The organism is Streptomyces sp. JLBT605, assembly GCF_058215555.1.
In genome coordinates, this window is the sequence record NZ_CM177087.1 from 2,206,733 (window position 1) to 2,261,500 (window position 54,768).

Below are 54,768 nucleotides of genomic sequence, written 5' to 3' on the forward strand. Positions count from 1 at the left end.
GACGACGGCCTGGACCGGCTGGTCTCGGTGGTGGACATCGGCGCGCTGTCCGCGTTCACGCTGCTGCACGCGTCGGTGATCGGCTGGTTCTGGATGCGCGGGCGGTCGGAGTCGCCGCGCGTCGTGCGGCACGTCGTCATCCCGCTGCTGGGCATGGGGATCACCGTGGCGGTCATCGTCAAGGCATCGGGCACGGCCCAGCTGATCGGTGCGATCTGGTGCGCGGTGGGCCTGGCCGTGCTCGGCCTGGAGCGCCGGCGCCCCCGCCGGGCCGCCACGGCGGGCCGCTCGCGCTGAGCCGGGGCCACGGGTACGGGCCGGGCCGCTCGCGGTGAGCCGGGGCACGGGCCGGGCCGCTCGCGCTGAGCCGGGGCACGGATACGGGCCGGGCCGCCGCCCGGGGCGGCTTCCGTACGGGCCAGGGCCGCCAGGGAGCGCGTCCGCGCGAGCCGGGTCGCCCGGGGGCGGCGCCCGACCTGCGAGTCCCATGGCCGCGCCCGTACGGACCACCTGCCCCACCGGGCTCGCGTGCGGCAGGGAAGCGGCGCCTCCTACCGGCAGCAAGAGGCGGCAGGCGCAAGAGCCCGGGCTGTCGGAGGCAGCCGCTAGTCTCGCGGCATGGCTCTCCACACCTCGGCGGACACCCCGATCCCGGTCGGTGAGGTGTCCCGGCTGATCGGCGGCTGGATCGACCGGCTCGGGGCGGTCTGGGTCGAGGGGCAGATCACCCAGCTGTCCCGGCGGCCCGGCGCGGGCGTGGTCTTCCTGACGCTCCGCGACCCCAGCTACGACATCTCGCTCTCGGTGACCTGCTTCCGGTCGGTCTACGACCGGGTGGCGGACGTCGTCTCCGAGGGCGCCCGGGTCGTGGTGCAGGCGAAGCCCGAGTGGTACGCGCCGCGCGGCCAGCTGTCGCTGCGGGCCGCCGAGATCCGCCCGGTCGGGGTCGGCGAGCTGCTGGCCCGGCTGGAGCAGCTGAAGCGGACGCTGGCCGGCGAGGGGCTGTTCGCCGCGGACCGCAAGAAGCCGCTGCCGTTCCTGCCGCAACTGATCGGGCTGGTCTGCGGGCGCGCCTCGGCCGCCGAGCGGGACGTCCTGGAGAACGCGCGGCTGCGCTGGCCGGCCGTCCGCTTCGAGGTGCGCAACGTCCCGGTGCAGGGCGTGCACGCGGTGCCGCAGGTGGTGGCGGCCGTGCGGGAGCTGGACGCGCGGCCGGACGTGGACGTGATCGTGGTGGCGCGCGGCGGCGGCAGCGTCGAGGACCTGCTGCCGTTCTCCGACGAGCAGCTGGTCCGCACCGTGGCCGCGTGCCGCACCCCGGTGGTCTCCGCGATCGGCCACGAGCCGGACTCCCCGCTGCTCGACCTGGTCGCGGACCTGCGCGCCTCCACCCCGACGGACGCGGCCAAGAAGATCGTGCCGGACGTCGGCGAGGAGCTGTCGCGGATCCAGCAGCTGCGGGAGCGGGCGCTGCGGGCGGTCACCGGCTTCCTGGACCGCGAGGAGCACGGGCTGTCGGCGGCGCTCGCCCGGCCGTGCATACAGCGCCCGCACCGCATGGTGGACGAGCGCGAGGAGCAGGTCGACGCGCTGCTGGAGCGCGGCCGCCGCACCCTGGGGCATCTGCTGGACCGGGCGGACTCGGAGCTGACGCACACCCTGGCCCGGGTGGTGGCGCTGTCGCCGGCCGCGACACTGCGCCGCGGGTATGCCGTCCTCCAGCATCCGGACGGCTCGGTCGTCCGCTCGCCCGGCGAGGTGGCGGCCGAGGAGGAGCTGCGGGCCCGGGTCGCGGAGGGCGAGTTCAGGGTCCGGGTCGCTGTCAGCGACCCCGCATAAGGTGTGGCACATGGCGACTACGGACAGGACGGACCGGGACGGAATGACCGCGGAGTCCATGACCAGGGAATCCGTGACCACGGAGTCCACGCTCGGCTACGAGCAGGCGCGGGACGAGCTGGTCGAGGTGGTCCGCCGGCTGGAGGCGGGCGGCACCACGCTGGAGGAGTCGCTGGCGCTGTGGGAGCGCGGCGAGGAGCTGGCCCGGGTGTGCCGCCGCTGGCTGGACGGTGCGCGGGCGCGGCTGGACGCTGCGCTGGCCGGGCAGCATCCCGATGCGGGCGGCACGGAGGGCGAGGGCGCCGGGGGCGAGGGCACCGGGCAGCCCGGCGGGCCGGACGAGGGCTGATCGGCTGAGGCGGCGCCCGAGCCGAGCGCCCGGGCGGGGCCTGCTCTTCCCCTGGGCCGCGGCCCAGGGCTGAGCGGGCGGTCGAAAACACGCGCTGGGTGTGATTCGGAGCACCACGCTCCGTTTTTAGTTGAAAGTTAATACATGGGCCGTACAGTGGATTCTGCCAGCGCACAGCAAGCAGAAGGTTCCCCATGACTCTCGCCCCCGACACCGCGACGACGACCCTCGCCCTCGACCCGGCCGCGCAGGACCTGCTCTTCCGCGAGGCGCACACCGCCAACGCGTTCACCGACGAGCCGGTGAGCGACGAGCAGGTGCAGGCCATCTACGACCTGGTGAAGTACGCCCCGACCGCGTTCAACCAGTCCCCGCTGCGCATCGTCCTGGTCCGCTCCGCCGAGGCGCGTGAGCGCCTGCTGCCGCACATGGCCGAGGGCAACCGCGCCAAGACCGGCACCGCCCCGCTGGTCGCGATCCTCGCCGCGGACAACGAGTTCCACCACGAGCTGCCGACGCTCTTCCCGCACTTCCCGCAGGCCAAGGACGTCTTCTTCGCCGAGCGCGGCGCCCGCGAGCAGGCCGCCGGTCTCAACGCCGCGCTGCAGGCCGCGTACTTCATCGTCGGCATCCGCGCCGCCGGACTGGCCGCGGGCCCGATGACCGGCTTCGACGCCGCGGGCGTGCAGCGGGAGTTCCTGGACGCCGACCACGCCCCGCTGATGATCGTCAACATCGGCAAGCCGGGCGAGGACGCCTCGCGCCCGCGCTCCCCGCGCCTGGCCTACGACCAGGTCGTCACCACCGTCTGATTCCCCCGAGGGTCATTCCCTTCGGCTTCCCCCGAAGGTCATCCCTTCGGCCGCCGCGCCGGCGGCCACCCCCTGATCGGTCCCGTCCCCCGCGGGACCACACCGGCCCCGTCCCCCGCGGGGCCACCGGTCCCGCCCCGCGGGACCGGACCATCGGTCCCGCCCTCCCCCGGCGGGACCGTCCGGGTCCCCACCCCCGGGGGACCCATGGCCGTCGCGCTCAGCCCTTCCGGGTCTGCAGCGCGGCGGCCATCTTCGTGAGGTGGTCGAACGAGGCGGTGCCGGTGACCACCGTGGTCACGCCGTCCTCCTTGAGTACCAGCGCGTCGTACTGCCGGCCGGTGTACCGGGTCCAGGTGCGGCCCGCGATCTCCTGGGTGCGCTTGGTCTCGCGCGCCCGCTGCGTCACCCGTTCGATGTACGGCACCGGGCGGGCGTCGCTCTGCTCGACCGCGACGTACTCCCGGTCGTCGTCGTGGAAGCCCAGGTGCCAGGCCGCGCCGTCCTTGCCCATCGGCTCGTACGAGACCGAGGTCGCCCGCCAGCCCTTGGGCAGCTCGGCCGCCACCGGGGCCGCCACCGGGTACGGCGCGGCACGGCGAGCCGTGTTCAGCTCGACGCTGTAGTCGACCGTCCTGATCGGGTCGTGGTCCTCGTTGTGCGGAACGAAGATGTAGATGACGCCGGCGACCAAAGTGATCACCGCCATCGACTGCAGCATGTTCCGTACCGTCTGCTTGCCTCGCGATCCTGCCACCCGTCCATGGTCCCCCATGGCCCCGGCGATCTCGACGAGGGTCCCTCTCCCCGCCTCCGGCCGGGGACTCCCGGCCCGGCCACCGGGCGGGGACGTCAGGATTCCGCTGGGAATCGACCATCCGGGCCGCTCATGCGTAGGGCCCTCTGCTCACATTCACAATCAGCAGATACTGTGCTTATCCCGGGGCCAGCTCCGTCGGCCCCCGCTTCACCACCCTCACTTCCGGCCGTCGCCGTACAGAAAGGTGCGCTCCGATGACCGAGCATCATCTGCCCGCCCCGCTCGAAGTCAGCCCCGAGGCTCCCGACCGCAACCTGGCCCTGGAGCTCGTCCGCGTCACCGAGGCGGGTGCCATGGCCTCCGGGCGCTGGGTCGGCCGCGGGGACAAGAACGGCGCCGACGGTGCCGCCGTCAAGGCCATGCGCGCCCTGATCCACACCGTCTCGATGAACGGTGTCGTGGTGATCGGCGAGGGCGAGAAGGACAACGCCCCGATGCTCTACAACGGCGAGCGCGTCGGTGACGGCACCGGCCCGGAGTGCGACGTCGCGGTGGACCCGGTGGACGGCACCACGCTCACCGCCAAGGGCATGGCCAACGCGGTCTCCGTGATGGCCGTCGCCGAGCGCGGCTCGATGTTCGACCCGTCCGCGGTCTTCTACATGGACAAGCTCGTCACCGGCCCCGAGGCCGCGGAGTTCGTCGACATCACCGCCCCGGTCGACGTCAACATCCGCCGGGTCGCCAAGGCGAAGGGCGCCCAGCCCGAGGACGTCACCGTGGTCATCCTCGACCGGCCCCGCCACGAGGGCATCGTCAAGGAGATCCGGGAGACCGGCGCCCGGATCAAGTTCATCTCCGACGGCGACGTGGCCGGCGCGATCATGGCCGCCCGCGAGGGCACCGGCGTGGACCTGCTGATGGGCATCGGCGGCACGCCGGAGGGCATCATCGCGGCCTGCGCCATAAAGTGCCTCGGCGGCACCATCCAGGCGAAGCTGTGGCCCAAGGACGACGAGGAGCGGCAGCGCGCCATCGACGCCGGCCACGACATGGACCGGGTGCTGCAGACCGACGACCTGGTCCGCGGCGACAACGTCTTCTTCGTCGCCACCGGCATCACCGACGGCGACCTGCTGCGCGGCGTGCGCTACCGGGCGGAGACCGCCACCACCCAGTCGCTGGTCATGCGGTCGAAGTCGGGCACCATCCGGCAGATCGACTCCACCCACCGGCTGTCCAAGCTGCGCGCGTACGCCTCGGTGGACTTCGACCGCGCCCGCTAGCGGACACCACCCCCGGCCAGGCCACCAGCCGGAGCCTGCCGCGTCCGTGGCAGCGGGCCGGGCCCCACACTCGTGGGGCCCGGCCCGCTCCGCTGTTTGATCAGGGCGCGCGGCGGCGACTCACCCGGGGCTCCACCGCGAGGGCTCCCCCGCGGCGGCCTCCGCGAGGGCTCAGCCCGCGGCGGCGACCCGCACCGCACGCTGCAATTCCGCGTCCCGGCGCCGGCGGCGGGCCAGGACGACGCGGCGCTCGGCCGCGGTCAGCCCGCCCCACACTCCGTACGGCTCGGGCTGCAGCAGAGCGTGCTCCCGGCATTCGACCATCACCGGGCAGCGGGCACACACCCGCTTCGCGGCCTCTTCCCGCGACAGCCGGGCGGCCGTGGGCTCCTTGGACGGCGCGAAGAACAGCCCAGCCTCGTCCCGACGGCACACCGCCTCCGAATGCCAGGGGCCGGCCTGGTCCCGAGCGGGGATGCGCTGCGGGGGCAATGCGGCGTCCTGCAGGGGCTGATGCGGTTGCAGCACGGTCTACTCCTGACGACGGCTCCGGTGGTCACCCTTGCCCGCCTCCCGGCCCTACGGCCGCAGTGCACCCCCATCAAGCCGTACGAGAGACGATGCACCAAGCCTTACCCGCTGTGCGCGCTCTTATGCACACCGTGCGCTCTCGCGCCACCGCACACCACCGGCGGTCAAGGGTGGGTCAGCCCGCGCGCAGGTTCCGAAGCCGCTTCCCGCGCACCGGCTTGGCCTCCACCCCGCCGAAGATCGCGAACCCGCTGACCACGATCACCGGCGCCTGCGGGTCGGGGGCGTCATAGGCCGCCACGTCGAAACCGCCGAAGACCCCGGTGCCCGAGCCGCGCAGCGAGACGTTCTCCGGGACCTTGATCTCCACGCCGCCGAAGATCGCCGAGGCGTTGACGACGATCTCCTGCCGCTCGAAGATCGCCTCGGTCAGGTCGATCTCGACGCCGCCGAACACCGCGAAGGCGTTGGTCCGGCGCCCGACCCGCCAGCGGCCCTTGCGCACCGCGCCGCCGAAGACCGCGACGAGGTTCTCCGAGGCGGGCGCGGCACCGGTGCGCGTCGGCCCCGGGCCGTCGTATCCGGTGGCGGGCTGGCCGCCGCCGTGGCCGTACGCGGGGACCTCGCGCCCGAAGACGGCGCCGCGGCCGGCCGTGGGCAGATCCCGGACGAGGTGTTCCAGTTCGCCCCGGGTGCGAGCACGGGAGGACGCGTCGAGCCGCTCGGCGTGCTCATCGGCGTCGAGACGCCCCTCGGTGAGCGCTTTACGCAGAATGTCCGCAATGCGGCCTCGATCCGCGTCCGAGGCACGGATGGGGTCACGGTCGGATTCACGGCTGGAGTCACGGTCGGATTCACGGATGTCCGTCTCCGAAGCGCGGATCCCCGCCCCCGCCGAAGCCCCCGTCGAAGCCCCCGGCGTGGGCTCGCTCTTGGGTCCGGGCACCGCCCGCTGCTCGTCCACGTGATCAGCGTAGCGAAACGCGCCAGAGGCGGGAGAGGACCAAACTGAGTCTTACCTCACCCACGCGCCGCCCGACCCAGGTTCTACGCTGGTGGGCGCTGCCGATGTCGCCAGCCACAGTCGTCTGCCGAGTGAGGAACACCGCTCATGTCTGCCGCCTCCCGCCCTGCCCAGCCCGGGTTCGCCTACACGGATCTGCTGCCCCTGGGTGAGGACACCACCCCGTACCGTCTGGTGACCGCCGAGGGCGTGAGCACCTTCGAGGCGGACGGCCGCACCTTCCTCAAGGTCGAGCCGGAGGCGCTGCGGAAGCTGGCGGCCGAGGCGATCCACGACATCCAGCACTACCTGCGGCCCGCGCACCTCGCCCAGCTGCGCAAGATCATCGACGACCCCGAGGCATCCGCCAACGACAAGTTCGTCGCCCTGGATCTGCTGAAGAACGCGAACATCGCGGCCGCCGGCGTGCTGCCGATGTGCCAGGACACCGGCACCGCGATCGTCATGGGCAAGCGCGGGCAGAACGTGCTCACTTCGGGCGGCGACGAGGAAGCCCTCTCCCGCGGCATCTTCGACGCGTACACCGAGCTCAATCTGCGCTACTCGCAGATGGCCCCGCTGACCATGTGGGACGAGAAGAACACCGGCTCGAACCTGCCCGCGCAGATCGAGCTGTACGCGACCGACGGCGGCGCCTACAAGTTCCTCTTCATGGCCAAGGGCGGCGGCTCGGCCAACAAGTCCTTCCTCTACCAGGAGACCAAGGCCGTCCTCAACGAGGCGTCCATGATGAAGTTCCTGGAGGAGAAGATCCGCTCGCTGGGCACCGCGGCCTGCCCGCCGTACCACCTGGCGATCGTGGTCGGCGGCACCTCGGCGGAGTACGCGCTGAAGACCGCCAAGTACGCCTCCGCGCACTACCTGGACGAGCTGCCGGAGGAGGGTTCCCCGCTCGGCCACGGCTTCCGCGACCGTGAGCTGGAGGAGAAGGTCTTCGAGCTGACCCAGAAGATCGGCATCGGCGCGCAGTTCGGCGGCAAGTACTTCTGCCACGACGTGCGCGTGGTCCGCCTGCCCCGCCACGGCGCGTCCTGCCCGGTCGCGATCGCCGTCTCCTGCTCGGCCGACCGCCAGGCCGTCGCGAAGATCACCGCCGAGGGCGTCTTCCTGGAGCAGCTGGAGACCGACCCGGCGCGCTTCCTCCCCGACACCACCGACGAGGAGCTGACCAAGGGCGCGGGCCCGGACCTGGACGCGATCTCCATCGACCTCAACCAGCCGATGGACGACATCCTGGCCGAGCTGACCAAGCACCCGGTCAAGACCCGCCTCTCCCTCACCGGCACCCTGGTCGTGGCCCGCGACATCGCGCACGCCAAGATCAAGGAGCGGCTGGACGCGGGCGAGGGCATGCCGCAGTACCTCAAGGACCACCCGGTCTACTACGCGGGCCCGGCGAAGACCCCAGAGGGCTACGCCTCCGGCTCCTTCGGCCCGACCACCGCCGGCCGGATGGACTCCTACGTCGAGCAGTTCCAGGCCGCCGGCGGCTCCAAGATCATGCTGGCCAAGGGCAACCGCTCCAAGCAGGTCACGGACGCCTGCGCCACGCACGGCGGCTTCTACCTCGGCTCCATCGGCGGCCCCGCCGCCCGCCTCGCCCAGGACTGCATCAAGAAGGTCGAGGTCCTGGAGTACGAGGAGCTGGGCATGGAGGCGGTCTGGAAGATCGAGGTGGAGGACTTCCCGGCGTTCATCGTCGTCGACGACAAGGGCAACGACTTCTTCACCGACCCGGGCCCGTCCCAGCCCTTCGTCACCAGCATCCCGGTCCGCCAGGGCTGACCGCGGAGCGGCCCCGCCACCGGGCGGGGCCCCGCTCCCGGTGGGACCGCTCCAGGGCCGTTCCCGGTGGGGCCGCTCCCGGTGGGGCCACCGCCTCGAACCGGCGCGTCAGGGGATGCCGTCGGTCGGCGTGCGCGGACGTGCGTCAGGGCATGCGCGGGGGAGGCATGAGCACCCAGTTCCGCGGCTTCCGGTTCTTCCAGCGGGCGTGGAATGTCATGGCTGACGCCATCTCGCTGTCCATGGCTTTCCCGTCCATGGCACCCCATGCGGCGATCATCCGCTGTGCGAGGGCGACGTCCACCTTTCCCCGGTGCTCCGCGAAGAGCCGATCCCAGCGCGGGCGGCGCGTGCCGTTTTCGTCGAAGCCGGTGAAACAGCCGCTTTCCTTCTCCTCGTATTCGTGATTCCCGAGCCCGAGAGCGAAGCGGGCTATCTTCCTGGTTCCGGCCTCACCGAGCAGCCAGGTTCTGGCATATCCGCCACTGTTGTCCTTGACCATCGCCTGGTGCCAGTCCCGCATGGTGGAGCCGTACTGCGCGGCCCGCCGGGAGCGCTGGAACTCCGGGTCCCTTGCCGGCTCGTGGCCGGGGAACTCGCCGATCGTCGTCTCGGTGATCATGAGGCCCGCGTCCGTGAGGACCCAGTCCATGGTGCCGATGAGGCAGCCGGGCGCGCCCTGCGTCAGCATGCGGTGCCCGGTGGTGGGCCGGATGTCGAGGATGACGTTGCGGGCGTCGCCCATGGGGTGACGGTCCCAGGAGCCGTGCGCCATGACGACGCTGCCGTCGGCGCTGACGTCTCCGGTGCAGACGAAGGCGGAGCGGCGGTGCGGTCGGCCCTTCGGCGGGGCGGGGCTGTCGGGGTGGCGGGGCGTCCACTGGTTTCCCAGGAGTTCGACGTAGCCGTTCCAGGCTATGAGCAGATCCCGGGTCACCTCTATACCGCGCTCCGCGGCGCCCGCCAAGATGCCCCGGATTTCCTCCTCGTACTCCTCGTCGAGTCGCCCGAAGGTATGTGATGCCTGCCCGGCGAAAGGGGCGAGGCTTTCACCGGTGTGCGGGCGGGAGGTGAAGTCGCCCGCGTCCAGTGCGTACTTCAGCTCCGGGGCCAGCAGAAAACCATGCTGCCGGCCCCTTTCGAACGGCTCGCCGGTCAGCGTGACGTATATCCACCCGGCGTGGTCCACTCGGCGTCCGGCGCCGCTCTCGATGTATGTATGCATGCCCCTCCCGGATTCTTTCGGAATCCTGATCGCCCCAGCATGGCGGCCGGGGAGAGTACGTCACCAGGTCGCCAATCGGCCAAGCGGTACGCGTGCGGGAAAACGTCCGGGCAGAGGGCATTCACTCACGCTCTCGCATCACACCCCGTCACGCCCATCACGTCCGTCACGCAGGTCCCGCTCGTCACGCCCGGTCGTATATTCGGTGGCCGACCGGAACGCCAGGCGGCACGATCGCGCCATGCCGGACTTCCTCACCACCGCCCGCCTGCGGCTGCGCGCCTTCACCGACACCGAGGCGGATCTGGACCACCTCGTCGACCTCGACAACGACCCGGAGGTCATGCGGTACATCAACGGCGGCAAGCCGGTCTCCCGCGAGTCTCTCCGCACCCGCTCGCTGCCGCGCCTGCTGCACGTCCACCCGTGCATCGGCACCCACGGCTTCTGGGCCGCCGAGGATCGGGCGACCGGAGCGTTCCTCGGCTGGTTCGAGCTGCGCCCGCTGGACGACCACAGCGCCGAGGTGGTCGAACTCGGCTACCGGCTGCGCAGGGCCGCCTGGGGCCAGGGCTACGCCACCGAGGGCTCCCGGGCACTCATCGGCAAAGCCTTCGCCGAGCTCGGCGTCGAGCGGATCACCGCCAACACGATGACGGTGAACGCCGGCTCCCGGCGCGTGATGGAGAAGTCGGGCCTCACCTTCCTGCGGACGTACTTCGGTGACTGGCCGGAGACGATCGACGGCTCGGCCCACGGCGAGGTGGAGTACGTCCTGGACCGGGACGACTGGCCGGTCGGCGCGGGGAGTTGAACGGACCCCCGCCGAGGCCGTCCAGCACACCGGCGCCCTTGGAAAGGAGGGTCTAACCGCCCACTCCCAGGAAGCGCAGCACCGCCAGCACCCGGCGGTGGTCGGCGTCCGCCTTGGGCAGGTCGAGTTTGGCGAGGATGCTGTTGATGTGCTTGGCGACCGCGCTCTCGCTGAACACGAGCTGGGCGGCGATGCCCGCGTTGGAGCGGCCCTCGGCCATCAGGGCCAGCACCTCCCGCTCACGGGCCGTCAGCCGCTCCAGCGGATCACTCGCCCGCCGCACCAGCAGCTGGGCGACGACCTGCGGGTCCAGCGCGGTGCCGCCGTCCGCCACCCGTCGCAGGGCCTCGATGAACTCCTCGACGTCGGCGACCCGTTGCTTGAGCAGGTAGCCCACCCCGCTGGTGTTGGTGGCGAGCAGCTCGGCCGCGTAGCGCTCCTCGACGTACTGGGAGAGCATCAGCACGGCGGTGGCCGGGCGGGACTCGCGGATCGACAGCGCGGCGCGCACCCCCTCGTCCGTGAAGCCGGGCGGCATCCGGACATCCACCAACGCCAGGTCGGGGCGGTGCTCCTCGACCGCGGCCAGCAGCCCTCGCGCGTCCCCCACCTCGGCCGCCACGTCGAAGCCGGCCATCTCCACCACCTTGACCAGCCCGATCCGCAGCAGCACGGAATCCTCGGCGATCACCGCGCGCTTCCTGTCCGGCACGGCGCGACGCGCGTCGGGGACGACAGGGGTCATGTCGGGCACGGCAGCTCCACGCTCATCATGGTCGGGCCCCCCACGGGGCTGCTCATCCGGAAGGTTCCGTCCACGGACCGCACCCGCTGGGCGAGTCCCTTCAGACCGCTGCCCTTGGACGGATCGGCCCCGCCCACACCGTCGTCGGCGATCACCACCCGCAGTATCCCGCCCAGCCGGGTGACCGTCACATCCGCCCGGCTCGCCTCGCGCGCGTGCTTGGCGATGTTCGTCAGCGCCTCGGAGACCACGAAGTACGCGACCGCCTCCACGGCCGGCGCCAACCGCTGCGGCAGCTCCACCCGCAGGCGGACCGGGAGCGGCGCCCGGGCCGCGAGTCCGGACAGCGCCGCGTCCAGCCCCAGTTCGTCCAGGACCGCCGGATGCAGCCCGCGCACGAGGTTGCTGAGTTCCTCGATCGCGTCCTTCGCCTCCCGGTGCGCGGTGTCGATCACCTCCCGCGCCTCCGGCGGCAGATCCGTCAGCGTGGCCTTGGCCAGCCCCAGGTTGAGCGCCAGCGACACCAGCCGCTGCTGGGCGCCGTCGTGCAGATCCCGCTCGATGCGGCGGCGCTCGGCGTCAGCGGCGTCCACGGCTCCGGCCCGGCTCTCGGTGAGGTCGGCCACCCGCCGCACCAGGTCCTCGCTCGGGTCGGGCCCCAGCAGAGCGGGCCCGAGGTGCGTCTCGAGGCGCGCCAGCGCCGCGGCGAGGGCGGGTACCGCGGCGAGCGCGGCGAGGCCGGCGAGGGTGACGTAGAACGCCTGGGTGCTGTAGCCGGGGTGGCTGATCCGCCACCCCAGGGGAACCACCCACACCCATCCGTACACCGTGGCGGCGGCCACGCCCGCCACGAGCAGGGACAGCAGCAGCACTTCGAGCGCGCCGACCAGCGCCCCGACCAGGCAGTGGTAGGCGAACTGCTGCTGCGTCCGCCGCCACCCGGGGCGGGGGATCTCGATCCCCAGCAGCCGCCGGAAGCGCCAGCGCTGTGCGGCGGTCAGCGCCGGCACGGCGAACACCGCCAAGACCAGCGTGAAACCCAGGACGACCGGCTCTTCGCTGCCCCGCCCCATGATGACCTCCGTCGTGAGCCCGAAGATCGTGAACAGCAGGAACCCCATGAGGAGGTGGAGCGGCGCGCCCAGGGCGAGGAAGGACGTGTCGCGGCTCAGGCGGGTCAGCAACCGCCGCGACCGGGGCGGGATGTTCATGATCCAACCGTATGCGCCGGTCGCCGCGGCCGACCATGCAGCTACTTCCCCGGCGAGGGGTGTAGCTGGTGCCACCCCAGGTCGGACAGCTGCGTTACTGACTCCCGCGGGCGCGGAGCGGAGTGTTGATCACGAGCCCGACGGCCGGGTTCACGACACCCCGAAGGACCTCCTGACGCCATGGCCCTCCCCGCCCCCACCGCCTTCACTGCCTTCCCTGCCTTCACTGCCTTCACTGCCTTCACCGCCGTTGCGGACGACGGACGCCGCGCGGGGGCCGGCGCCACCCGCCGAACGGCACGCCTCGGCCGTGCCCACCGCCGGCAGGGGCTGATACTGGCGGGCGCGGGGCTGGCCCTGCTGCCCTGGCTCGGCTACCTCGCCGGCACGCTGCCGCCCGCCGAAGCCGCCGCCTGGGTCGTCCTCGACGCCCTGGAGGCCGCCGCGCTGCTCGCCGCCGGCAGCCGCCTGCTGCACGCCGACGCCCGTCACCGCGCGCCCGCGGCCGCCGCGGCGGTACTCCTCCTCGCCGACGCCTGCCTCGACCTCGCCACCGCCGCCCCAGGCGCGGAACTGGCCACCGCCATCGCCATGGCCGCGGCCGCGGAGCTGCCGCTGGCGGCGATGTGCGCGCGGCTTGCCGTCCGCCGGCTGCGGTGACGGCGGGAGACCGCCTGAGGAACGCGGGAACTCCCGCCCGACGACGGCGGGCAACCTTCCGACGAAGGCGGGGAGTCGCCGCCCGATGAACGCAGGCGATTTCCGCCCGTAGAAATCACATGATCAACCCCTCGCCGTAACCCCCGCGACAACCGCGGCCGGTGGGATCCTCGCGACCATCCCCCACCAAGAAACCAGGTCATACCGTGAGGACATCTCTGCGCACGCGCGCCGCCCGGCGGGGCATCACCACCGTTTCCGTGGCGGCCACCGCGCTGCTCGTCGCCGCGGGGAGCGCTGCCGCGCTGCCCAGCAAGGCCCAGTGGCTGGCGGACGTCTCCGCCGCCGTCGCACCCGCCCACGACTACCTCGCCCAGCGGCTGCCCGCCGACGGTGAGAAGACCACGATCGTGCTGGACATCGACAACACCTCGCTGGCGACCGACTACGACGAGGGCCAGCCGATCGAAGCCACCCTCGATCTCGCGCGCTTCGCGCGGGAGAACGGGGCCGACGTCTGGTTCGTCACCAACCGCCGGGAGTCCGGGCGCAGTTCCACACTGCGGCAGCTGGACGACGCGGGGTTCCCGGTGGACGGGCTGTGCATGCGGCAGCCGGGTGACGACTCGTCCAAGGCGGAGATGAAGACGAACTGCCGCATCTCGATCGAGGACGAGGGCTACACGATCGTCGCGAACATCGGCAACCGCTCCACCGACCTGGACGGCGGCCACGCCGAGCGCACCTTCAAGCTGCCGGACTACGACGGACAGCTGCAGTAACCAGCGGACATGCCTGCCCCCGCCCGCCTCCTTGCGGCCCGGGCGGGGGCAGGCCGGGAGCGCTCACGGGATCTGAGCACGGCGAGGTGGAGTGCGCCCGTCTGTATCGATCCAGCCGTGCCAGCTGGGGCTCCAGAACGGATGGTGGCCTGCGATGAGCGCGCCTTCACGCTCGTCTTTTGCTGAAGGCCGGTCCTTCAGACTTCGATAAACAAGGCGCATTTACCCTGAGTGTCATCGACAAGAACAGCTGCCGCATATCTATCACGAGTGGAATTCCGGTAGAGCCACTTGTCGCGGGGGTCTTCCTTGCCGTCCCAGCCATCATCACGCGCCGTAAGGCTCAGAGTGTTAAACTCGGCGACGTTCGGCGAAATAGGCATAAGTTTATTCTCTTCAATGAACTCGCCAACATTCCGACAGGGAACCCGAAGGGCGGCATAAAGAGGATAATTGTCAACGTCGCTATTAGAATAGTACCGCATTCCCTCTGCGTCCCGAGGAAAGACCAACTGGTGGTCTCTAAATGACCGCCGGAGAGAGACATTGTTTTCGTCCAGATCCTCATCCAGGATGCATCCCGTGACGCCGAACGCGATCACCGCGATGATTGCGCCGAACAGCATCATCTTCGACCTACGTGCCATCACGACTAACCCCCGATACGGAACGTGCGCTGACCGATCACGTCGAAGTCCCTCGCCAGACCCACTTCGTTAAGTCGGGCCAAGTCATTCTTGAATACCCGGCGTGGACCTTCATCTCTCTCAAGGGGCAGGGGTCACCGGTTGAGTAGGGACTCCGCGATCGCGACGGAGGATGAGGCGAGACCGGTTTCGCCGTCGTCGATGTCCCATAGCGAGTTCTGCAGCAGCCGCCCGAGCGTCCAGCCGGTCGCGCGTGCGCGGTCCAGGCCGAGGACCTCGGTCAGCAGGTCGAAGCGGCGCCGCACCACGCGTAGGGCATCGTTCTTCAGGACGACGTCGTCCCACCTGCTGTCCAGGGCGGGCCAGAGGTCGAAGCCGGGGTCTCCGGCGAGCGGCTCGGGATCGATGGCGAGCCACGGCTCACGCTGAGCGGCGAGAACGTTGTCGTAGTGCAGATCCCAATGCAGCAGCCGGTCTCCGGGCTCGCCGACCAGCTCGGCCACCGCGGACGCCCAGCCGCGCAGGAGTTGCCGGTCTGCCGGGTCAGCCAGAGCCGCGACCGCTTCGGGAACCTTCTCCAGCATCTCGGTGGCGATGTCGCTCAGGCTGCGTAGTCCCTGCGGCGCCGGGACGCGGACCAGTCGGGCCTGAAGCTCGGCGAGGATGCCTATCGCAGTGTCGTCGTCCTCGATCGAGGTCAGCGTGCGCGCAGCGTCCAGCCGCTCCAGGAGCATGGTGCTGCTTTCGGGATCGTGGTCGAGCAGCCGCACCATCCCGTCGCCGTTCCAGGTGCGCAGTCCGATGAGTGCGGCGGTGGTCTCCTCTCTGGGCATCTGCAGTTTGAGGACCGCGCGCGTGCCGTGCTTACGCAGCACCGGCAGCACCAGCGAGGCTTCCCCGGCTCCGACCGCGCCGTCCCGTTTCAGCTCCCAGCGGTCCAGGAATTCCGCAACGAGGGCCGGCAGTCCGGCGATCCAGGCCCTTCCTTCCTCTCCGAAGGCTTTGGCGTACGACACCACCAGAGACTGCGGGACCTCGACCGCCTCTAACGCGCTCAAATCGTTGCCCTTCATCGGGAATCGCGTTTCCCGCTGCAACCTACCGCGTGCGGCTCGGCGAGCAGGCGGCGGTGTGACTGGTCGAAGACCCACAAGTCGTCGTCCACGATCCACGGCCGAATACTCACCTCAACAAGATCGCGTTACGGGCTCTAAGGAAACCCATGGATACGGGTTCATTCACGGCTCACCGGCCGGCTGCTCGGGTCGTTCCGTCGGCAGCGCGGGCAGGCGCAGGGCGGGTAGACGTGGGACATCATCGGCGGCAGGTGATCGCCTGGCATGATCTCCGCCTTCGCGCGCTCCTCGGTCACCGCGCCATCGGGGCTGATCCGGTAGACCCGCAGGGTCATCAACGGCACCCGCGGTTCCTGGTCGATGTGGTCGACGCGGTCGGTGCCCATCTCAGGCCACCTCCGCCCCGCGTGCGAGCCGCTCATGAGCGACGTAGTACGGGCGCACCAGAGCCACTTCCTCAGCGACGCGGCAGGCGGGGCGTCGGAGATGTGGAAGCTGCGGCGGGTCCCAGGGCCATACGAGGAGCACGCGCAGGGCGGTGCAGGAGCAGGGGTGTGCGGGGGTGGTTTCCCGGTGCCGGCCGGACGGCTCGAAGAAGCGCCTTACGCGCGCGAGGGCACGGAAGATAGAGTCGAACATGTCGTCCCGATGGCGAACTGAACCGCCCGGTCCGAGCCCGTCACCGTCCATGGAGACAGCCGGGTGACCGACTCGGCGGGGGCGTGCTCGTCCCGTACCACGTCGCGGTAGATCCGCAGGTCGGTGCGCTGGTTGCGCATGAGCGTGAACGCCGAATACGGGGAGAAGCGGCCGGACGCGAGACCGTCGCCGTCAACGGTCAGCTTCAGCAGCCCGTAGCAGAACCAGGGCGTCTCCCACGGGGTGAGGATCACCCCGCCCGGTCTCGTCTGCTCCAGCCAGGCGCGCGGCACTCCCCGTACTGAGCTGGGGGAGGCGGGGCGCGTGCAGGTCGTCAACTCGTCGCCCACCCACACCTTCGCTGGCGGGAAGGCGTGCCGGGGCGCGGCCCGGAAGGCACGTTCCCACTCGGGCGCGAGCGGCGCGGAGAGAGTTTCGCTGAGGGTGCTGAGCAGGCCGCGCATGGCGGTCTGCTCAGCCGCTCCGATGTGCGTCATCGAGGATCGCGCTCTGCTTCCCGTGCTTCGGCGGCTGCTTGGGCTGCGAGGTGTCCGACGAGGGCGCCGAGGTGCCGGGGTCCTTCTTCACCGCGTGCTTCCCGTCGCCTCCACCACCGCCGTTGCCGGTTCCCCAACCCATGTCCACTCCTTCGCGGTTGTGTTCCTCACCTGCGGTGCAGGAACCCACCCCGGTTGCACGTCATGGCACCAGTGGCCAGGCCGGAGCGGGCGTCACTGAGGAGCATGTGGCCGATCGCCAGGACGTAGGAACCACATTCAAAACCCACTCCGGGACGTCCCGCGTTGGGTAGAACGTCCCTAGCGCCGCCCCTAGTTGCAAGGAGAGAGTGAGATGTCGAATGAGAGGCTCCGTGCCGCCATGGCGGCTGGCGGTTGGACGTACGCCACCCTCGCCGACAAGGTCGAGGTCGACCCCAAGTCCGTGGAGCGGTGGGTCAACCTGGGACGTACGCCACGTCGCGCCACAGCCATGATGGCTGCGGAAACGTTAGGAGAAGACGTGCACGCCCTATGGCCGGCGCTACGCCAGGCGCGCCCGGCCCGCGTGGTCAGCCCAGAACTCATCGCGCTCTACGACCAGCGGGCGGACATTCCTGTATCCGCCTTTGTGGACATGCTGGCTCAGGCTGGCGAGCGCATCGACGTACTGGTCTACGCCGCTGTCTTCCTGCACGAGGCGTACCCGCGCCTCAATGATCTTTTGCGAGAGCGGGCGGCCGAGGGCTGCGCGATCCGTATCGCCATCGGCGATGCTGGGAGCACGAGCGTGCAGCGACGAGGAGCCGAGGAGAAATTCGGTCACGGAATCGAGTCCCGTTGCCGACTCGCGCTCATGCACTATCGTCCACTGGTCGGGCTTCCCGGTGTCGAAGTCCGGACCCATACCACCACGCTCTACAACTCGATCTACCGCGCGGATGATCAGGCGCTGATCAATGCCCATGTCTTCGGCGTGAACGCCTACGGTGCACCTGTGTGGCACCTTCGCCGGGGCGAGGCAGGCGGCCTGTTCGACACCTACGCTGCCAGCTTCGACGCGGTGTGGGCGACCGCGGTGCCCGTCACGGAAGGGTGATCATGGCGCGGACCGAGTACTACGACGATCCAGATGCCCCCGAGCCCAATAGCCTGGTCGTCGCGGCGTCCGCTGTCGTCACCGACGAGGAGGGCCGCATTCTCCTCCAGCGCCGCCGCGACAGCGGCCTTTGGGCGCTGCCTGGCGGGGGCATGGAAATGACCGACTCGCTGCCCGGCACCGCCGTCCGCGAGGTGCGGGAGGAGACGGGCCTGGACGTGGAGATCACCGGGCTTGTCGGCACGTACACCGACCCACGCCATGTCATCGCTTACACCGACGGCGAGGTGCGCCGACAGTTCAACGTCTGCTTCACCGCGCGCGTGCTCGGCGGGCGACTCGCGATCTCGCACGAATCCACGGAGCTGCGCTTCGTCGCGCCAGAGGAGCTGGACGGCTTGGCCATGCACCATACGCAGCGGCTTCGGATCTGCCACTTCCTGGAACACCGCGACCGGCCGTACCTCGGCTGAAGCAGAAGGTCTGGCGCGAGTAACAGGCCCCACGGAGCAGGGGCTCCGCCCCCAGGCCGATGCGCGGGGCGGCGTCGCGCGCGTACGGTCGGGGCATGGCTGATACCCCTGATCACTCCGCTCCCTCCTCCGCCGACGCGCCTCGTCTCGATCTCGACGCGTATCTGGCGCGCATCGGCTGGACGGGCGGGCGGCCCAAGGCGAGTGCGGAGGCGCTGCGGTCGGTGCACCGGGCGCACGTCCAGGGCATCCCGTTCGAGAACATCGAGCCCATGCTCGGCGCCGCGCCAGCCCTCGCGCTGCCGGAGCTGCAGGCGAAGCTGGTCCGCAGCCGCCGTGGCGGTTACTGCTACGAGCACAACACCCTCTTCGCCGCCGCCCTCGAAGCGCTCGGCTTCGGCGTCACCCGGCTCACCGCACGCGTCCGCGTCGGCTCGAAGGGCGCCATCCGGCCCCGTACGCACATGCTGCTGCTGGTGGACGTGCCGGGCGAGACCGGGCCGTACCTCGCCGACGTGGGGTTCGGCCACAACGGCGGGCTGCTGGAGGCCGTGCCGCTGGTGGTCGGCGAGGAGTTCCGGGACGGCGACCGCCTCCATCGCCTGATCCGGGAGCCGCATCACGGGCTGGAGGACCTCTGGGTGCTCCAGGCGATCGAGAACGGCGCCTGGTCCGACCAGTACGCCTTCACCCGGGAGCCGTTCGAGCCCGGCGATTACGAGGTCATCAACTGGCACGTGGCCACCAACCCTCGCTCCCCCTTCCAGCACACCCTCTACGTCCAGCGCACCAGCCCCGACGCCCACCTCGCCCTGACCGGCAGGACGCTGGTGACGACGCGCGCCGACGGCACGCGCGAGGAACGCCTGCTGGCGGACGCGGACGAGCTGCGGCGGGTGCTGGATGCCGACTTCGACATCGAGCTGCCGCTGGGGGCGCGGCTGGAGTTCTAGGAGCCGATGGGGCTGGTGATAGGGGCTGGTGATCGGGGCTGGTGGTCCGGGGCCGGGTTCACAGCGCCAGCTTGAACCCGTCGTGGCTGCGGGCGAAGCCGAGGGAGTCGTAGAAGCGGTGGGCCTCGGTGCGGCGCTTGTTGCTGGTGAGCTGGATCAGGGTGCAGCCCCGGGCGCGGGCGCGGTCGATGGCCCAGGTCAGCAGCGAGCGGCCGAGGCCGGTGCCGCGGCGGTCGGGGCGTATGCGGACGGCCTCGACGAGGGCGCGCTCCTGGCCGTGGCGGCCGAGGCCGGGGATGTAGGTGAGCTGGAGACAGCCGATGACGGTGCCGTCGGCCTCGGCGAGGACGACCATCTCGTTGCGCGGGTCGGCGTCGACGGCCTCGAAGGCCCGGACGTACGCCTCGTCGGGCTCGACCGTCGCCGGGTCGATCACCGTGTCCTCGTCGGACAGCAGGGCGACGATGGCGGGTAGGTCCTGAGCAGTGGCGATGCGGAAGATCATGGCCGAGAGCATGCCAAAAAATGGCCTCGCCGAGGGAACCGGATCAGCGATGGGAAAACGGGGCATTCCCGCCGGATGCCCGTTACGCGGACGAGATGATTCCGATGGGAATGATCTTTACGTTGGGCAACGCAGCCAGCCAGACCTCACGGCCCCACACGTAAGCGCAGGACGGCATGCGAGCCCATCACCCACTTACCTCCCTGACCAGGAGATACGCATGTCCATCGTGAAGTTCCGCCGCCGCACCGCCGTCCCCGCCATCGCCGCCGTGGCCATGGCGGCCGCCCTCCTCGCGCCGGCCGCGAGCGCCGTCGCCGCCGGCCCGGCGAAGGCTCCGGCCCCGGTCGCCAAGCAGTCCAGGATCATCGACTCGGTGCGCACCGAGAAGCTGATCGACGGCTCCACCGCCAAGATCTACAAGAGGGGCGCCCACCACTACACGATGAAGGTCGTCTCCGAGGGCTACGTGGTGGCGACGCTGGACGCGAACCAGCGGGACGCCGGGTTCCAGAGCGGGCACGGGATGTACGTCGTGCTCACCGCCGACGGTCAGGTGCGGTCCTGGACCGGTGGGTGGCACTTCGGGCCGGGCACGTTCAAGTTGAGCGACGGCTCCACGGCCAAGGTCACGGTGGGCAAGAACCGCGCCACCATGGAGATCTCCTACCGAGGCGAGGTGTACGGCACGATCGTCGCGAAGGACCACGACACGGGGGTCAACGCCAACGGCATGTACATCGTGCTCACCCCCGACGGCACCTTCAGCACCTGGGTCGACTGACCCACCGGCCACCACAGCAGACGCGTGTGGGCCCTCCCCCGCGAAGGGGAGGGCCCACACGCATGCGGTCACGCGGTCACGCGGTCACGCCGTCACGCGAAGCGCCGGCGCGCGGTCACGCGAAACGCTGGCTCGCGGAGCCGTCGCACTTCTGGAGGCGGACCGGGTCCTTCGCCGAGGCCAGGGTCAGGCACAGGTCCTGGGCTGCCGTCGGGCGGAGGGATCCGCCGCTCGCGGTGAACTTCTGGTTGGCGCCGCCGTGGCAGTCCCACAGGACCACCGCCGCGCCGGCGGCGTACTTGCCCTCGGGGACGTCCAGGCACCGGTCCTGGCTGAGCTCGGTGTGGACCGAGCCGCGCTCGGAATCGTGCCACCAGCTCTGGTTGCGGCCGCCGTGGCAGTCCCAGCCGACGACCGCCGTGCCGTTGCGGCTGGAGGACGCCGTGGCGTCCACGCAGGCGCCGGTCGCGGCGTTCTTCAGCGGGCGGTACTTGTCGTCCCAGGCGCCCGGGAAGAGCAGCGGCTTGCCGCTGGAGGCGGCGTCCGCGCAGCTCGCCTCACGCAGCGAGGAGTTGTACAGCTGGGTGAGGCAGGAGGCGAAACCCGCGTGACCTGCGGCGTTGGGGTGGAAGGACTGCCGGACGGAGTTGGAGTCCGGCGGGAAGGGATTGGTCAGGTCGATCCACAGGCCGCGGGCCCAGGCGGTCTCGGTACACACCTCGTGGCCGTGGAAGAGCCGGGAGTTGTCCAGGTAGAACGCGCCGGTGTCCTTGGCGACCTGGCGCATGCCGCGCTCGAAGGCGGGCACGGCGGTGTTGCGGCCCCAGGCCGCGTCCGAGGTGTAGCCCGTACAGCCGCCCGGCAGCTTGCCGGGGAAGTTCGGGTTGTCCTCGAAGTCGGGGCCGATGGGGCTGGGGTAGCCCATGACGACGAGCTTGTAGTCGCTGTCGGCGTACCCGGCGTCCCGCATCACGGTGCGCAGGTCGCGCACGGTCGTCTCGACCTTGGGGACGAGGGCGTCCACCCGTGCCTGCCAGCCGGGCGCGTACTTGGGCTCGCAGGTGCCCTGGAGGGTGAACCAGCGGGTCACGCAGTCGGTCATGACCGGACCGAACTGGAGGTCGTCGTTGGCGCCGGCGACCAGCAGCACCATCTTGATCCTGGTGTTGCGGGCCTTGATGGCCAGACTGTCGCTCTGGACGAGCTCGTCGGCGTACTGCTTGGTGCCGCCGATGCGGATGTTGCCGGTGTACGCGCCGGAGCAGGCGACGTTGTAGGTGACGTCGGCCGGGATGCCGGTGCGGTGGATGGCGGCGTCGGGCGAGCGGTGGCACCAGTTGTCCGGGCCGTTGGTGCCGGGCTCGTAGGAGCCCACGCCCTCGCCGGAGATCTCGCTGTCGCCGAGGGAGATGAGGGAGGTCTTGCGCTGGTCGAGGGGGCGCTCGGCCGAGTCGCCGTAGAGCTTCGCCGCCTCGTCCGCGCGGACCTTCTCCAGCTCCGGCGGGAGGGGGGTGGGGGATGCGGTGGCGCGGGTCTCGGCGTTCGCCGTGGGGGCGGTGCCGGCCATGCCGCCGAGGGCGGCCGCGCAGGCCGCGACGGCCACCAGAGTGGAGCGCACGCTGTGACTTCTCCGATGCATGGTGCCTTCCCGGGGGTTGGTGTTACCTCGGGTATTTACTGGCAGGTAGCGGTGGTTGGGAATACATCGGACGAGACAAAGGCTCTACTTTTCGAAGATTTCCAGGAGGTTGGTGACGATGACCGAGGTCGGCCAGGGCCTTGATAACGGCGGGAACGACGCGGGGGTCACCCAGGGCGCGGCCCAGGGTGAGTTCCGCATCGAGCACGACTCGATGGGCGAGGTGCGGGTGCCCGCGCACGCCAAATGGCGGGCGCAGACGCAGCGCGCGGTGGAGAACTTCCCGATCAGCGGGCAGCGGCTGGAGCGGGCGCACATCGCGGCGCTGGCGCGGATCAAGGAGGCCGCGGCCCGGGTCAACGCCGGGCTCGGCGTGATCGACCAGGACATCGCGGACGCCGTCGCGGAGGCCGCCGCCGAGGTCGCCGACGGCCGCTGGGACGACCACTTCCCGGTGGACGTCTTCCAGACCGGCTCCGGCACCTCCTCGAACATGAACACCAACGAGGTGATCGCCACCCTGGCGACCGAGCGGCTGGGCCGCGCGGTCCATCCCAACGACCATGTGAACGCCAGTCAGTCCTCCAACGACGTCTTCCCGTCCTCGATCCACATCGCGGCCACCGCCGCCGTCACCGCGGATCTGATCCCGGCGCTGGAGCACCTGGCAGCGGCCCTGGAGCGCAAGGCGGAGGAGTTCGCGGAGGTCGTCAAGTCCGGGCGTACGCACCTGATGGACGCCACTCCGGTGACGCTCGGCCAGGAGTTCGGCGGCTACGCGGCGCAGGTGAGGTACGGCGTGGAGCGGCTGCGGGCGGCGCTGCCGCGGCTGGCCGAGCTGCCGCTGGGCGGCACGGCGGTGGGCACCGGGATCAACACCCCGCCCGGCTTCTCCGCCGCGGTGATCGCCGAGGTGGCGCGGGTCACCGGGCTGCCGCTGACCGAGGCGCGGAACCACTTCGAGGCGCAGGGCGCGCGGGACGGGCTGGTGGAGACCTCGGGCCAGCTGCGGACCATCGCCGTCGGACTGACCAAGATCGCCAACGATCTGCGCTGGATGGCCTCGGGCCCGCGCACCGGGCTGGCCGAGATCGCGCTGCCCGACCTCCAGCCCGGTTCGTCGATCATGCCCGGCAAGGTCAATCCGGTGGTCCCGGAGGCGGTACTGATGGTCGCCGCCCAGGTCACCGGGAACGACGCCACGGTCGCCTGGGCCGGCGCGGCGGGCAACTTCGAGCTCAATGTGATGCTGCCGGTGATGGGGAAGAACGTCCTGGAGTCCATCCGGCTGCTGGCCGCCGCCTCCCGGCTGCTCGCGGACCGCACCATCGACGGGATCACCGCTAACGCCGAGCGCGCCCGTGAGTACGCCGAGTCCTCCCCCTCGGTGGTGACCCCGCTCAACCGCTACATCGGATACGAGGAGGCGGCCAAGGTCGCCAAGAAGTCGCTCGCGGAGCGGAAGACCATCCGTCAGGTGGTCATCGAGTCCGGCTATGTCGAGCAGGGGCTGCTGACGCTGGAGCAGCTGGACGAGGCGCTGGACGTGCTGCGGATGACGCGCCCCTGAGCGCGGCGGCGGCGCCGTATCGCCAGCAGCGGCGCCGCCGCGGGAGCACCGGCTGCGGCTCGCCGGGCCGCGCTGAGGTGCGAGCACCGGGGCCGGACCGTGCGGAACACCGGCCCCTTCCGGTGCGGCATATGTCACGGCGCGGCATATGTCACGGCGGGACGCCACGGCACCCACCTAAGATCTGCTCATGACAGCGGACACGGTGGAGACGGCGGGCACGGCGGGGGACATCAGATCCTGGGCGCCGGGCGACCACATCCTGTGGCGCTACCGCGGCAACGCCAGCGACCGCATCCACATCTGCCGCCCGGTGACCGTGGTGCGCGACACCCCCGAGCTGCTGGCCGTCTGGCTGGCACCGGACACCACCTGCGTGAAGCCGCAGCTCGCCGACGGTACGTCGGTGCACCGCGAGCCGCTGTCCACCCGGTACACCAAGCCGCGCACCACCACCCGGTGCCGCTGGCTGGGCACCGGCGTGCTCAAGCTGGCCCGGCCCGGCGATCCCTGGTCGGTGTGGCTGTTCTGGGAGCCGGACTGGCGTTTCAAGAACTGGTACGTGAATCTCGAGGAGCCGCACCGCCGGTGGAGCGGCGGCGTCGACTCCGAGGACCATTTCCTGGACATCGCGGTCTACCCGGACCGCAGCTGGGAATGGAAGGACGAGGACGAGTTCGCGCAGGCCCAGCTGGCGGGGTTGATGACGGACCGGCAGGCTACGCGCGTCCGGTCCGCGGGGCAGGCCGCCGCGCGGCTCATCGCCGCCTGGGGAGCTCCGTTCCGGGACGGCTGGGAGGACTGGCGGCCCGATCCGTCCTGGAGCGTCCCGTCTCTGCCGAGCGACTGGAACCGGCCCCCGGCCCAGTTGGGGCCATGAACCTCTTGCTGTCCCCCTGTGTTTCAAACGTAGGATCGTCGTCCGGAAGACTGCGCACACGGGAGGACACGAGTCGTAAGACTTCGGGCGCAACTCGCGGGCGTTGCGGAAAGTTTGACGCACGGTCACAGGAGGGGCGGGAGTCGTGAGCGGTGACGGCGACAGCGGCGTCGGCGGCTACGAGGGTTATGAGGGGTACGACCGGCTGGAGATCGACCGAACCGGTCAGGGGGAGGCGTTCGACGCCATCGGCGACCGGTACGACGAGGCCTTCCCGCACAAGGAAGGCCAGCTGGAGACCGGCCGCTGGCTGGCCGGGAATCTCCCCCCGGGCTCCCGGGTGCTGGACGTGGGCTGCGGAACCGGCCTGCCGACGGCACGTCAGCTCGTGGAGAGCGGACACCAGGTGGTGGGCATCGACATCTCGCCGGGCATGCTGAAGCTCGCCCGGCACCATGTCCCTGGTGCCGAGTTCCACCGGGTGGATCTGGCCGATCTGCGTGCCGGCGGGACATGGGGGCCCGGCGGGCCGCGTGACCTGGGCACCTTCGACGGCATCGCGGCCTTCTTCGCCCTGCTGATGCTGCCGCGCGCGGAGATCCCGCACGCCCTGCGGACCCTGCACGGACTGCTGAGACCCGGGGGGCTGTTGGGGCTCTCCATGGTCGAGGCCGACGTCGACGACTTCTCGATTCCGTTCCTGGGCCACACGATCCGGGTATCCGGTTACCTGCGGGACGAATTGCGTCAGGTCGTCCGTGACGCGGGTTTCGAGGTGATCGGGGAGGAGTCCCACGCGTACGCGCCGGCCAGCACGGACGTACCACCTGAGATCCAGCTCTTCCTGCACTGCCGACGACGTGCCTGACACACGGTGCGCCCGATGGAGAACGGCGCACAGCCCCGGACGGACGGAAACCTACGCGTGACGGAGCACCCCACCTCCCCCGAGAAGCGGCAGGCCGCCACACCTGCCGCGGCCTCGCGCACCCAGAAGGCGGCCGAAGCCGCGGGTCCACCCCAGCAGCGGCAGGCGGCCGCGCGGCCGCACGGCGCGGCTCCGGGGCCGCGGGGGACGACCCGGGGCCAGGATCCGCGCACCGCGGTGCGGCGGGCCGGCAGCGAGCAGTCAGAGCACAGCACCCCGGAGGGCGAGCACGTGTGGGATTCGGAGCCGGGCACCAGCAGCGGCGGCATCCGCCGGTCCGCGGCGCCGGACGACCGGCCCGGCGAGCAGCGCCCGGCCGGCGACGCGGCACGGCCCCGGACCGGTGCGACCCGGACCGGGTCGACCGCGAGTGAACATCCGGACCAGCTGGGGGTTTCTCCTGGGGGTAATCCCCCAACCACCGCCGGAGGGACCCCCGCCACCGCCTGGGGGAGACGGTCGGGGGACGCGGCCGAGGGGGACACCGGGGGTGAGGCGGCCGCGGCGCGCGGCCGCCGCGCCCGCGCGTCCCGGTCCGGCCGCACGGACCGCGAGGCCGCTGGGGCGGCGGGACAGGGGCACGGCGAGATGACGGACGAGACCGGGCGAGCGGACACCGCGGGCGACACGGCCCCGCCCACCTCCGCCGGCCCCTCCGCCGACCCCTCGGCCGACCGGCCCCCGGCCGCGGGCCACTCCGGTGGCCGGTCCGGTGACGGCACCCACCGCGTCCCCGCCCCGGGCTCCGCCCCGGACGACTCCCCCGGATCCCACACCGACCCGGGCGCTGGGTCGCGCTCCGGCACGGGCAGCGCTGGGTCGCGCTCCGGCACGGGCAGCGCTGGGTCGCGCTCCGGCACGGGCAGCGCTGGGTCGCGCTCCGGCACGGAGGCTGGGGCCGCCTCCAAGCGGGGGGCGGCCGCGGACGCGGAGCGGGCCGCGGCCGAGCGGGCCGCCGCTGACCGTGCGGCCGCTGAGCGAGCCGCCGCCGCGGACGCCGGGCCGACCACCGCCGAGCGCGGCGACGCCGAGCACGCCGCGGCGGAGGGAACGGCCGAGGGCGAGCGGCTGGCTGCCGCCGAAGCCGAGCAGGCCGCCGCCGAACGGGCCGCGCAGGCCGAGCGGGCTGAGGCCGAGCGGGTCGCCGAGGCCGAGCGCGTCGCTGAAGCCGAGCGCGCTGCCGAGGCTGAACGGGCGGCGGCTGTGGATCGGGCTTCGGGGGCCGGGGACTTCCCGCCGGGGCCGCCGCTGGGCGGCAGCGGGGCGGCGGAGACGGCCGCCACGCGGGACCGGGGCGGGGACCGGCTGCGCTTCGTGGGCGCCGCGACCCGGCGGATCGCGCGGGGCATCGACCTCGACGAGATCGTGCTCGGCCTGTGCCGGGCCACCGTGCCCACCTTCGCCGACGCGATCCTGGTCTATCTGCGCGACCCGCTGCCGGTCGGCGACGAGCGCCCGGTCGGCCCGGTGGTGCTGCGGCTGCGCCGTACCGACCGGATCCCGGAAGAGCCGGACACCGACGGGGTCCGGCTGCCGCTGATGCCCGCTCAGCCGGACCTGTCGCCGCTGATGGCCGGCGGCCCGGCGAACGAGCTGTGCGAGGTGGAGCCGGGAGGTCCGCTGGCCGAGGTGCTGCGCGGGGTGCGGCCGGTGTTCGGGGACTCCCCCGCCGCCCGCGCCGCCCTGCCGGAGCTGCTGGGCGACGGTCGCACCGTGGCGACCGGCCAGCGGACCGTGCTGGCGCCGCTGCGCGGCCGCCGGCGCGTCATCGGCGCCGCCGTCTTCGTACGCCGCCCGGACCGGCCGTCGTTCGAGCCGGACGACCTGCTGGTCGCCGCCCAGCTGGCCACCCACACCGCGCTCGGCGTCGACAAGGCGGTGCTCTACGGCCGCGAGGTGTACATCGCCGACGAGTTGCAGCGCACCATGCTGCCCGACTCCCTCCCGCAGCCCACCGGAGTCCGGCTGGCCAGCCGCTACCTGCCCGCCGCGGAGACCGCGCGCGTCGGCGGCGACTGGTACGACGCGATCCCGCTGCCCGGCAACCGGGTGGCGCTGGTCGTCGGGGACGTGATGGGGCATTCGATGACCTCGGCCGCGATCATGGGGCAGCTGCGCACCACCGCGCAGACCCTGGCCGGGCTCGACCTGCCGCCGCAGGAGGTGCTGCACCACCTGGACGAGCAGGCGCAGCGGCTTGGCACCGACCGGATGGCGACCTGCCTGTACGCGGTCTACGACCCCGTCGCGCACCGGATGGTGGTGGCCAACGCGGGCCATCCGCCGCCGGTGATGCTGCACCGCGGCGGCCGCGCGGAGGTGCTGCGGGTGCCGCCGGGCGCGCCGATCGGCGTCGGCGGGGTGGACTTCGAGGCGGTGGAGCTGGACGCCCCGGAGGGCGCCACGCTGCTGCTGTACACCGACGGTCTGGTCGAGTCGCGGATGCGGGACGTGTGGACCGGGATCGAGCAGCTGCGCGAGCGGCTGGCCGCGACCGCCCGGCTGATCGGCCCCAACCCGCCGCCGCTGGAACCGCTGTGCGACGAGGTGCTGGACATGCTCGGTCCGGGTGACCGGGATGACGACGTGGCGCTGCTGGCGGCCCGCTTCGAGGGGATCGCGCCGAGCGACGTGGCGTACTGGTTCCTGGACCCGAAGGCGCAGACGGCCGGCCAGGCGCGCCGGCTGGCCCGCCGGGCGCTGGACCGCTGGGGGCTGGGCGAGCTGTCGGACTCGGTGGAGCTGCTGGTCAGCGAGGTGGTGACGAACGCCGTGCGGTACGCCGAGCGGCCCATCACGCTGCGCCTGCTGCGCACCGATGTGCTGCGCTGCGAGGTCGGCGACGACGTCCCGCAGCTGCCGCGGCTCCGCCAGGCGCGGCCGTCCGACGAGGGCGGGCGCGGGCTGTACCTGGTCAACCGGCTGGCGCGCCGGTGGGGCGCGACGCGGCTCAGCACCGGGAAGGTGGTCTGGTTCGAGCTGGCGATGCCGCCGGTTTCCTGAAAGGGAAGACGGCTGAGGCGGCCGGCCGCCTCAGCCGTCCGACCGGCCCGTTCAGCCGCCGTGGAACACCCGCGGCCGGCCGTTCGACTCCGCGGTCGGGTCGGTGGTGGGTGGGAAGGTCGGCTCCGTCGGCTCCCCGGTCGGTGTCGGGGTGGGCCAGGTCGGGGTCGGCGTCGGGGTCGGGCTCGGCTTGGTCGGGGTGGGGGTCGGGCTCGGGGTCTCCTTGGTCGGCGTCGGGGTCGGCGTCGGCGTGGAGGTCTTCGGCGCGCGGGTCGCGGGCGCCGTCGTCGGCGGCGGCGGCACCGCCGCGCCCATGTCGGTGTCCAGGTCGAACTCCGACGGCGAGGCGCCGTCGAGCACCTCGTCCATGTACGCGCCCCAGATGTCGGCCGGGTAGTCGGCGCCGTTGACGCGCCCGTCGCCGCCCGCGCCGCGCATGCTGACCTGCTTGCCGCCCTTGCCCTCGCCGAACAGGCCGACCGAGGTGACCAGGTCCGGGGTGTAGCCGACGAACCAGGCCGACTTGTTGTCGTCGGAGGTGCCGGTCTTGCCCGCCACGTCCTGGCCGCTGCGCCGGACCGCGGTGCCGGTGCCCTCGTCGACCACGCCGGTCAGCACCGAGGTGACGGAGTCGGCGGTCTCGCGGCTGACCACCTTCTCGCCGATGGCGTCGGGCAGGTCGGCCTCCTCGCCGTCCTTCGTCGCCGACTTCACCAGCTGCGGGGTGACCTTGGTGCCGTGGTTGTCCAGGGTGGCGTAGACCCCGGCCATGTCCCGCGGGCTGGCGCCCATCACGCCCAGCGACATCGCGGGCTCCAGGCCGAAGCCGCCCGCCTTGGGGTTCAGGCCCAGGTCGGTGGCGGTCTGCTTGACCTTGTCCAGGCCGACGTCGACGGCCATCTGCGCGAAGACGGAGTTGACCGAGTGGTTCATGGCCTTCTGGACGGTGATCCGGCCGAAGTCCACGTTGTCCTCGTTGGGCGGCGCGAAGGGCGTGGTGCTGCCGACGACGGGCCGCCGGCTGTTGCCGTCGTAGACGGTGTCGGCGGAGATCGGGGCGCCGTCCCGGGTGGTGGAGCCGTGCTCCAGCGCGGCGGCCAGGATCAGCGGCTTGAAGGTGGAGGCGGGCTGGTAGTCCCGGCGGGTGGAGTTGTCCGTGTAGTGGTCGGGGTAGCCCCGGCCGCCGTAGAGGGCGACGATCGCCCCGGTCTTGGGATCCACCGAGGTGGCGCCGGCCTGCACCTGGCCGTCGACCTTGCGGGTCTTCGGGTCCAGCGCCTCGTTGAGCTGCTGGTCGACCGCGTGCTCCAGGGCCTGCTGCTTCTTCCTGTCGATGTTGAGGCGGATGGTCCAGCCACCGGCCTCCAGCTCCTGGTCGTCGATGCCGGCGCGGTGCAGCTCCTGCTTGGCCGCCTCGACCAGGTAGCCGGCCTGGCCCTTGATGCCGGGCAGCGGCTGCGGCTTCTTCGGGTAGGGGAACTTCATGCCGGAGCGGTCGGCGGCGTCCAGCCAGTCCTTCTCGACCATGTTGTCCAGGACGTAGTTCCAGCGCTGCTTGACCAGCCGCCTGCCGTTGGGGCCGGCCGTCGCCCAGTCGTAGTGGCTGGGCGCCTGGAGCAGGGCGGCCAGGTAGGCGCCCTCCCGGACGTTGAGCTCCTCGACGTTCTTGCGGTAGTAGGCCCGGGCCGCCGCCTGGATGCCGTAGGCGCCGCGCCCGTAGTAGCTGGTGTTGATGTAGCCCTCGAGGATCTCGTCCTTGGACATCCGCTGGTCCACCTTGAGCGAGATCACCAGCTCCCTGAGCTTCCGGCTGACCGTCTGCTCCTGGCTCAGGTAGTAGTTCTTGACGTACTGCTGGGTGATGGTGGAGCCGCCCTGCTTGCCCTTGCCGAGCACGGTGTTGATCATGCCGCGCGCGGTGCCGGTGAGGGAGACGCCGGAGTCGCTGTAGAAGTTCTTGTTCTCGGCGGCGACGAAGGTGTGCTGCACCTCTTTGGGTATTCGGGACAGCGGCACCGACTCACGGTTCACATCGCCGGTCCGGGCCAGGATGCTGCCGTCGCTGTAGGTGTAGATGTTGCTCTGCGCCTTCGCCTCGGCGTTGGCCTTGGGCACGTCCACCCACAGGTAGAGCGCGAAGAAGGACCCCATCAGCAGCGCGCAGAAGGACAGGAAGTAGGCGAGCAGCAGCTTCCACGTGAAGAAGCGGCGTATGCCGGTCTTCTTCGCCTTCTTTCCCTTCGACGCCCGCTTCGCCGCGCGGGTGCTCTGCTGCCGCGCCCGCCGCTCGTCCGCTCTGCCCATCGCTCCTGTCGCTCCAGTCTTCGCATCCCCCAGGCCAGCTGTCGAAGCTAACACCGCATCTGCCGCCAAATGGCCATCGATCAAGCCTTTCCGGGCGTGACAATCAGCACGCCGGCGGCGGGGAACCGCTACGGGCCCGCACCTGGGAGCCCATGAGATCTGACCCGCAGGGGATGCGAAAGGTTGTGCGAAGGGGCGAAGTGCCGTCGCCAGGGAGGCCCGGACCGCACCTGCGAAATCTCTATACACTCGGCGTATACACCTGGTGTAGAGTGCCGCGCATGTCAATCGGTCACACTCTCCTCGGCCTCCTGGAAGGCGGCCCGCGCCACGGCTACGACCTCAAGCGGGCGTTCGACGAGCGCTTCGGCCACGACCGCCCGCTGCACTACGGGCAGGTCTACTCGACCATGTCCCGCCTGCTGAAGAACGGTCTCGTGGAGGTCGACGGGATCGAGCACGGCGGCGGACCGGAGCGCAAGCGCTATGCCATCACCGACGCCGGGATCACCGATGTCGACCAGTGGCTGCGGCAGCCGGAGAAGCCCGAGCCGTACCTGACGTCCACCCTGTACACCAAGGTCGTGCTGGCCCTGCTGACCGGCCGCGACGCCGCCGACCTGCTCGACGTGCAGCGCGCCACCCATCTGCGGCTGATGCGCGACCTGACCCAGCGCAAGCGCGCCGGCGACCTCGCCGACCAGCTGATATGCGATCACGCCCTCTTCCATCTGGAGGCGGACCTGCGCTGGCTGGAGCTGACCACCGCGCGTCTGGACAAGCTCGCCGAGGCGGTGCGCTCATGAACCCCTCCGGCTCCCTCCTCGCCGCCCAGGGACTGCGCAAGTCCTACGGCCCCACCCCCGCCCTCGACGGCGCGGACTTCTCCATCCACGCCGGCGAGGTCGTCGCGGTGATGGGCCCCTCCGGCTCCGGGAAGTCCACCCTGCTGCACTGCCTCGCCGGGATCGTCCGCCCCGACGCGGGCAGCATCCACTACGGCGCGCGCGAGCTGACCGCGATGTCCGACGCCCAGCGCAGCGCACTGCGTCGCGGCGAGTTCGGCTTCGTCTTCCAGTTCGGCCAGCTCGTCCCCGAGCTGACCTGCCTGGAGAACGTCGCGCTCCCGCTGCGGCTGCACGGCACCAAGCGCAAGGAGGCCGAGGCCCGGGCCGCCCAGTGGCTGGAGCGGCTGGAGGTGACGGGCGTGGCGGCCAAGCGGCCCGGCGAGGTCTCCGGCGGCCAGGGGCAGCGGGTCGCCGTGGCCCGCGCGCTGGTCACCGGTCCGCGGGTGATCTTCGCCGACGAGCCCACCGGCGCGCTGGACTCGCTCAACGGCGAGCGCGTGATGCAGCTGCTGACCGAGGCGGCCCGGGACACCAACGCCGCCGTGGTGCTGGTCACCCATGAGGCCCGGGTCGCCGCGTACTCCGACCGCGAGGTCGTCGTGCGGGACGGCACGGCGCGGGACATGGCGGGCGTGGGATGAGCGGCACCAGGACAGCCCCGGCCGAGGCCGGCGACAGCACCACCCCGGCTCCGGCGGAGCCGCGCGGCCGCGTCGGCCTGGCCCGCTGGGCGGCGGACCTGGCCACGGGCGGCCGGTTCGCGGTGACCGGCGGCCGGGAGGGCTGGACGAGGACCCTGCTGACGGCGCTGGGCGTGGGCCTCGGCGTCGCCCTGCTGCTGATCGCCGCCTCGGCGCCGAACGTGATCAGCTCCCAGAGCGAACGCGGCGACGCGCGGATCCCCTTCTCCGTGGAGGGCAACGAAAAGCCCGGCCGCGACACCCTGCTGACCCGCGCCGTCTACACCGATTACCACGGCCAGACGATCCAGGGGACGCGGGTCATCCCCGAAGGGGAGCGGCCTCCGCTGCCGCCTGGGGTCAAGGAACTGCCCGGCCCCGGCGAGATGGTGGTCTCCCCCGCGCTGCGGGAGCTGCTGGACTCCGGTGACGGGAAGCTGCTGCGCGAGCGGCTGGCGGACCGCATCATCGGCACCATCGGCGACAGCGGTCTGCGCGGCCCGAAGGAGCTGTGGTTCTACGCCGGCGCCCCGCGCGCCGAGGCCAAGGCCGAGGCCGACGTCTTCTCCCGCATCGAGCGCTGGGGCATGGACGTCCCCTCCGCGAAGCTCAGCCCGAGCCAGATCCTGCTGATCATCGTCGGCTGTGTGGTGCTGCTGCTGCCGGTGGCCGTCTTCATCGCCACCGCCGCCCGGTTCGGCGGCGAGCGCCGGGACCGCCGGCTCGCCGCCCTGCGGCTGGTCGGCGCCGACAGCCATATGACGCGGCGGATCGCCGCCGGCGAGGCGCTGTGCGGCGCGCTGCTCGGGCTCGCGGTCGGCGGGGCGCTGTTCCTCGGGGTTCGCGAGCTGGTGGGCGAGGTGTCGCTGTGGGACACCAGCGTCTTCCCCTCCGACATCCAGCCCTCGGCACCGCTCGCCGCCCTGATCCTGCTCGCCGTCCCGGCCTCCGCCGTGATCGTCACCCTCTTCGCCCTGCGCGGCATCGTCATCGAGCCGCTCGGTGTCGTACGCAACACCCGCCCCCGGCGCCGCCGGCTGTGGTGGCGGCTGGCGCTTCCCGCCCTGGGCCTGGCCCTGCTGCTGCCTCTGCTGAACCAGTTCGACGGGGCCGGGGAGCGCGAGTCGTACCAGGTCGCGGCGGGCGCCGTGCTGGTGCTCATCGGCACCACCGCGCTGCTGCCCTGGGTGGTCGAAGCGGCCGTGGAGCGCTTCCACGGCGGCCCGCTGCCCTGGCAGCTCGCCACCCGCAGGCTCCAGCTCAGCAGCGGTACGGCGGCGCGCGCGGTGAGCGGCATCACCGTCGCGGTGGCCGGTGCCATCGCCCTGCAGATGCTGTTCTCCAGCGTCGAGGCGGAGAACACCAAGGACACCGGGGTGGACACCACGCGCGTCCAGTTCCAGTCGGGCGTCCCGGTGCGGGACGGGGAGCAGGCCCGGCAGGTCGCCACCACCTTCCGCGAGACGCCCGGGGTGACCGAGAGCCTCACCATGGTCTCGGCCCTCGCCGCCGCCCCGAAGGCGTCGGCGGGCGACGAACGCCCCGTGGAGCAGGTGACTCTCGCCGACTGCGCCACCCTCCGCAAGACCACCCGGGTCCGCTCCTGCCGGGACGGCGACGTCTTCGTCACCGAGCCGCCGGACTACGTGGAGCCCGACACGTACCGCCAGGTCGTCGCCCCCGGCCGGCAGGTGCGCCTGGTCTCCGGCTACTCCTCGCCAGGCGAGGGCAGGCTGTGGACCATCCCGCGGACCGCCCGCGTGGTGCCGGTCGGGTCGGACCCGACGGGCATGGAACGCGAGGGGATCCTGGTCACCCCGGGCGCCCTGAAGGTCTCCGAGCTGAACAAGCCCACGGCGATCACGATGCTCGCGCTCCGCGAGGGCGACCGGGACGCGGTGGAGCGCGCGCGCAACACCGAGGCGCGGTTCTCCCCCGGCCTGGGCGGCTACCTGCTCTCCGGCACGGAGGAGACCCGCCGGTTCGCCACGATCCGGCGCGGTCTGCTCATCGGAGCCACCGCGACGCTGCTGCTGATCGGCGCGAGCATGATCGTCTCCACCCTGGAGCAGCTGCGTGAGCGCAGGCGGCTGCTGTCGGTCCTGGTGGCCTTCGGTACCCGCCGCTCCACCCTCAGCTGGTCGGTGCTGTGGCAGACGGCCGTGCCGGTGGTGCTGGGCCTGGCGGTGTCGGTGGCGGGCGGGCTCACCCTGGGCGCGATCCTGCTCCGGCTGATCGGAGAGCCGGTCGCCGTGGACTGGTGGAACCTGGCCACCATGACCGGTGTCGGGGCGAGCGTGATCGTGCTGGTGACGCTGGCCAGTCTGCCGCCGCTGTGGCGGATGATGCGACCGGACGGGCTGCGGTCCGAGTGATGTGCCGTTGTCCTCAAGCTCCCCCAGCTACCGCTGGGAGGTGCCCCCAGGACGGGCTGGGTTTCCAGCCCGTCCGGCGCTTGAGGACTGGGGGTCCCCCCGGACGGAGTCTGGGGGAGGGTCCGGGGCGGAGCCCCGGCTAGCAGGCGAAGCGCACCGGCAAGGGCTTGAGCGCACCGCGCAGCGCGGCCGCGAACGCCTCGAACTCCTCCGCGCGGGCGGCGCCCGCCCGCATCGCCAGGCCGATCCGGCGGGAGGGTGCCGGGTGGCTGAAGTAGCCGGTGACGAGGTCGGCGCTGCGGCCGGTCTCCACCGGCACCGCGGTGCGCGGCAGCAGGGTGACGCCGAGCCCGCCGGCGACCAGCTGGACGAGGGTGGAGAGCCCGGCCGCGCTGGTGGTGCCGTGCGGCGCGCCCTCGGTGCGGCCCACCTCCCGGCAGATGTCCAGCGCCTGGTCGCGCAGGCAGTGCCCCTCGTCCAGCAGCAGCAGGTCCAGCGACTTCAGCGCCTCCCGCGGTATGTCGCCGCGGCCGCCCAGCCAGTGCCCCTTGGGCATGACCAGCACGAAGTCCTCGTCGAAGAGGGGGAGTTCGGCGACGCCGGGAGCGCCGAGGGGCACCGCGAGGAGCAGCAGGTCGAGCCGTCCCTGGGCGAGCCCCTCCAGCAGCGAGCCGGTCTGCTCCTCGTGCACCTGGAGGTCCAGGTCGGGGTAGCGGTCGTGGACCAGTCGCAGCACGGTGGGCAGTAGATAGGGGGCGACGGTGGGGATCACGCCGAGCCGCAGTATCCCGGTGAACGGCGCGCGCGCCGCCTCCGCCTCCTCCATGAGATCGCCGACCGCGTCGAGTACCGCGCGGGCGCGCACCGCCAGCCGCTCCCCCGCCGCGCTGAGCAGCACCTTGCGCGTCGTACGCTCCAGCAGCTGCACTCCCAGTGCTTCCTCCAGCGCGGAGACGGCACCGGAGAGGGCGGGCTGGCTCATGCCGATGGCCGCCGCGGCATCGCGGAAGTGCAGATGCTCGGCGACCGCCGCAAAGGCTCGCAACTGGGACAGACTGGGCTGTCGCGGCTTTCCCGCGGCTCCCCCGGCTCCAAGATTCTGGGCCACTGATAACCACCTCCAATCAACAGCACCAAGTCTAGCTATTTCACTGATCAATGCCTCCTGTGGCAGGGTGGTCCACGTCCAACCCACTGGAAAGTCCCGCATTTGGGGATCTTCCGCCCTGCAATCTGCTAGGAGAGCGCGTGCTCACTGTCGGTGACCACTTCCCCGAGTACGACCTGACCGCTTGTGTGTCGCTGGAAAGCGGCAAGGAGTTCGAGCAGATCAACCACAAGAGCTACGAGGGCAAGTGGCGCGTGGTGTTCTTCTGGCCGAAGGACTTCACCTTCGTCTGCCCGACCGAGATCGCCGCCTTCGGCAAGCTGAACGACGAGTTCGCCGACCGCGACGCCCAGATCCTCGGTGTCTCCGGTGACTCGGAGTTCGTGCACCACGCCTGGCGCAAGGACCACGACGACCTGCGCGACCTGCCCTTCCCGATGCTGGCCGACGCCAAGCACGAGCTGATGCGGGCCTGCGGTGTCGAGGGCGAGGACGGCTACGCCCAGCGCGCCGTCTTCATCGTGGACCCGAACAACGAGATCCAGTTCGCCATGGTGACCGCCGGTTCCGTGGGCCGTAACCCCAAGGAGGTCCTGCGGGTCCTCGACGCCCTGCAGACCGACGAGCTGTGCCCGTGCAACTGGTCCAAGGGCGAGGACACCCTCGACCCGGTCAAGCTCCTGGCCGGTGAGTGAGCATGGCCCTCGATGAGCTGAAGGCCGCCGTACCGGATTACGCCAAGGACCTGAAGCTGAACCTGGGTTCGGTCATCGGCAACTCCGACCTCCCCCAGCAGCAGCTGTGGGGCACGGTGCTGGCCTGCGCCATCGCCACCCGCTCGCCGCGGGTGCTGCGCGAGCTGGAGCCGGAGGCCAAGGCGAACCTGAAGCCCGAGGCGTACACCGCGGCCAAGTCGGCCGCCGCCATCATGGCGATGAACAACGTCTACTACCGGACCCGGCACCTGCTGTCGGACCCGGAGTACGGCAACCTGCGCGCGGGCCTGCGGATGAACGTCATCGGCAACCCGGGCGTGGAGAAGGTCGACTTCGAGCTCTGGTCGCTCGCGGTCTCCGCGATCAACGGCTGCGGCCTGTGCCTGGACTCGCACGAGCAGGTGCTGCGCAAGGCCGGTGTGGACCGCGAGACGATCCAGGAAGCGTTCAAGATCGCCGCGGTGCTGCAGGCGGTCGGCGCGACCCTCGACGCCGAGGCCGTGCTGGCCGAGTAGTCGCCGGTCGTCTCCCGGAACCGGGACGGACGACCAAGGGCCCCGCGAGGCAGTGTCCTCGCGGGGCCCTTTCGGTATCTCCGGCGCCGCCGGCCGTCGTCAGCCCTGCGGCGCGGACGGTGGCGGGGACTGGGGCTGCTGCGCCTCGGCTGATCCCGGTACCGGCACCGGGGCCACCTCGATCGCGGTCGCGCCATGGGGGCCCGCCGCCGCGCGCAGCGCCATCTCCTTGTTGTACGCACGCAGATAGCCGACGACCGTGTTGGCCACCGCGACCAGCGGGACCGCCACCACCGCGCCGCCGATGCCGCCGACCAGGGAGCCGGCGGCGACCGAGAGGACCACCGCGAGCGGGTGCACCCGGACCGCGCGGCCCAGGATGAAGGGCTGCAGGATGTGCCCCTCGAGCTGCTGCACCGCCAGCACCACGATGAGCACCATGGTCGCGGTGAACACGCCCTGCGTCACCAGCGCGATGACCACCGCCAGCGCGCCGGAGACCACCGCGCCGACCAGCGGGATGAAGGCGAAGAGGAAGATGAAGACGGCCAGCGGCACCGCCATCGGGACATCGAGGAAGTAGATGCCGATACCGATGCAGATCGCGTCGATCAGAGCCACTATCACCGTGCCGCGCACATAGGCGGTGAGGGTGGCCCAGGCGCGCGGGCCGGCTCCGGCGACGCCCTCCCGGGCGGGGGCGGGGACGAGCTTGAGGAACCAGTCCCAGATCTTCGGGCCGTCGTAGAGCAGGAAGAGGGTGCTGAACATCGCCAGCAGAATGCCGGTCAGCACCTCCACGACGACGCTGACCCCTTCCAGGCCCGCGGTGGTGATCGCCTCGGTGTTGTTCCCGACGGCCTCGCGCAGGTTCTTCGCGATGTCCTCGATCTGCTTGTCGGTCACATGGAACGGGCCCTTGATCAGCCAGTCGCGCAGATCGTCGATGGCCTGCTGGACCTGTTCGGACACGTCGTCGACGTTCTCCATGACCTGCCACACCACGAACCAGCAGACCAGGCCCATGACCACGAAGCCCGAGATGAAGACGAGGGCGGTGGCCAGACCCCGGGAGACGCCCCGGCGGCGGAGCCGGGAGACGGTGGGTTCCAGCAGCGCGGTGATCAGCAGGGCGACGGTGAACGAGAGCACCACCAGCTCCACGGCGCTGATGACGCGCATCAGCACCCACACCGTGCCGGCCAGTATCAGCAGCCGCCAGCCGACCTCGGCCGCGACGCGGACGCCGTACGGCACGGCGGTGACCGGGTCCGTCTTGGCGGCGACAGCCGGGGCATAGGTGGGCGGGACCGGGACCTGGGCGGGCTCGCTCCGGGCCTGCGGGACCGCGCCGGCCTCGGTAGCCGCGCCGGCCTGCGTGGCCGCGGACCGGCTGCCCGGGCTCGCGGTCTCGGTGCGCGCGGTGTGGGAGCCCGCAGTCTCCGCCGTTGCGGCGCCCGTTCTCGTGGCGCCCCCGGTCGTTGCGTCCCCGGACGCCGCGCGCGGCCGGTGCGAGCTGTCGCCGTCCGGCTTCTCGCCGCCCGGCCGGTCGGCGTCCGTGCGGCCGGTGTCCGAGCCCAACTCGTTCCGCTTGGCGTCGAGCCGCACAGACAGCCGCGTCAGGCCGGCACCCAACATGCCGACCCACTGTGGCAATCTGGACATTTCTCTTCCCTACCCCCACTCCCCCGTGGCTTTCGGGAAGACGTTACCGGAGACGCGCTCAGCCCCCGACCGGTTCGGTCGGGGGCTGAGCGAAGTCGATAGGCGCGGCACCGGGCGTTCACCGGCGCCTGGCATGCCTAGTACCAGCTGTTGGCCTGCCAGAACGACCAGGCGCCGCACGGGCTGCCGTAGCGCTCGTTCATGTAGTTCAGGCCCCACTTGATCTGGGTGGCCGGGTTGGTCTGCCAGTCGGCGCCGGCGGACGACATCTTGGAGCCCGGCAGCGCCTGGACCAGGCCGTACGCACCGGAGGAGGCGTTCGTCGCCCGGTAGTTCCAGCCACTCTCGTGGTCCACTATGTTGCTGAAGCACTGGAACTGGTCACCGGGGACCATCTGCCGGGCCATGGCCTGGACCTCGGAGATGCTGTAGCTCGCCTGCGGCGTGAAGCTGTCGGCGTCACGCGTCGCGGAGCGGCTCGCGGCCAGCTCCTTCTTCTTCCGCTCGGCCTCGGCCTTGCGCTCGGCCTCGGCCTTCTCGGCGGCGGCCTTCTTCGCCTTGGCGTCCTTCGCGGCCTGCTTGCGCGCGGACTCCTCGGCGGCCTTCTTCGCCTCCGCGTCCGCGGCGGTGGACTGAATGTCCGCCTGCTGCGTCAGGACAGCGGACTGCACCTGGGCCTGCTGGCCGGCGGGTATCTCCGCGAGCAGGGTCGCGTCGGCAGCGGTGGCCTCGGCGGGCTCGGGCGAGCTCTGCTGCTCGCTGCCCGCGGCGACACCCACGACGGCGCCGACTGTGGTGACCGCGGTGGCGGATGCCACTGCGAATCCCCGGACCGAAATCCGGCTCACACGGTTTCCTTCCAGCGTCGCCCGCTTCGGTGACCTCGCGGACGCAATCGTGCCCCTGGCACTGGCCTCCATGTTCCGGCCCCCGATGGTGTGCCGGGGAACGGATGGTCACGGGAGGCACGGACCCGGTGGGCCCTCCCGGAGGAGGTCCGCATGGTGCTCGGGCGGCATACGACGACGCGGTGTTCAGTTGTCGAGCCGACCAGGAGGCGGCTCTTGCAGCTCTTTCCCTGCTTCCCCGGAGGGCCCGGGGGCACCGCCAGGGGTACTGGTGGTGCTGGTGTGTCGTATGCGGGGCCTGACAGGACCCACACCCTGCCGGATCGGGATGCCCGGAGGCAATTCTCCGTTGCGTGTGAAAGCTCACATCCCGTTTACGCCTGCGGGTTTTCAGAAAGCCCGGCGCAGCAAGACGCCGCACGGCTAAGCTCATTGGCTTTCCGTGCGGCGCCTTATCGGGTGTTATCGGCTCAGATGTGGGCGTCTTCGAGCATTTCGGTCACCAGGGCCGCGATCGGTGAACGCTCCGAGCGGGTGAGGGTGACGTGCGCGAAGAGCGGATGGCCCTTCAGCTTCTCGACCACGGCCACCACTCCGTCGTACCGGCCGACGCGGAGGTTGTCGCGCTGGGCCACGTCATGGGTCAGCACCACCCGCGAGTTGGCGCCGATCCGGGACAGAACGGTCAGCAGGACGTTGCGTTCCAACGACTGGGCCTCGTCGACGATCACGAAGGCGTCGTGCAGCGAGCGCCCCCGGATGTGGGTCAGCGGCAGCACCTCCAGCATGCCGCGCCCCACGACCTCCTCGATCACGTCCGAGGTGGTCACCGCCGAGAGGGTGTCGAAGACCGCCTGAGCCCACGGGCTCATCTTCTCCGCCTCGGTGCCCGGCAGATAGCCCAGTTCCTGCCCGCCCACCGCGTACAGCGGGCGGAAGATCATCACCTTGCGGTGCTGCCGGCGCTCCAGCACGGCCTCCAGCCCGGCGCAGAGCGCCAGCGCCGACTTGCCCGTGCCGGCCCGGCCGCCCATCGAGACGATCCCGACCTCCGGGTCGAGCAGCAGGTCAAGCGCGATGCGCTGCTCCGCGCTGCGCCCGTGGATGCCGAACGCCTCCCGGTCGCCGCGCACCAGCCGCACCCGGCCGTCGGGAGTGACCCGGCCCAGTGCCTTCCCGCGCTGGGACTGGAGCACCAGCCCGGTGTGCACCGGGAGTCCGTCAGCCTCGGGGATGTCGGTCACCTCGGCGGCGAACAACTCGTCGACCTGCTCGGCGGTGACGGCCAGCTCGGTCATGCCCGTCCAGCCGGAGTCGGTGATGGCCAGCTCCGCGCGGTACTCCTCGGCGAGCAGCCCCACCGAGGACGCCTTGATGCGCAGCGGCAGGTCCTTGGAGACGACGGTGACGTCGTACCCCTCGGCCTGCAGGTTTCTGGCCACCGCGAGGATCCGCGAGTCGTTGTCGCCCGGCCGGCCGCCGTGGTTGAGGAAGGCGGCGGGCAGGACACCCGGGTCGGAGTGGTTGAGCTCGACACGGAGGGTGCCGCCCAGGTCGCCGATCGGCAGCGGAGCGTCGAGGCGGCCGTAGCGGACGCGGTACTCGTCCAGCAAGCGCAGGGCCTGCCGGGCGAAGTAACCCAGCTCCGGGTGGTGCCTCTTGGCCTCCAGCTCCGTGACCACCACGACCGGCAGCACGACTTCGTGCTCGTCGAAGCGGGCCATGGCCATCGGGTCGGCCAGCAGGACGCTGGTGTCGAGAACATAGGTGCGCCGGTCGTGCCGGCGGCGCTTTGTGCTGGTCACCACGGGTGGACGAACCCCCTCGGGAGAGGTTGGGGTGCGACGGCGTCGCGGGAATGGGGTCTTCCCCGCCACAGGCAGGGGAGGGACCGGGTCCTGGCCCGTCGAGGGCCGGACGCCGGCCCTCCGCTTCGGCGAACGATCCGCACAGTCGTCCGTGTGCAAAGGGCCTCCCGGACGGGCGGCCCCCTGCCGCCCGCTTGTTTCACCGGACGCCCGCGGGCGGGCGGCCGCTGGTAGGGATATTCCCCCGGACTCGCACACACATGCCTTGGCATATGCGGCGCGTGGATGAAATCCAGGTTCCCGTGGTGTGCCGGGTGGCGCGTGGTGGCGCGCGGCCCCAGGTCCGCTCCCGGACCGCGCCTCGCCGACGGGCATCGGGCCTGGTGGAGCTCGTCGGGCCGGTTGCGCTGGGGGGCCCGGGGGCTGGTCGCGCTGGGGCCGGGGGGCTAGTTGCCGTACCGGCGGTGGCGGGCCGCGTAGTCGCGCAGCGCCCGCAGGAAGTCGACCTTGCGGAACGCGGGCCAGAAGACCTCGCAGAAGTAGTACTCGGAGTGCGCGCTCTGCCAGAGCATGAACCCGGAGAGCCGCTGCTCACCGCTGGTCCGGATGACCAGGTCGGGGTCGGGCTGGCCGCGTGTGTAGAGGTGCTCGGCGATCATGTCGATGTCCACGACCTCGGCCAGCTCCTCGAAGGAGGTGCCCTTGTCGGCGTGGTCCAGCAGCAGCGACCGGACCGCGTCCGCGATCTCCTGCCGCCCGCCGTACCCCACGGCGACGTTGACGAGTATGCCCTCGATGTGGCCGGTGGCCTGCTCGGCTTCCTTCAGCACCGTCTGGGTGCGCGCGGGCAGCAGGTCCATGGTGCCGACGTGGTGCACGCGCCAGCGGCCGTCCGCCGCCAGGTTCCGCACAGTGTCCTCGATGATGCCCAGCAGCGGAGTGAGCTGCTCCTCGGGCCGGTTGAGGTTGTCCGTGGAGAGCATCCAGAGCGTGACGACCTCGACGTCCGTCTCGGCGCACCAGCCCAGCAGGTCATGGATCTTGTTGGCGCCGGCCTGGTGCCCCTGCTCCAGGGTCCGTCCGTCCGCGCGCGCCCACCGCCGGTTTCCGTCGAGGATGACGCCGATGTGCTTGGGCACCTGGGCGTGGTCGAGGCGGCCTTCCACCCGGCGCGCGTAGAGCCCGTACACCAGGTCGCGCAACTTCACGTCTTCCAGCCCCTCCGTGCCTCGCGGTGGCGGTCCGCCCCAAGGGCGACACCCTACTGCGGGCGCGGGGGCGGTGGCTAACCTGCGGTACGCCGCTCACGGTATAGCGTCCTGGGGGAACAGCGACTCGAACAGGACTCCGCCGTGAACGATTCCACTTCCCCTTATCAGGCCGCCGCGACCCGCTACGACGCCATGGAATACCGGCGCAGCGGCCGCAGCGGTCTGAAGCTGCCCGCGGTCTCGCTCGGCCTGTGGCACAACTTCGGCGACGACCGCACTCTGAGCTCGCAGCGCGCCATCCTGCGCCGCGCCTTCGACCTCGGGGTGACCCACTTCGACCTGGCCAACAACTACGGCCCGCCGCCCGGTTCGGCGGAGCTGAACTTCGGCAAGATCTTCGCGCAGGATTTCCGCCTGTACCGGGACGAAATGATCCTGTCGACCAAGGCCGGCTATCTGATGCACCCCGGCCCCTACGGCGAGTGGGGCTCCCGTAAGTACCTGCTGTCCTCGCTGGACGCCTCGCTGAAGCGGATGGGCGTGGACTACGTGGACATCTTCTACTCCCACCGCTTCGACGCGAACACCCCGCTGGAGGAGACGATGGGCGCCCTGGCGTCCGCCGTCCAGCAGGGCAAGGCGCTGTACGTCGGCGTCTCCTCGTACAAGGCAAGCCAGACCCGGGAGGCGGCGCGGCTGCTGCGGGAGATGGGCGTCCCGGCGCTGATCCACCAGCCCTCCTACTCCATGATCAACCGCTGGATCGAGGACGACTCGCTGCTGGACACGCTCCAGGCGCAGGGCATGGGCTGCATCGCGTTCGCGCCGCTCGCCCAGGGGCTGCTGACCGACAAGTACCTCGACGGCGTCCCGGAGGGTTCGCGGGCCTCGCTGGGCAAGTCGCTGGACCCGGGGCTGCTGACCGAGGAGACCGTACGGCGGCTGCGCGGGCTGGACGCGATCGCGCGGCGCCGCGGCCAGTCCCTGGCCCAGCTGGCGCTCACCTGGGTACTGCGCGACGAGCGGATGACCTCCGCGCTGATCGGGGCGTCGAGCGTGGCCCAGCTGGAGGCCAATGTGGCGGCGCTCGGCGCGGCTCCGCTGACCGACGAGGAACTGGCCGAGATCGACTCCCTCGCGCGGACGACCGAGGGCGTGAACATCTGGGCCGCGCGGAGCTGAGGGGGCTCCAGAGCGCCCCGGGGAGGCCCGGGAAAGAAAGCGGGCCGGTCCGTGGGGGGGGGATACGGACCGGCCCGAGGGGGGGCTTCCACCATAACCCTTCGTAAGTGGTGCTCAAACTCCGACAGGAGGAACGACGGTGTCTCCCGCCTCCTTGTCAAGGCCGCCCGGGGGTTTTCTCAGCTCCCCAGAGCGCCCAGGATCACACCCGCTCCGGCCCCGATGATCATGAAGGGGCCGAAGGCCAGGGCGGTTTTCCGGCCCGCGCGCCGGGTCAGCATCAGGCCGACTCCGTAGAGCGCGCCCAGCACCAGACCTGCGAAACCGCCGAGGAACAGCACCGGCCAGCCGTACCACCCCAGGGCGACACCCAGGGTCGGCGCCAGCTTGACGTCGCCGAAGCCCATGCCGTTCGGACTGATCAGGAACATCAGGAGATAGAAGGCGCCGAGCACCACGCCGCCCAGCAGCGCCCGGGTCCAGGAGCCCGCGCTGTGCGGCAGCAGCGCGGCCACTCCCAGTAGCGCCGCGGTTCCGCCGGCCATCGGCAGGGTCAGCACGTCCGGCAGCCGGTTCACCGCCCGGTCGACACCGGCGAGCAGCAGCGCGAGCGGCGTCAGCAGCAGCCAGACGACGAGTTCCGGCCGCGCCCCGACGGCCGCCGCGAGCCCGCCGCACACGATCGCGGTCACCGCCGCGGCGACCGGCCCGCTCACCGAGTAGCTCCGCCTCTCCCTCGGGCAGGAGCGGCAGCGGGCGGGCCCCAGCCAGCCCCCGGCAGCCCCGGTGAGCGGATGTCCCTGCGGGCAGTCGGCCCGCCACGACTGCTCGGGCGGGACCGCGAGCCGGTGGAGGGGACGGGGTATCAGGAGCCCGGCGGCGGCTCCGTACCCGGCGGCGGTGACGATCAGCAGGGGATGCACGGCCCTGAGCCTACGGAAGCGGCGGAACGGTGGAACACTCACCGGTACGTTCGGTACGCCGGTACGTCCGGTGGGCCGGTACGTCCGGCAGGGCATCGAGGCGGGGGACACGGACGGAGGCGTGAGGCATGGGCGGCGGCGCGGCGAGGCCGACTCCGGAGCGATGGCCCGTGGCGGGCCGGCCGGCGGACGGGTGGGCGTTCCTCGTCACCCCCGGCGGCGTCCGCGTCCCGGTGGAGATCGCCGCCTCCTACCGGGCCCGCACCCGCGGACTGCTGGGCCGTGACCGGCTCGACGGTGCCCTCCTGCTCACCCCGGCCAGTGGGGTGCACACCGTCCGGATGCGCTTCGCCATCGACGTCGCCTACCTCGACCGCCGGCTGACCGTCCTGGCCGTGCGGACCATGCGCCCCGGCCGGCTCGGGCGGCCCAGGCCGCGGGCGCGTCACGTCGTGGAGGCGGAGGCGGGCGCGATGGAGAGCTGGGGTGTGCGCCCGGGCGTGCGCCTCACCATCGAGGAGATCGAGCAGATCCGATAGGTCGGGGCAGGGCGGGCGGATCCGGCAGGCCGGGCGACCTTAAGGCGTGTCCCAGAGGTCTCCGCGGGCGAAGCTGACCTCCACCCGACGGTTCTTCCGGCGGCCCTCCTCGCTGGCGTTGTCCGCGATCGGGTACTGCTCGCCGTAGCCGCGGATCTCGTAGCCGATGGTGGAGTCGAGATGCCGGGCGAGGGCCTGCTGGACGGCGTTGGCGCGCTGCTTGGAGAGCTTGTCGCCGTGGGCGGAGGGGCCCAGGCTGTCGGTGAAGCCGAAGACCCGGACGGTGGTGGCGTGCTGGGCCTCGATCTCCGCGGCGATCGTCGCGATGCGCGAGGTGGCCTCGCGGCCGAGCCGGGCGCTGTCCTTGCCGAAGAGCACCTCGGCCTGGAGGGCGAACTTCACCTTCTTGTTGGTGTCCTCGCGGCGTTCCTCCCCGTCGTCGGTCTCGACCACGGACTTGATGTCGAGGACCCGGCCGGGGGCGAGTTCCGCGCCCTCGGCCATCATCAGGTCCGGGTCGTCGGGGTCGATCCTCACCGGCGGCGTGGTGTCCGCGGGCGCCCCGGGGCCCTCGTCGGCCTGGCCGGGCGCCGGGAGGGCGAGCACTAACGCGGTGGCGGCGACGGCGGCGGCCACGGCTGTCCGGTGGCGGGCGCGGATCCTCGTCATGACCGGCTCACCCGGAGATCTCGATGCTGACCGGCGGCATCGTGGGGAGTTGGAAGTCGACCTCGGTGACGTCGGCCGGCGGCGCGGGGAACTGCGCGAAGACCGGGCGGCTCTCGCCCGCTTTGATGCCCACCAGTCCGGTCGTGCACAGGCACTCGCCATCGGTGTCCCGGAGGATCAGATAGCGCTTCTTGCCCGCCCGGTCGACGAGCGAGGCGCCGGACAGCGAGGACTGGGAGTGCAGCTCGGTCTCCTTGGAGCGCCAGGCGAACGCGTTGTACGACTTGCTGCCGTTGTTGGTCACCGTGCCCTTGACCGTGACGAATCCGCCGTCGTCCCGCACCGCCGAGGTGAGGCTCACCACGACACCGTCCGGGCCCTTCGCCTCGCCGATGACGGCCGTCGGCTCGGTGGCCGGTCTGCCGTCCGGCTGCTTCCCCGGGGCCGACGACGTCTCACGCGACACCTCGCCCGTCTTCCCTTCCCCGCCACCGTCTCCCCCGCCGCCGTCCCCGCCACAGCCTGACAGTGTGAGCGTGAGGGCCGCCGCGAACACCGCCGCGGCCGCACCCCTCCGGCGCTTCGTCGTACGCCGCATCCTCATCAGTGGCAGTCCTTTGCTCATGGCTCCCGCGTCACTCGGCGAGACGCACGGAGAACAGTTCATTCGCTTCGGGGAAGAGATCGGGGTGCGCGGGGTCGATGGCCAGCGTGTGGCCGTCGCAGTCGAGCCCGAGGGGCGGCTTGCTGTCCTTCTCCTTCTTGTCCTTGTCCTTCTTGTCCTTCTGTCCGTGTCCGTGTCCGTCGTGGGACGGCGACGGGGAGGGGTCGGGGTCGGGAAGGGGATCCGCCGGGTCGTGGACACAGCGGGGTTCCACGACCGCCTTGGCCGTCGCCCTGGCGTGCCGGCGCTCCGTCCCGGGGATGACCGACCTGCCGACGGTGTGCCGGGTCGTCACGGTCACGGTGAAGGAGGTGGGCAGGTAGCCGGGTTCGCAGCCGGCGCCGGCGAGGTCCGCGTCGTTCCTCCCGGCGAACCAGGCCGCGTCCTCGCAGGCGTCGCCGATCGCGAGGCCCCTCCCGTCCAGCAGGTCCTCCCAGTCACCGCCCTCGGCGACCGCGGTGAGCAGCGCGCCGCGCAGCTGGTCGCGGTAGTTCTGTGCGGCGGCGAGGGCGGCGGCGTCGGCGGCGGTCTGACCGTCGTTGCGGGTGGCTCCGGCCCGTCCCACGGCGAAGAAGGCGAGAGCGAGGAAGAGGAGCCCGGCCACGGCGGTGAGATACAGGGGGAAAGCCTGGCCCGCGTCGCCCCGGTGACGAGCGGTCATCCGGTCGTCGGTCAGCCGGTGATCTTGGCGATCTCGTCGGAGATGGCGCCCGCGATCATGCTGCCGAAGTCCGTCGTCATCAGGACCAGTGCGATCGCGACGACCACCGCGATGATGCCCAGGTACTCGATCGAGGTCTGGCCCCGGTCGGCGTTGCCCGTCACGCGCTTTCCCATCGTGTTCCCCTCCGTGGGTGGCCGTCCCCCTGTGGTCCGGCGCTGCAGCCCCCGTGGTGCCGCTCGCGGCAGAAGCAAAGTACGCCGAGACACCGGCCTCGGAACAGGGCACCCGGCCCGATTGTTTTCCCGTCCCCTGCCGTTCGAACCGCGCTCGACCGGGCACGTTGGCGCCGTTCATCCCTCTTCCCTCCCCTCTTCCTTCCCTCTTTCCTTCCCTGGGGCGGGCGGTCCCCGGTGCCCGGGCGTCAGTCCCCGGTGATGTCACCGAAGTCGGTGCCGGAGCCGATGAAGAAGCCGGCGATGAGCAGGATCATGGTGCCGGGCACCATGAAGGTGGTGATGACCACCGTCGCCTTCGGCACCGCGCGGGCCGCGCGGCGGCGGGCGTTCTGGGCGTCGGTGCGGCGCATGTCGTTGGCGATCGCGATCAGGGTGTCGACGATCGGGGCGCCGAGGTCCTCGCCCTGCTGGAGCGCGGTGACGAACTGCGCCACCTGCTCGGAGTCGTTGCGCCTGCGCAGCTCCTCGAACGCCTGGCGGCGGCTGACCCCCATGTCCATCTGCCGCAGCGTGATGCGCAGTTCGTCGGCCCAGGGCCCCTCGTACTTCTCCGCGACCCGGTCCAGCGCCTGCCGGAAGCCGAGTCCGGCGCTGACCACCACGGCCAGCACGTCGAGGAAGTCGGGGAGGGTCCGCTCGATGGCGTCCTTCCGCTCGCGCACCGCCGCCCAGATGCCGACCTCGATCCAGAACAGGCCGAAGACGACGAGCAGCAGGGCGAGCAGCAGCTGGCCCTTGGCGAGCATCACCAGCGCGCCGCCGAAGCCGAGCGCGCCGTACACCGCGCGGCGCGCGGCGTAGCGGTCCACGGTCAGGCCCCCGGGGTTGCCCGCCAGGTCGATGCGGCGGCGGACCTTGGCGACCCGCTTCTCCCCCATCAGCCGCAGCACCAGCGGGGCGTAGCGCATGCCCAGCCGGTCCAGCAGCGAGCCGACGGCGGTGGTGCGGGTGGCGCCGACCTCCAGGGCGACGGCGAGGTCGGGCGGGAGTTTCGCCTCGCTGCGGTAGAGCGCGATACCGCCGGCGACGCCGGCCATGGACAGTCCCATGGCGGCGGCCAGCAGCAAGCCGATTCCGGTCATCCCTCCCCGCCCCTCCTCACACGTCGATCCTGGACAAACGGCGGATGAGGAAGAACCCGAGCCCGTACAGCCCGAAGGCGACGACCACCGCGATCTGCCCCCGGAAGTCCTCGGTCATCCGCTCGACCGAGCCGGGGGCGATCTTGTCCACCAGCAGCAGGGTGCCGATGCCCATCAGCGGCACCACATACGCGGTGATGGTGACCTGGGAGAGCTGGGTGCGCACCTCGCGGCGGGTCTCCTTCCGCTCCTCCAGGGTCTGGGTGAGGTTGCGCAGCGAGGAGACGACGGTGCCGCCGGCCCGGTTGGAGAGCACCAGGGTGGTGACGAGGACGACGAGTTCGCGGGAGGGCAGCCGCTCGGCCAGTTCGCCCAGGGCGTCGTCGACGGAGTGGCCGACGGCCAGCCGGGCGGCGACCTTGGCCAGCTCCTCACCGGCCGGGGCCTCCATCTCGTCCGCCGCCATGGACAGCGCGGTGCGCAGCGCCAGCCCGGCCTGGGTGGCGTTGGCGAGGATCCGGGAGAGCTCCGGCAGCTGGTTGATGAATTTCTCGATCCGCTTCTGCCGCTGCCAGTTGAGGAAGCCGAAGGCGGACCAGACGGCGACCAGGGCGGCGATCGGGCCGAAGAAGGCGGCGAGCGCGGTGGCCGCGATCAGCCACAGGCCCAGCGCGATGCCGGTGGTGTACGTGACGAACTCGGCCACGGTGAGGTCGAGTCCGGTGGAGGCCAGGCGGCGCTCCAGCCTCCGCCCCGCGTCGGTGCGGCGCAGCCGGCGGTCGAGTGCGGCGAAGCGGCGCCGCCGCCCGGCCACGGGCAGCGGGCCCTCGTCGGAGAGCCGGTCGATGAGCGCCTGGCGCTGGGTCCGTCCGGCGGCGAGGGCGTGCGCCCCGGCGACGGCCAGCGCTCCGCAGAGAAGGGTGCTGCCCAGGGCGAGCAGCCCGAGGTCAGCCATGGCGGCCTCCGTCAGTCCCGGGGGCGGGGCGGCCCGCCGCGTCGCGGCTGGTGAGCTGGGTGAGCTGGGCGGGCTGGGCCGGCTGGGTGGGCTGGGTGGGCTGGGTGGCGACGCCGAAGGCGGGCGGCACCGCCTCGCCCGCCAGCCGGAGCCGCTCGGCGGCCCGTGCGGGGAGCGGGAAGTGGCGGAACCGGCCGCGTACGACCCGGTCGGCGCCCGTCGGCTGGGCGTCGAAGCGACAGAGGGGGGCGATCCGGTACGCCTCGTGGCCGTGGCTGTCCAGCAGCGCGATCTCGCTCACCCGGCGGGAGCCGTCGGCGTGCCGGGTCAGCTGGACGATGCAGTCGACGGCGCTGTTGATCTGGTCACGCAGCGCCTCGTAGGGAATGGCGACCTCGGACATGGAGGCCAGGGTCTGCAACCGCATCAGGGCGTCCTGGGCGCTGTTGGCGTGCACGGTGGCCAAGGAGCCGTCGTGGCCGGTGGACATGGCCTGGAGCATGTCCAGGGTCTCCCCGCCGCGCACCTCGCCGACGATGATGCGGTCCGGGCGCATCCGCAGCGAGTTGCGCACCAGGTCGCGGATGGTGATGCGCCCCTTGCCCTCGACGTTGGGCGGCCGGGACTCCAGGCGGATGACGTGGGTCTGCTGGAGCTGGAGTTCGGCGGCGTCCTCCACCGTGATGATCCGCTCCCCGTCGGGGATCAGTCCGGAGAGCGCGTTGAGCAGCGTGGTCTTGCCGGAGCCGGTGGGTCCGGAGACGACGACGTTGAATCTCGCCCGCACCAGCGCGGCGAGCAGCAGCAGCATCTGCTCGTCCAGGGTGCCCATGCCGATCAGCTCGGGGAGGGTGTACGCCCGGGGGAAGCGGCGGATGGTGAGGGTGGCGCCGGTCAGGGCGAGCGGCGGGATGATGACGTTGACCCGCTCGCCGCTGGGCAGCCGGGCGTCGACCATCGGATTGGACTCGTCCACCCGCCGGTTGACGGTGGAGACGATCCGCTCGATGGTCTGCATCAGCTGCTCGTCGGAGGCGAAGCGGACCGGGACCAGCTCGACCCGGCCGGCCCGCTCGACGAAGATCTGGTCCGGTCCGTTGACCATGATCTCGGTGATGGAGGCGTCCTCCAGGAGGGGTTCGAGGACGCCGAGACCGAGCGCCTCGTCCACCACGCGGCGGATCAGCCGGTCGCGTTCGGCGGTGGAGAGCACCGGACCCTCGCGGCTGATGATGTGGCCGAGGACGCGCTCCAGGCGGGACCGGCGCTCGGCCGCCGCGAGCGAGGACATCTCGGCGAGGTCGATCTCCTCCAGCAGCTTGGTGCGGTAGACGGCGACCAGGTGGCCGTCCTGCCGCCGGTCGGCCGGGGTCTCGGGGGCGGCGATGCGCGAGCGCAGGCTCATCGGCCGCCCCCTGCCCGGACCGTGCCGGCCGGGGTGTCCTCGCGGCGCGGCATGGTGGCGGTGCGCTTGGCGCTGCCGAAGCTGACGCCGGGGATGACCGAGGGGATCTCGACGCTGGCGGTGGCCCGTGCCTCGCCGCCGCCCTGGCGGACCGACACCGAGGTGCCGTCGGCGAGCCAGCCGCTGACCGCTGCCCGGCCGGCGCCCGCCGGGCTCACCTCGGGGTCGTCGAGCGAGGCGGTGCGGGCCGCGGCCCGGGCGGCGGTTCCGGCCTGCTGGGCGGCGTACGCACCCAGGCCCAGCTGGACGGCGCCGAGCGCGATGGCCAGCAGGATCGGCAGGAAGCCGAGGAACTCGATGGACGCCTGGCCGCGGTCGCCCGCGCCGCTGGGGGCGGCAGGCGCGGGCCGGTGGGAGGCGGCAGGCGCGGTGACCCGGGGCCGGTGGGACGCGGCAGGCGCGGTGACCCGGGGCCGGTGGGGCGCGTGATCGGCGCGGTGGGGGGAGGGGGGTCGCCCGGTCGCCATCGGTCAGCTCTCCTTCGCCGCGCCCGCCGTGCCGGTCACGGTCCACGGGAAGTCGACGGCGCCCGGGAAGAGCACCGGCACCTTCACCCGGATCGTGGCCTTCCACAGGCCGTTCTCTTCATGGCATTCGGTGCTCGCGCTCTCCTGCCACGCGCTGGGCAGGTCCTGGCGCGCGGCCTGCTCGCAGGCTCCCGCGCCGCCGGTGGCTGCCGCGGCGGCCGCCCGGGCACCCTGGTCGGCGGCGTTCCCGGCCAGCGAGTAGGTGTAACCGACCAGGACGCACTGCCAGATCACGGCGAGCACGGTGAGGATCAGCGGGATGACGCCGAGGAACTCCACCGTGACCTGCCCCCGGTCGTCCCGGCCGCCCCGCTCGTCCCGGCCGTTCCGCTCGTCCCGCACGCCGCGTCTGCGGCCGAACCTGCCGGTCGGCACCCGGGTGAGCGCGTCGGGCCCGGTGCCCGCGCCGGTCGTGTCGGCGCCCGCAGTGCGACCAGCGGCGGCGCCGGTGCCCTTGCCGCCGCTGCCGTCCGGCGCCCCGCCCTGGGTGCCGCTCTGGACCGCGGGCTCCGGCCCGGCCGACAGGGCACGGCGGCGGCGCAGCCCCGGCAGGGTGCGGTCGGCGGGCCCGGCGTGGGCGCCCCGGTGCGTGCCCCGGCCTGCGCCGGCGGCGGCCGCCACCAGGCCCAGCTCCCCGGCCAGCGCCCACAGCGCCTGCCGTACCGCCGACTTGGCGTCCAGGTCCTGCATCCGGCCGGAGTCGACGGCGGGCTGGAGCTCCTTGTAGCCGGCGGGCACACAGGTGCGGGTGGTGCGGGTGCCGGTGGCCCGTTCGACCAGCTGGGGCTGGATCTCGGCGGCGCGGGTGTGCCGGTTGAGGACGGTCAGGGTCTGGTCGGCCTTGCGGATCTGCAGCCGGTCCCACAGCCGCACCATCCGCTTGGCGGCCCGTACCGCGACCACGTCCGGGGTGGTGACCAGCAGCGCGGTGTCGGCGGCCTCGACGGCGGCGGCGTTGGCGGCGGTGATCTGGGTGCCGCAGTCGACGATGACGATCTCGAAGCGGGCGCGCAGGGCTTGGAGGATGTGCCGCGCCGCCGCGTCCGTCACCTCCTCGCCGCGCTCGCCGTCGCCCGGCGCCAGCAGCAGCCCGAGTCCGCACGGGTGGGTGAAGACCGCCTCCCGCAGCACCCGCGGGGTGATGTCGCTGATCTGCGCCAGGTCGGCGATCGAGCGGCGGAACTGGACGTCGAGGTAGGAGGCGACGTCGCCGGACTGGAGGTCCATGTCGACCAGCGCGACCTCCCGCCCGGCGGCCTGCGCGGCCAGTGCGAGCTGCACGGCGGTCACGGTGGTGCCGACGCCGCCCTTGGCGCCGGTGACGGCGACCAGCGTCCCGCCCGGTCCGGCCGGGTGGCCGTCCCCGCCCCCGCCCAGGTGCCGCCGCATGCCGGTGGCCCACTGGGCCGCGGCCTGGACCCGGGCGGCCAGTTCGTCGTAGGCGAGCGGCAGGGCGGCGACTCCCCGGGCGCCGGAGTCCATGGCGGCGGAGTAGAGCGCGGGCCCGGCGTCCGCGGTCATCAGCACGACGCCGACCGCGGGGAAGCGGAGTGCGATCTCCCGGATCACCTCCAGCGCCGGGGCGGGGCCGATGCGTTCGTGGACGAGGACGACTTCCGGCAGTTCCTCGAGGGAGCCGGCGGCGAGTTGGGCGAGGGTGTCCAGCAGCCGGGCCGAGTCCTCGACCCAGGGCAGCGGCTCGACGTCGGGGAGCTGCCCGAGCAGTCCGCTGACGGTGCGGGCGGCGTCGGGGTCGCCGACGGCCGGGAGGGTTCTGATCGTCACCTGGCCCGCCTCCTACCGGTCGCCGTCGAGGGTGTAGGTGCGGTCCTTGGGGTCGACGGCGGTGCCGCCGCCGGGAGCGACGAGGGCGAGCCGCACATGGGAGGCGAAGGACTCGGCGTAGGCGACGCGCTGGGCGTCCCGGGTGCCGAGGGCGAAGGTGATGGGCACGGCGTCGTTCATCCGCCGCTTGTCGTCCGAGTCGGGCTCCAGGGCGGTGAGTTTGCCGACGTCGATGACCCGGGCCCCGGAGACGATGAGCTTGGAGACGGACCGCCGGCCCTCCCGGTCGCCCTCGAAGGTGGCGTAGATGTTCACCTCGGCACCGGGGGTGATCTTGCCCGCGACGCCGGTGGCCGCGTCGATCATGATGGCGATCTCCTGCTGGCCCGGCTTGAGCGCGGGCCGGTCGACGATCATGTCGGCCTGGAGCAGCGAGCCGCGGCGCAGCGGGATGACGGCGATCTTGCCGCGGATGTCGGCCAGGTCGGTGACGGCGGTCTCGGGAAGCCAGCGCTCGGGCATCGAGATCTTCCGGAACGCGCTGCTGTCCAGCGCCTTGTAGGCGGGTATGTCGGCCTTGAGCTCGTACGCGGTGGTCTCGGGCCCGACCTTCGACTCCACGTCGTCGATGACGGCGAGCACTCCGGCGAACGCGCCGATGGCGCACAGGACCGACAGGAGCAGCAGGATGACTCCGCGGCGCTGGCGAACATTCATGGACGGGCAACCTCGTTCGAAGGACTTGACTACTGCCGACTGGTCAGGGCGGGACGGCTGGACGGGGCGAGGGCGCGGGCGTCCTCGCCCCGCGGCACCGGGGCGGAGCAGAACGCGCAGCGGTCCCCGATGACTTCCAGCCCGCACCAGTGGCACTGCACGCGGCGGACGGACGCCACCAGCTGGTAGAGGACCGAGATGTCGGGGATGGCGGCGGCGAACTCGGTCAGCCGGCCGGTGCCCCACCAGCGGACCGAGTCGGCGGGCAGCGGGACCTCCCGGACGCCCTGGACCTGCCATCCGGCGGCCAGGGTGGAGGTGATCCAGTCGCTGCCGTGGCCGTGCTGATGTCCGTGGGCGACGGTGAGCTCGGTGGCGTATCCGGGCCCGGGCAGGGTGTCGTCGCCGCCGATCCGCACCAGGCTGGGGGTGGGGTGGGCGAGCACCCCGAACTGGGCGCCGGGCAGCCAGGACTTGACGTGCGAGCCGAGCGAGACCGGCACCCGGTCGAGCCGGGCGACGCTGCCGAGCTGGGCGCCGGCGTGCACGTAGTGGGCCAGCAGCCGGGCGGCGCAGGCCAGTACGCCGGGGCTGAAGTCGCAGACCGACAGCCGGCGGAGCTGACGGGCGAGCACCGCCACGGCCAGCGGCGGCAGATCGAGGGGCACCAGCGCGATCCGGTCGCTCTCCAGCAGCGCGCGCACGGTGTGCAGGCGCCGCACGGCGTCGGCGAGGGTGGCGGCGGGGAAGAGCACCACGAGATAGC

General features: G+C 71.8%; 55 protein-coding genes (2 of these 55 only partly in view). 24 read left to right on the plus strand and 31 right to left on the minus strand.

The window, feature by feature from the left end; genetic code table 11:
* The 4 genes from AC4BDD_RS09875 to AC4BDD_RS09890 form a co-directional block, all read left to right on the plus strand.
* Positions 1-297, plus strand: the end of a protein-coding gene (locus AC4BDD_RS09875; protein WP_490690617.1) for an APC family permease. 1,233 nt of this gene lie to the left of the window's left edge; only the last 297 of its 1,530 coding nucleotides appear in the window; the start codon falls outside the window, past its left edge; the stop codon is at positions 295-297.
* A gap of 321 nt (positions 298-618) precedes the next feature.
* Positions 619-1,839 (plus strand): exodeoxyribonuclease VII large subunit, encoded by a 1,221-nt coding sequence (gene xseA, locus AC4BDD_RS09880; protein WP_490690618.1) that lies wholly within the window; start codon positions 619-621, stop codon positions 1,837-1,839.
* Positions 1,840-1,897: 58 nt separating this feature from the next.
* On the plus strand, positions 1,898-2,188 hold the full coding sequence (locus AC4BDD_RS09885; protein WP_490691722.1) for an exodeoxyribonuclease VII small subunit: 291 nt from the start codon (positions 1,898-1,900) through the stop codon (positions 2,186-2,188).
* 194 nt (positions 2,189-2,382) lie between these two features.
* Positions 2,383-3,000 (plus strand): malonic semialdehyde reductase, encoded by a 618-nt coding sequence (locus AC4BDD_RS09890; protein ID WP_490690619.1) that lies wholly within the window; start codon positions 2,383-2,385, stop codon positions 2,998-3,000.
* A 220-nt stretch (positions 3,001-3,220) separates the two neighbouring features.
* Here the strand turns inward: AC4BDD_RS09890 and AC4BDD_RS09895 are convergent, their stop codons facing one another.
* Entirely contained in the window at positions 3,221-3,757 is a 537-nt protein-coding gene (locus AC4BDD_RS09895) for a DUF4245 domain-containing protein (RefSeq protein ID WP_490690620.1), read from the minus strand.
* A gap of 257 nt (positions 3,758-4,014) precedes the next feature.
* On the opposite strand from AC4BDD_RS09895, the gene glpX reads away from it, so the two are divergent.
* Entirely contained in the window at positions 4,015-5,046 is a 1,032-nt protein-coding gene (gene glpX, locus AC4BDD_RS09900) for a class II fructose-bisphosphatase (protein WP_490690621.1), read from the plus strand.
* Positions 5,047-5,217: 171 nt separating this feature from the next.
* Here glpX and AC4BDD_RS09905 read toward each other — a convergent pair whose 3' ends face one another.
* The gene (locus AC4BDD_RS09905; protein ID WP_490690622.1) at positions 5,218-5,574 is read right to left on the minus strand and encodes a WhiB family transcriptional regulator; all 357 of its coding nucleotides are present in this window, start codon (positions 5,572-5,574) and stop codon (positions 5,218-5,220) included.
* Positions 5,575-5,752: 178 nt separating this feature from the next.
* Complete coding sequence (locus AC4BDD_RS09910; RefSeq protein ID WP_490691723.1) at positions 5,753-6,439, minus strand: DUF1707 SHOCT-like domain-containing protein; 687 nt, start codon at positions 6,437-6,439, stop codon at positions 5,753-5,755.
* 249 nt (positions 6,440-6,688) lie between these two features.
* Between AC4BDD_RS09910 and AC4BDD_RS09915 the strand changes: the two genes are divergently transcribed.
* Positions 6,689-8,386 carry a fumarate hydratase gene (locus AC4BDD_RS09915; protein WP_490690623.1) on the plus strand — a complete coding sequence of 566 codons (1,698 nt, stop codon included), beginning with the start codon at positions 6,689-6,691 and terminating at the stop codon, positions 8,384-8,386.
* 145 nt (positions 8,387-8,531) lie between these two features.
* On the opposite strand, the gene AC4BDD_RS09920 is transcribed toward AC4BDD_RS09915, so the two are convergent.
* A complete protein-coding gene (locus tag AC4BDD_RS09920) occupies positions 8,532-9,611 on the minus strand; it encodes a C45 family peptidase (protein ID WP_490690624.1) in 1,080 nt (359 codons plus the stop codon).
* Between the two features lie 241 nt (positions 9,612-9,852).
* Between AC4BDD_RS09920 and AC4BDD_RS09925 the strand changes: the two genes are divergently transcribed.
* The gene (locus AC4BDD_RS09925; protein WP_490690625.1) at positions 9,853-10,425 is read left to right on the plus strand and encodes a GNAT family N-acetyltransferase; all 573 of its coding nucleotides are present in this window, start codon (positions 9,853-9,855) and stop codon (positions 10,423-10,425) included.
* Positions 10,426-10,477: 52 nt separating this feature from the next.
* Here the strand turns inward: AC4BDD_RS09925 and AC4BDD_RS09930 are convergent, their stop codons facing one another.
* Together AC4BDD_RS09930 and AC4BDD_RS09935 are read right to left on the minus strand one after the other, a co-directional pair.
* Positions 10,478-11,170: a response regulator transcription factor gene (locus AC4BDD_RS09930; protein WP_490691724.1), complete on the minus strand. Its 693-nt coding sequence runs from the start codon at positions 11,168-11,170 to the stop codon at positions 10,478-10,480.
* Entirely contained in the window at positions 11,167-12,381 is a 1,215-nt protein-coding gene (locus tag AC4BDD_RS09935) for a sensor histidine kinase (protein ID WP_490690626.1), read from the minus strand. Before AC4BDD_RS09935 ends, AC4BDD_RS09930 begins: the two co-directional genes overlap by 4 nt.
* 180 nt (positions 12,382-12,561) lie before the next feature.
* Here AC4BDD_RS09935 and AC4BDD_RS09940 point away from each other — a divergent pair, with 180 nt between their 5' ends.
* Both AC4BDD_RS09940 and AC4BDD_RS09945 read left to right on the plus strand, forming a co-directional pair.
* Positions 12,562-13,041 carry a hypothetical protein gene (locus AC4BDD_RS09940; protein WP_490690627.1) on the plus strand — a complete coding sequence of 160 codons (480 nt, stop codon included), beginning with the start codon at positions 12,562-12,564 and terminating at the stop codon, positions 13,039-13,041.
* Between the two features lie 206 nt (positions 13,042-13,247).
* Complete coding sequence (locus AC4BDD_RS09945; protein WP_490690628.1) at positions 13,248-13,823, plus strand: HAD family acid phosphatase; 576 nt, start codon at positions 13,248-13,250, stop codon at positions 13,821-13,823.
* A gap of 197 nt (positions 13,824-14,020) precedes the next feature.
* Here the strand turns inward: AC4BDD_RS09945 and AC4BDD_RS09950 are convergent, their stop codons facing one another.
* The 5 genes from AC4BDD_RS09950 to AC4BDD_RS09970 form a co-directional block, all read right to left on the minus strand.
* A complete protein-coding gene (locus AC4BDD_RS09950) occupies positions 14,021-14,452 on the minus strand; it encodes a hypothetical protein (protein WP_490690629.1) in 432 nt (143 codons plus the stop codon).
* 152 nt (positions 14,453-14,604) lie between these two features.
* Complete coding sequence (locus AC4BDD_RS09955) at positions 14,605-15,543, minus strand: aminoglycoside phosphotransferase family protein (protein WP_490690630.1); 939 nt, start codon at positions 15,541-15,543, stop codon at positions 14,605-14,607.
* A gap of 161 nt (positions 15,544-15,704) precedes the next feature.
* Positions 15,705-15,932: a hypothetical protein gene (locus AC4BDD_RS09960; RefSeq protein WP_490690631.1), complete on the minus strand. Its 228-nt coding sequence runs from the start codon at positions 15,930-15,932 to the stop codon at positions 15,705-15,707.
* A 216-nt stretch (positions 15,933-16,148) separates the two neighbouring features.
* Positions 16,149-16,682 carry a hypothetical protein gene (locus tag AC4BDD_RS09965; protein WP_490690632.1) on the minus strand — a complete coding sequence of 178 codons (534 nt, stop codon included), beginning with the start codon at positions 16,680-16,682 and terminating at the stop codon, positions 16,149-16,151.
* Positions 16,660-16,824, minus strand: coding sequence for a hypothetical protein (locus tag AC4BDD_RS09970; protein ID WP_490690633.1), 165 nt, complete (start codon positions 16,822-16,824; stop codon positions 16,660-16,662). The genes AC4BDD_RS09965 and AC4BDD_RS09970 overlap by 23 nt, the downstream gene beginning before the upstream one ends.
* 213 nt (positions 16,825-17,037) lie before the next feature.
* Here AC4BDD_RS09970 and AC4BDD_RS09975 point away from each other — a divergent pair, with 213 nt between their 5' ends.
* From AC4BDD_RS09975 to AC4BDD_RS09985, 3 genes are all read left to right on the plus strand, one after another.
* Positions 17,038-17,781: an XRE family transcriptional regulator gene (locus AC4BDD_RS09975; protein WP_490690634.1), complete on the plus strand. Its 744-nt coding sequence runs from the start codon at positions 17,038-17,040 to the stop codon at positions 17,779-17,781.
* Positions 17,782-17,783: 2 nt separating this feature from the next.
* A complete protein-coding gene (locus AC4BDD_RS09980; protein ID WP_490690635.1) occupies positions 17,784-18,254 on the plus strand; it encodes an NUDIX domain-containing protein in 471 nt (156 codons plus the stop codon).
* Positions 18,255-18,349: 95 nt separating this feature from the next.
* Positions 18,350-19,207 carry an arylamine N-acetyltransferase family protein gene (locus AC4BDD_RS09985; RefSeq protein ID WP_490690636.1) on the plus strand — a complete coding sequence of 286 codons (858 nt, stop codon included), beginning with the start codon at positions 18,350-18,352 and terminating at the stop codon, positions 19,205-19,207.
* Positions 19,208-19,265: 58 nt separating this feature from the next.
* On the opposite strand, the gene AC4BDD_RS09990 is transcribed toward AC4BDD_RS09985, so the two are convergent.
* On the minus strand, positions 19,266-19,712 hold the full coding sequence (locus tag AC4BDD_RS09990) for a GNAT family N-acetyltransferase (RefSeq protein WP_490690637.1): 447 nt from the start codon (positions 19,710-19,712) through the stop codon (positions 19,266-19,268).
* Positions 19,713-19,932: 220 nt separating this feature from the next.
* On the opposite strand from AC4BDD_RS09990, the gene AC4BDD_RS09995 reads away from it, so the two are divergent.
* Positions 19,933-20,496: a hypothetical protein gene (locus tag AC4BDD_RS09995; RefSeq protein ID WP_490690638.1), complete on the plus strand. Its 564-nt coding sequence runs from the start codon at positions 19,933-19,935 to the stop codon at positions 20,494-20,496.
* 115 nt (positions 20,497-20,611) lie between these two features.
* On the opposite strand, the gene AC4BDD_RS10000 is transcribed toward AC4BDD_RS09995, so the two are convergent.
* Positions 20,612-22,135, minus strand: coding sequence for a ricin-type beta-trefoil lectin domain protein (locus tag AC4BDD_RS10000; RefSeq protein WP_490690639.1), 1,524 nt, complete (start codon positions 22,133-22,135; stop codon positions 20,612-20,614).
* A gap of 214 nt (positions 22,136-22,349) precedes the next feature.
* Between AC4BDD_RS10000 and AC4BDD_RS10005 the strand changes: the two genes are divergently transcribed.
* From AC4BDD_RS10005 to AC4BDD_RS10020, 4 genes are all read left to right on the plus strand, one after another.
* Positions 22,350-23,705, plus strand: a complete 1,356-nt coding sequence (locus tag AC4BDD_RS10005) for a class II fumarate hydratase (protein WP_490691725.1) — start codon at positions 22,350-22,352, stop codon at positions 23,703-23,705.
* 190 nt (positions 23,706-23,895) lie between these two features.
* Complete coding sequence (fomD, locus tag AC4BDD_RS10010; protein ID WP_490690640.1) at positions 23,896-24,585, plus strand: cytidylyl-2-hydroxypropylphosphonate hydrolase; 690 nt, start codon at positions 23,896-23,898, stop codon at positions 24,583-24,585.
* A gap of 145 nt (positions 24,586-24,730) precedes the next feature.
* Positions 24,731-25,453, plus strand: coding sequence for a class I SAM-dependent methyltransferase (locus tag AC4BDD_RS10015; RefSeq protein ID WP_490690641.1), 723 nt, complete (start codon positions 24,731-24,733; stop codon positions 25,451-25,453).
* A 1,128-nt stretch (positions 25,454-26,581) separates the two neighbouring features.
* A complete protein-coding gene (locus tag AC4BDD_RS10020; RefSeq protein WP_490691726.1) occupies positions 26,582-28,516 on the plus strand; it encodes a SpoIIE family protein phosphatase in 1,935 nt (644 codons plus the stop codon).
* A gap of 51 nt (positions 28,517-28,567) precedes the next feature.
* Here the strand turns inward: AC4BDD_RS10020 and AC4BDD_RS10025 are convergent, their stop codons facing one another.
* Positions 28,568-30,820 (minus strand): transglycosylase domain-containing protein, encoded by a 2,253-nt coding sequence (locus AC4BDD_RS10025; protein WP_490690642.1) that lies wholly within the window; start codon positions 30,818-30,820, stop codon positions 28,568-28,570.
* Positions 30,821-31,101: 281 nt separating this feature from the next.
* Here AC4BDD_RS10025 and AC4BDD_RS10030 point away from each other — a divergent pair, with 281 nt between their 5' ends.
* From AC4BDD_RS10030 to AC4BDD_RS10040, 3 genes are read left to right on the plus strand one after another with little or no spacing between them, the layout of a single operon-like run.
* Positions 31,102-31,626, plus strand: coding sequence for a PadR family transcriptional regulator (locus AC4BDD_RS10030; RefSeq protein WP_490690643.1), 525 nt, complete (start codon positions 31,102-31,104; stop codon positions 31,624-31,626).
* Positions 31,623-32,309, plus strand: coding sequence for an ABC transporter ATP-binding protein (locus AC4BDD_RS10035; RefSeq protein WP_490690644.1), 687 nt, complete (start codon positions 31,623-31,625; stop codon positions 32,307-32,309). The genes AC4BDD_RS10030 and AC4BDD_RS10035 overlap by 4 nt, the downstream gene beginning before the upstream one ends.
* Complete coding sequence (locus AC4BDD_RS10040; RefSeq protein WP_490690645.1) at positions 32,306-34,723, plus strand: FtsX-like permease family protein; 2,418 nt, start codon at positions 32,306-32,308, stop codon at positions 34,721-34,723. The genes AC4BDD_RS10035 and AC4BDD_RS10040 overlap by 4 nt, the downstream gene beginning before the upstream one ends.
* Before the next feature lie 139 nt (positions 34,724-34,862).
* Here AC4BDD_RS10040 and AC4BDD_RS10045 read toward each other — a convergent pair whose 3' ends face one another.
* A complete protein-coding gene (locus AC4BDD_RS10045; RefSeq protein ID WP_490690646.1) occupies positions 34,863-35,768 on the minus strand; it encodes a hydrogen peroxide-inducible genes activator in 906 nt (301 codons plus the stop codon).
* A 203-nt stretch (positions 35,769-35,971) separates the two neighbouring features.
* Between AC4BDD_RS10045 and AC4BDD_RS10050 the strand changes: the two genes are divergently transcribed.
* Complete coding sequence (locus AC4BDD_RS10050; RefSeq protein ID WP_490690647.1) at positions 35,972-36,526, plus strand: peroxiredoxin; 555 nt, start codon at positions 35,972-35,974, stop codon at positions 36,524-36,526.
* Between the two features lie 2 nt (positions 36,527-36,528).
* Complete coding sequence (locus AC4BDD_RS10055; protein WP_490690648.1) at positions 36,529-37,062, plus strand: alkyl hydroperoxide reductase; 534 nt, start codon at positions 36,529-36,531, stop codon at positions 37,060-37,062.
* Positions 37,063-37,161: 99 nt separating this feature from the next.
* On the opposite strand, the gene AC4BDD_RS10060 is transcribed toward AC4BDD_RS10055, so the two are convergent.
* From AC4BDD_RS10060 to AC4BDD_RS10075, 4 genes are all read right to left on the minus strand, one after another.
* A complete protein-coding gene (locus AC4BDD_RS10060; protein WP_490690649.1) occupies positions 37,162-38,727 on the minus strand; it encodes an AI-2E family transporter in 1,566 nt (521 codons plus the stop codon).
* 137 nt (positions 38,728-38,864) lie between these two features.
* Positions 38,865-39,575 (minus strand): aggregation-promoting factor C-terminal-like domain-containing protein, encoded by a 711-nt coding sequence (locus tag AC4BDD_RS10065; RefSeq protein ID WP_490690650.1) that lies wholly within the window; start codon positions 39,573-39,575, stop codon positions 38,865-38,867.
* Positions 39,576-40,045: 470 nt separating this feature from the next.
* A complete protein-coding gene (gene phoH2, locus AC4BDD_RS10070; RefSeq protein WP_490690651.1) occupies positions 40,046-41,383 on the minus strand; it encodes an RNA 5'-3' helicase PhoH2 in 1,338 nt (445 codons plus the stop codon).
* Between the two features lie 446 nt (positions 41,384-41,829).
* The gene (locus tag AC4BDD_RS10075) at positions 41,830-42,591 is read right to left on the minus strand and encodes an isoprenyl transferase (RefSeq protein WP_490690652.1); all 762 of its coding nucleotides are present in this window, start codon (positions 42,589-42,591) and stop codon (positions 41,830-41,832) included.
* Between the two features lie 195 nt (positions 42,592-42,786).
* Here AC4BDD_RS10075 and mgrA point away from each other — a divergent pair, with 195 nt between their 5' ends.
* Positions 42,787-43,776, plus strand: a complete 990-nt coding sequence (mgrA, locus tag AC4BDD_RS10080; RefSeq protein ID WP_490691727.1) for an L-glyceraldehyde 3-phosphate reductase — start codon at positions 42,787-42,789, stop codon at positions 43,774-43,776.
* Between the two features lie 179 nt (positions 43,777-43,955).
* On the opposite strand, the gene AC4BDD_RS10085 is transcribed toward mgrA, so the two are convergent.
* Entirely contained in the window at positions 43,956-44,699 is a 744-nt protein-coding gene (locus AC4BDD_RS10085) for a prepilin peptidase (protein WP_490690653.1), read from the minus strand.
* A 128-nt stretch (positions 44,700-44,827) separates the two neighbouring features.
* Between AC4BDD_RS10085 and AC4BDD_RS10090 the strand changes: the two genes are divergently transcribed.
* On the plus strand, positions 44,828-45,238 hold the full coding sequence (locus AC4BDD_RS10090; protein ID WP_490690654.1) for a DUF192 domain-containing protein: 411 nt from the start codon (positions 44,828-44,830) through the stop codon (positions 45,236-45,238).
* 39 nt (positions 45,239-45,277) lie between these two features.
* On the opposite strand, the gene AC4BDD_RS10095 is transcribed toward AC4BDD_RS10090, so the two are convergent.
* The 11 genes from AC4BDD_RS10095 to AC4BDD_RS10145 all read right to left on the minus strand — a co-directional run.
* Complete coding sequence (locus AC4BDD_RS10095) at positions 45,278-45,907, minus strand: OmpA family protein (RefSeq protein WP_490690655.1); 630 nt, start codon at positions 45,905-45,907, stop codon at positions 45,278-45,280.
* A gap of 7 nt (positions 45,908-45,914) precedes the next feature.
* On the minus strand, positions 45,915-46,373 hold the full coding sequence (locus tag AC4BDD_RS10100; protein WP_490690656.1) for a hypothetical protein: 459 nt from the start codon (positions 46,371-46,373) through the stop codon (positions 45,915-45,917).
* A gap of 169 nt (positions 46,374-46,542) precedes the next feature.
* Positions 46,543-47,232, minus strand: coding sequence for a pilus assembly protein TadG-related protein (locus tag AC4BDD_RS10105; RefSeq protein ID WP_490690657.1), 690 nt, complete (start codon positions 47,230-47,232; stop codon positions 46,543-46,545).
* A gap of 11 nt (positions 47,233-47,243) precedes the next feature.
* Complete coding sequence (locus tag AC4BDD_RS10110) at positions 47,244-47,408, minus strand: hypothetical protein (RefSeq protein WP_490690658.1); 165 nt, start codon at positions 47,406-47,408, stop codon at positions 47,244-47,246.
* A 248-nt stretch (positions 47,409-47,656) separates the two neighbouring features.
* Positions 47,657-48,553, minus strand: coding sequence for a DUF5936 domain-containing protein (locus tag AC4BDD_RS10115; RefSeq protein WP_490690659.1), 897 nt, complete (start codon positions 48,551-48,553; stop codon positions 47,657-47,659).
* A 16-nt stretch (positions 48,554-48,569) separates the two neighbouring features.
* On the minus strand, positions 48,570-49,508 hold the full coding sequence (locus AC4BDD_RS10120) for a type II secretion system F family protein (protein ID WP_490690660.1): 939 nt from the start codon (positions 49,506-49,508) through the stop codon (positions 48,570-48,572).
* Positions 49,501-50,913, minus strand: a complete 1,413-nt coding sequence (locus AC4BDD_RS10125; RefSeq protein ID WP_490690661.1) for a TadA family conjugal transfer-associated ATPase — start codon at positions 50,911-50,913, stop codon at positions 49,501-49,503. The genes AC4BDD_RS10120 and AC4BDD_RS10125 overlap by 8 nt, the downstream gene beginning before the upstream one ends.
* Positions 50,910-51,440: a TadE/TadG family type IV pilus assembly protein gene (locus tag AC4BDD_RS10130; protein WP_490690662.1), complete on the minus strand. Its 531-nt coding sequence runs from the start codon at positions 51,438-51,440 to the stop codon at positions 50,910-50,912. Before AC4BDD_RS10130 ends, AC4BDD_RS10125 begins: the two co-directional genes overlap by 4 nt.
* A 3-nt stretch (positions 51,441-51,443) precedes the next feature.
* On the minus strand, positions 51,444-53,285 hold the full coding sequence (locus AC4BDD_RS10135; RefSeq protein ID WP_490690663.1) for a CpaE/TadZ family protein: 1,842 nt from the start codon (positions 53,283-53,285) through the stop codon (positions 51,444-51,446).
* A gap of 12 nt (positions 53,286-53,297) precedes the next feature.
* Complete coding sequence (gene cpaB, locus AC4BDD_RS10140; RefSeq protein ID WP_490690664.1) at positions 53,298-54,002, minus strand: Flp pilus assembly protein CpaB; 705 nt, start codon at positions 54,000-54,002, stop codon at positions 53,298-53,300.
* A 29-nt stretch (positions 54,003-54,031) separates the two neighbouring features.
* On the minus strand, positions 54,032-54,768 hold the 3' portion of the coding sequence (locus AC4BDD_RS10145) for a hypothetical protein (RefSeq protein WP_490690665.1). The gene runs 148 nt beyond the window's last position; 737 of the gene's 885 nt are visible here — the last part of the coding sequence; the start codon falls outside the window, past its right edge — the gene reads right to left on this strand; it ends in the stop codon at positions 54,032-54,034.

What these genes read in the sequence shown, in the direction of transcription:
- xseA (WP_490690618.1), top strand. Translation starts at nt 619, where the DNA reads ATGGCTCTCCACACCTCGGCGGACACCCCGATCCCGGTCGGTGAGGTG.
- AC4BDD_RS09885 (WP_490691722.1), top strand. Translation starts at nt 1,898, where the DNA reads ATGACCAGGGAATCCGTGACCACGGAGTCCACGCTCGGCTACGAGCAG.
- AC4BDD_RS09890 (WP_490690619.1), top strand. Translation starts at nt 2,383, where the DNA reads ATGACTCTCGCCCCCGACACCGCGACGACGACCCTCGCCCTCGACCCG.
- glpX (WP_490690621.1), top strand. Translation starts at nt 4,015, where the DNA reads ATGACCGAGCATCATCTGCCCGCCCCGCTCGAAGTCAGCCCCGAGGCT.
- AC4BDD_RS09915 (WP_490690623.1), top strand. Translation starts at nt 6,689, where the DNA reads ATGTCTGCCGCCTCCCGCCCTGCCCAGCCCGGGTTCGCCTACACGGAT.
- AC4BDD_RS09920 (WP_490690624.1), bottom strand. Translation starts at nt 9,611, where the DNA reads ATGCATACATACATCGAGAGCGGCGCCGGACGCCGAGTGGACCACGCC.
- AC4BDD_RS09925 (WP_490690625.1), top strand. Translation starts at nt 9,853, where the DNA reads ATGCCGGACTTCCTCACCACCGCCCGCCTGCGGCTGCGCGCCTTCACC.
- AC4BDD_RS09930 (WP_490691724.1), bottom strand. Translation starts at nt 11,170, where the DNA reads ATGACCCCTGTCGTCCCCGACGCGCGTCGCGCCGTGCCGGACAGGAAG.
- AC4BDD_RS09935 (WP_490690626.1), bottom strand. Translation starts at nt 12,381, where the DNA reads ATGAACATCCCGCCCCGGTCGCGGCGGTTGCTGACCCGCCTGAGCCGC.
- AC4BDD_RS09940 (WP_490690627.1), top strand. Translation starts at nt 12,562, where the DNA reads ATGGCCCTCCCCGCCCCCACCGCCTTCACTGCCTTCCCTGCCTTCACT.
- AC4BDD_RS09950 (WP_490690629.1), bottom strand. Translation starts at nt 14,452, where the DNA reads ATGATGCTGTTCGGCGCAATCATCGCGGTGATCGCGTTCGGCGTCACG.
- AC4BDD_RS09955 (WP_490690630.1), bottom strand. Translation starts at nt 15,543, where the DNA reads ATGAAGGGCAACGATTTGAGCGCGTTAGAGGCGGTCGAGGTCCCGCAG.
- AC4BDD_RS09960 (WP_490690631.1), bottom strand. Translation starts at nt 15,932, where the DNA reads ATGGGCACCGACCGCGTCGACCACATCGACCAGGAACCGCGGGTGCCG.
- AC4BDD_RS09965 (WP_490690632.1), bottom strand. Translation starts at nt 16,682, where the DNA reads ATGACGCACATCGGAGCGGCTGAGCAGACCGCCATGCGCGGCCTGCTC.
- AC4BDD_RS09970 (WP_490690633.1), bottom strand. Translation starts at nt 16,824, where the DNA reads ATGGGTTGGGGAACCGGCAACGGCGGTGGTGGAGGCGACGGGAAGCAC.
- AC4BDD_RS09975 (WP_490690634.1), top strand. Translation starts at nt 17,038, where the DNA reads ATGTCGAATGAGAGGCTCCGTGCCGCCATGGCGGCTGGCGGTTGGACG.
- AC4BDD_RS09980 (WP_490690635.1), top strand. Translation starts at nt 17,784, where the DNA reads ATGGCGCGGACCGAGTACTACGACGATCCAGATGCCCCCGAGCCCAAT.
- AC4BDD_RS09985 (WP_490690636.1), top strand. Translation starts at nt 18,350, where the DNA reads ATGGCTGATACCCCTGATCACTCCGCTCCCTCCTCCGCCGACGCGCCT.
- AC4BDD_RS09990 (WP_490690637.1), bottom strand. Translation starts at nt 19,712, where the DNA reads ATGATCTTCCGCATCGCCACTGCTCAGGACCTACCCGCCATCGTCGCC.
- AC4BDD_RS09995 (WP_490690638.1), top strand. Translation starts at nt 19,933, where the DNA reads ATGTCCATCGTGAAGTTCCGCCGCCGCACCGCCGTCCCCGCCATCGCC.
- AC4BDD_RS10000 (WP_490690639.1), bottom strand. Translation starts at nt 22,135, where the DNA reads ATGCATCGGAGAAGTCACAGCGTGCGCTCCACTCTGGTGGCCGTCGCG.
- AC4BDD_RS10005 (WP_490691725.1), top strand. Translation starts at nt 22,350, where the DNA reads ATGGGCGAGGTGCGGGTGCCCGCGCACGCCAAATGGCGGGCGCAGACG.
- fomD (WP_490690640.1), top strand. Translation starts at nt 23,896, where the DNA reads ATGACAGCGGACACGGTGGAGACGGCGGGCACGGCGGGGGACATCAGA.
- AC4BDD_RS10025 (WP_490690642.1), bottom strand. Translation starts at nt 30,820, where the DNA reads ATGGGCAGAGCGGACGAGCGGCGGGCGCGGCAGCAGAGCACCCGCGCG.
- AC4BDD_RS10030 (WP_490690643.1), top strand. Translation starts at nt 31,102, where the DNA reads ATGTCAATCGGTCACACTCTCCTCGGCCTCCTGGAAGGCGGCCCGCGC.
- AC4BDD_RS10035 (WP_490690644.1), top strand. Translation starts at nt 31,623, where the DNA reads ATGAACCCCTCCGGCTCCCTCCTCGCCGCCCAGGGACTGCGCAAGTCC.
- AC4BDD_RS10040 (WP_490690645.1), top strand. Translation starts at nt 32,306, where the DNA reads ATGAGCGGCACCAGGACAGCCCCGGCCGAGGCCGGCGACAGCACCACC.
- AC4BDD_RS10055 (WP_490690648.1), top strand. Translation starts at nt 36,529, where the DNA reads ATGGCCCTCGATGAGCTGAAGGCCGCCGTACCGGATTACGCCAAGGAC.
- AC4BDD_RS10060 (WP_490690649.1), bottom strand. Translation starts at nt 38,727, where the DNA reads ATGTCCAGATTGCCACAGTGGGTCGGCATGTTGGGTGCCGGCCTGACG.
- mgrA (WP_490691727.1), top strand. Translation starts at nt 42,787, where the DNA reads ATGGAATACCGGCGCAGCGGCCGCAGCGGTCTGAAGCTGCCCGCGGTC.
- AC4BDD_RS10090 (WP_490690654.1), top strand. Translation starts at nt 44,828, where the DNA reads ATGGGCGGCGGCGCGGCGAGGCCGACTCCGGAGCGATGGCCCGTGGCG.
- AC4BDD_RS10095 (WP_490690655.1), bottom strand. Translation starts at nt 45,907, where the DNA reads ATGACGAGGATCCGCGCCCGCCACCGGACAGCCGTGGCCGCCGCCGTC.
- AC4BDD_RS10105 (WP_490690657.1), bottom strand. Translation starts at nt 47,232, where the DNA reads ATGACCGCTCGTCACCGGGGCGACGCGGGCCAGGCTTTCCCCCTGTAT.
- AC4BDD_RS10110 (WP_490690658.1), bottom strand. Translation starts at nt 47,408, where the DNA reads ATGGGAAAGCGCGTGACGGGCAACGCCGACCGGGGCCAGACCTCGATC.
- AC4BDD_RS10115 (WP_490690659.1), bottom strand. Translation starts at nt 48,553, where the DNA reads ATGACCGGAATCGGCTTGCTGCTGGCCGCCGCCATGGGACTGTCCATG.
- AC4BDD_RS10120 (WP_490690660.1), bottom strand. Translation starts at nt 49,508, where the DNA reads ATGGCTGACCTCGGGCTGCTCGCCCTGGGCAGCACCCTTCTCTGCGGA.
- AC4BDD_RS10125 (WP_490690661.1), bottom strand. Translation starts at nt 50,913, where the DNA reads ATGAGCCTGCGCTCGCGCATCGCCGCCCCCGAGACCCCGGCCGACCGG.
- AC4BDD_RS10130 (WP_490690662.1), bottom strand. Translation starts at nt 51,440, where the DNA reads ATGGCGACCGGGCGACCCCCCTCCCCCCACCGCGCCGATCACGCGCCC.
- cpaB (WP_490690664.1), bottom strand. Translation starts at nt 54,002, where the DNA reads ATGAATGTTCGCCAGCGCCGCGGAGTCATCCTGCTGCTCCTGTCGGTC.